Source organism: Exiguobacterium acetylicum (genome assembly GCF_022170825.1).
GTDB lineage: Bacteria > Bacillota > Bacilli > Exiguobacteriales > Exiguobacteriaceae > Exiguobacterium_A > Exiguobacterium_A acetylicum_B.
In genome coordinates this window covers 1,868,521-1,923,948 of sequence record NZ_CP081878.1, presented here as the reverse complement: position 1 = coordinate 1,923,948, position 55,428 = coordinate 1,868,521, and the positions used below count along the sequence as shown (strand labels likewise).

74 protein-coding genes and 1 pseudogene (2 of these 75 cut by a window edge) are annotated in these 55,428 nt (G+C 47.1%); 67 read left to right on the top strand and 8 right to left on the bottom strand.

Annotated elements, in window-relative coordinates; genetic code table 11:
• On the bottom strand, positions 1-366 hold the 5' end (the start) of the coding sequence (locus K6T22_RS10235) for a YitT family protein (RefSeq protein WP_238236943.1). The gene continues 522 nt to the left of window position 1, outside the view; the window shows 366 of its 888 coding nt (coding positions 1-366); its start codon is at positions 364-366; its stop codon lies off the left edge, out of view.
• Between the two features lie 170 nt (positions 367-536).
• Between K6T22_RS10235 and bshA the strand changes: the two genes are divergently transcribed.
• The 13 genes from bshA to nth all read left to right on the top strand — a co-directional run bounded on the left by bshA (position 537) and on the right by nth (position 13,486).
• The gene (gene bshA, locus K6T22_RS10230) at positions 537-1,679 is read left to right on the top strand and encodes an N-acetyl-alpha-D-glucosaminyl L-malate synthase BshA (protein ID WP_238236942.1); all 1,143 of its coding nucleotides are present in this window, start codon (positions 537-539) and stop codon (positions 1,677-1,679) included.
• Positions 1,666-2,799 carry a CCA tRNA nucleotidyltransferase gene (locus tag K6T22_RS10225; RefSeq protein WP_238236934.1) on the top strand — a complete coding sequence of 378 codons (1,134 nt, stop codon included), beginning with the start codon at positions 1,666-1,668 and terminating at the stop codon, positions 2,797-2,799. The genes bshA and K6T22_RS10225 overlap by 14 nt, the downstream gene beginning before the upstream one ends.
• Positions 2,769-3,740, top strand: a complete 972-nt coding sequence (locus tag K6T22_RS10220) for a biotin--[acetyl-CoA-carboxylase] ligase (RefSeq protein WP_238236932.1) — start codon at positions 2,769-2,771, stop codon at positions 3,738-3,740. Before K6T22_RS10225 ends, K6T22_RS10220 begins: the two co-directional genes overlap by 31 nt.
• A 247-nt stretch (positions 3,741-3,987) precedes the next feature.
• The gene (gene panB / locus K6T22_RS10215; RefSeq protein ID WP_238236927.1) at positions 3,988-4,827 is read left to right on the top strand and encodes a 3-methyl-2-oxobutanoate hydroxymethyltransferase; all 840 of its coding nucleotides are present in this window, start codon (positions 3,988-3,990) and stop codon (positions 4,825-4,827) included.
• Positions 4,824-5,654 (top strand): pantoate--beta-alanine ligase, encoded by an 831-nt coding sequence (gene panC / locus K6T22_RS10210; RefSeq protein ID WP_238236920.1) that lies wholly within the window; start codon positions 4,824-4,826, stop codon positions 5,652-5,654. Before panB ends, panC begins: the two co-directional genes overlap by 4 nt.
• Positions 5,655-5,656: 2 nt before the next feature.
• Complete coding sequence (gene panD, locus K6T22_RS10205; protein WP_053453717.1) at positions 5,657-6,040, top strand: aspartate 1-decarboxylase; 384 nt, start codon at positions 5,657-5,659, stop codon at positions 6,038-6,040.
• Positions 6,041-6,145: 105 nt separating this feature from the next.
• Positions 6,146-8,959 carry an ATP-dependent DNA helicase DinG gene (gene dinG, locus K6T22_RS10200; protein WP_238236918.1) on the top strand — a complete coding sequence of 938 codons (2,814 nt, stop codon included), beginning with the start codon at positions 6,146-6,148 and terminating at the stop codon, positions 8,957-8,959.
• A gap of 62 nt (positions 8,960-9,021) precedes the next feature.
• Complete coding sequence (locus tag K6T22_RS10195; RefSeq protein WP_012370646.1) at positions 9,022-9,192, top strand: YpmA family protein; 171 nt, start codon at positions 9,022-9,024, stop codon at positions 9,190-9,192.
• A complete protein-coding gene (locus K6T22_RS10190; RefSeq protein WP_238236917.1) occupies positions 9,189-9,656 on the top strand; it encodes a hypothetical protein in 468 nt (155 codons plus the stop codon). Before K6T22_RS10195 ends, K6T22_RS10190 begins: the two co-directional genes overlap by 4 nt.
• A gap of 14 nt (positions 9,657-9,670) precedes the next feature.
• Complete coding sequence (locus K6T22_RS10185; RefSeq protein ID WP_238236916.1) at positions 9,671-10,852, top strand: pyridoxal phosphate-dependent aminotransferase; 1,182 nt, start codon at positions 9,671-9,673, stop codon at positions 10,850-10,852.
• A 29-nt stretch (positions 10,853-10,881) separates the two neighbouring features.
• Positions 10,882-12,171, top strand: a complete 1,290-nt coding sequence (gene asnS, locus K6T22_RS10180) for an asparagine--tRNA ligase (RefSeq protein WP_238240098.1) — start codon at positions 10,882-10,884, stop codon at positions 12,169-12,171.
• 75 nt (positions 12,172-12,246) lie between these two features.
• Positions 12,247-12,825: a DnaD domain-containing protein gene (locus tag K6T22_RS10175; protein WP_053453713.1), complete on the top strand. Its 579-nt coding sequence runs from the start codon at positions 12,247-12,249 to the stop codon at positions 12,823-12,825.
• A 4-nt stretch (positions 12,826-12,829) separates the two neighbouring features.
• A complete protein-coding gene (gene nth / locus K6T22_RS10170; protein ID WP_238236914.1) occupies positions 12,830-13,486 on the top strand; it encodes an endonuclease III in 657 nt (218 codons plus the stop codon).
• Positions 13,487-13,531: 45 nt separating this feature from the next.
• Here nth and K6T22_RS10165 read toward each other — a convergent pair whose 3' ends face one another.
• Together K6T22_RS10165 and K6T22_RS10160 are read right to left on the bottom strand one after the other, a co-directional pair.
• Entirely contained in the window at positions 13,532-14,422 is an 891-nt protein-coding gene (locus K6T22_RS10165; RefSeq protein ID WP_238236910.1) for a DUF3800 domain-containing protein, read from the bottom strand.
• A 47-nt stretch (positions 14,423-14,469) separates the two neighbouring features.
• Positions 14,470-15,591 (bottom strand): tyrosine-type recombinase/integrase, encoded by a 1,122-nt coding sequence (locus K6T22_RS10160; RefSeq protein ID WP_238236908.1) that lies wholly within the window; start codon positions 15,589-15,591, stop codon positions 14,470-14,472.
• 243 nt (positions 15,592-15,834) lie between these two features.
• Between K6T22_RS10160 and K6T22_RS10155 the strand changes: the two genes are divergently transcribed.
• From K6T22_RS10155 to K6T22_RS10145, 3 genes are all read left to right on the top strand, one after another.
• A complete protein-coding gene (locus tag K6T22_RS10155) occupies positions 15,835-16,188 on the top strand; it encodes a helix-turn-helix domain-containing protein (protein ID WP_238236906.1) in 354 nt (117 codons plus the stop codon).
• Positions 16,189-16,199: 11 nt separating this feature from the next.
• Positions 16,200-16,721: an ImmA/IrrE family metallo-endopeptidase gene (locus K6T22_RS10150; RefSeq protein ID WP_238236905.1), complete on the top strand. Its 522-nt coding sequence runs from the start codon at positions 16,200-16,202 to the stop codon at positions 16,719-16,721.
• A gap of 181 nt (positions 16,722-16,902) precedes the next feature.
• Positions 16,903-17,061 carry a hypothetical protein gene (locus K6T22_RS10145; protein WP_238236904.1) on the top strand — a complete coding sequence of 53 codons (159 nt, stop codon included), beginning with the start codon at positions 16,903-16,905 and terminating at the stop codon, positions 17,059-17,061.
• 86 nt (positions 17,062-17,147) lie between these two features.
• Here the strand turns inward: K6T22_RS10145 and K6T22_RS10140 are convergent, their stop codons facing one another.
• From K6T22_RS10140 to K6T22_RS10130, 3 genes and pseudogenes are all read right to left on the bottom strand, one after another.
• Positions 17,148-18,044: a hypothetical protein gene (locus K6T22_RS10140; protein WP_238236901.1), complete on the bottom strand. Its 897-nt coding sequence runs from the start codon at positions 18,042-18,044 to the stop codon at positions 17,148-17,150.
• Between the two features lie 22 nt (positions 18,045-18,066).
• Positions 18,067-18,183 (bottom strand): annotated as a pseudogene (locus K6T22_RS10135) (excalibur calcium-binding domain-containing protein); the annotation flags it as partial.
• A 68-nt stretch (positions 18,184-18,251) separates the two neighbouring features.
• Complete coding sequence (locus tag K6T22_RS10130) at positions 18,252-19,184, bottom strand: hypothetical protein (RefSeq protein WP_238236900.1); 933 nt, start codon at positions 19,182-19,184, stop codon at positions 18,252-18,254.
• Between the two features lie 36 nt (positions 19,185-19,220).
• On the opposite strand from K6T22_RS10130, the gene K6T22_RS10125 reads away from it, so the two are divergent.
• Positions 19,221-19,418 carry a hypothetical protein gene (locus K6T22_RS10125; RefSeq protein WP_238236898.1) on the top strand — a complete coding sequence of 66 codons (198 nt, stop codon included), beginning with the start codon at positions 19,221-19,223 and terminating at the stop codon, positions 19,416-19,418.
• A gap of 57 nt (positions 19,419-19,475) precedes the next feature.
• On the opposite strand, the gene K6T22_RS10120 is transcribed toward K6T22_RS10125, so the two are convergent.
• A complete protein-coding gene (locus K6T22_RS10120) occupies positions 19,476-20,123 on the bottom strand; it encodes a hypothetical protein (protein ID WP_238236896.1) in 648 nt (215 codons plus the stop codon).
• A 332-nt stretch (positions 20,124-20,455) separates the two neighbouring features.
• Between K6T22_RS10120 and K6T22_RS10115 the strand changes: the two genes are divergently transcribed.
• Positions 20,456-20,626 carry a hypothetical protein gene (locus K6T22_RS10115; RefSeq protein ID WP_238236894.1) on the top strand — a complete coding sequence of 57 codons (171 nt, stop codon included), beginning with the start codon at positions 20,456-20,458 and terminating at the stop codon, positions 20,624-20,626.
• An 8-nt stretch (positions 20,627-20,634) separates the two neighbouring features.
• Here the strand turns inward: K6T22_RS10115 and K6T22_RS10110 are convergent, their stop codons facing one another.
• A complete protein-coding gene (locus K6T22_RS10110; protein ID WP_238236892.1) occupies positions 20,635-21,027 on the bottom strand; it encodes a helix-turn-helix domain-containing protein in 393 nt (130 codons plus the stop codon).
• Positions 21,028-21,168: 141 nt separating this feature from the next.
• Between K6T22_RS10110 and K6T22_RS10105 the strand changes: the two genes are divergently transcribed.
• The 49 genes from K6T22_RS10105 to K6T22_RS09865 all read left to right on the top strand — a co-directional run.
• Positions 21,169-21,402, top strand: a complete 234-nt coding sequence (locus K6T22_RS10105; protein ID WP_238236891.1) for a helix-turn-helix domain-containing protein — start codon at positions 21,169-21,171, stop codon at positions 21,400-21,402.
• Between the two features lie 69 nt (positions 21,403-21,471).
• On the top strand, positions 21,472-22,149 hold the full coding sequence (locus K6T22_RS10100; protein ID WP_238236890.1) for a BRO family protein: 678 nt from the start codon (positions 21,472-21,474) through the stop codon (positions 22,147-22,149).
• A gap of 20 nt (positions 22,150-22,169) precedes the next feature.
• A complete protein-coding gene (locus K6T22_RS10095; protein ID WP_238236889.1) occupies positions 22,170-22,448 on the top strand; it encodes a helix-turn-helix domain-containing protein in 279 nt (92 codons plus the stop codon).
• Position 22,449: 1 nt separating this feature from the next.
• The gene (locus K6T22_RS10090) at positions 22,450-22,746 is read left to right on the top strand and encodes a hypothetical protein (protein ID WP_238236888.1); all 297 of its coding nucleotides are present in this window, start codon (positions 22,450-22,452) and stop codon (positions 22,744-22,746) included.
• Between the two features lie 102 nt (positions 22,747-22,848).
• Positions 22,849-22,998: a hypothetical protein gene (locus tag K6T22_RS10085; protein WP_238236887.1), complete on the top strand. Its 150-nt coding sequence runs from the start codon at positions 22,849-22,851 to the stop codon at positions 22,996-22,998.
• Between the two features lie 55 nt (positions 22,999-23,053).
• Positions 23,054-23,374, top strand: a complete 321-nt coding sequence (locus K6T22_RS10080; protein WP_238236886.1) for a hypothetical protein — start codon at positions 23,054-23,056, stop codon at positions 23,372-23,374.
• Positions 23,375-23,399: 25 nt separating this feature from the next.
• A complete protein-coding gene (locus K6T22_RS17310) occupies positions 23,400-24,401 on the top strand; it encodes a DnaD domain protein (protein WP_283205679.1) in 1,002 nt (333 codons plus the stop codon).
• Positions 24,402-24,427: 26 nt separating this feature from the next.
• Positions 24,428-24,658 (top strand): hypothetical protein, encoded by a 231-nt coding sequence (locus K6T22_RS10070; RefSeq protein WP_238236885.1) that lies wholly within the window; start codon positions 24,428-24,430, stop codon positions 24,656-24,658.
• Positions 24,659-24,709: 51 nt separating this feature from the next.
• Positions 24,710-25,048: a hypothetical protein gene (locus K6T22_RS10065; protein WP_238236884.1), complete on the top strand. Its 339-nt coding sequence runs from the start codon at positions 24,710-24,712 to the stop codon at positions 25,046-25,048.
• A 38-nt stretch (positions 25,049-25,086) separates the two neighbouring features.
• Positions 25,087-25,539 (top strand): hypothetical protein, encoded by a 453-nt coding sequence (locus tag K6T22_RS10060; RefSeq protein ID WP_214855640.1) that lies wholly within the window; start codon positions 25,087-25,089, stop codon positions 25,537-25,539.
• 101 nt (positions 25,540-25,640) lie between these two features.
• The gene (locus K6T22_RS10055) at positions 25,641-26,204 is read left to right on the top strand and encodes a Holliday junction resolvase RecU (RefSeq protein WP_238236883.1); all 564 of its coding nucleotides are present in this window, start codon (positions 25,641-25,643) and stop codon (positions 26,202-26,204) included.
• A gap of 62 nt (positions 26,205-26,266) precedes the next feature.
• Positions 26,267-26,575 (top strand): hypothetical protein, encoded by a 309-nt coding sequence (locus tag K6T22_RS10050; protein WP_238236881.1) that lies wholly within the window; start codon positions 26,267-26,269, stop codon positions 26,573-26,575.
• Positions 26,572-26,808 (top strand): hypothetical protein, encoded by a 237-nt coding sequence (locus K6T22_RS10045; protein ID WP_238236880.1) that lies wholly within the window; start codon positions 26,572-26,574, stop codon positions 26,806-26,808. Before K6T22_RS10050 ends, K6T22_RS10045 begins: the two co-directional genes overlap by 4 nt.
• 46 nt (positions 26,809-26,854) lie before the next feature.
• Positions 26,855-27,166 carry a phage antirepressor KilAC domain-containing protein gene (locus K6T22_RS10040; RefSeq protein WP_238236878.1) on the top strand — a complete coding sequence of 104 codons (312 nt, stop codon included), beginning with the start codon at positions 26,855-26,857 and terminating at the stop codon, positions 27,164-27,166.
• Positions 27,167-27,181: 15 nt separating this feature from the next.
• The gene (locus tag K6T22_RS10035; protein ID WP_238236877.1) at positions 27,182-27,631 is read left to right on the top strand and encodes a replication terminator protein; all 450 of its coding nucleotides are present in this window, start codon (positions 27,182-27,184) and stop codon (positions 27,629-27,631) included.
• A 78-nt stretch (positions 27,632-27,709) separates the two neighbouring features.
• Positions 27,710-28,423 carry a hypothetical protein gene (locus tag K6T22_RS10030; protein WP_238236876.1) on the top strand — a complete coding sequence of 238 codons (714 nt, stop codon included), beginning with the start codon at positions 27,710-27,712 and terminating at the stop codon, positions 28,421-28,423.
• Between the two features lie 77 nt (positions 28,424-28,500).
• Positions 28,501-28,836: a hypothetical protein gene (locus K6T22_RS10025; RefSeq protein ID WP_238236867.1), complete on the top strand. Its 336-nt coding sequence runs from the start codon at positions 28,501-28,503 to the stop codon at positions 28,834-28,836.
• A complete protein-coding gene (locus K6T22_RS10020; protein WP_238236866.1) occupies positions 28,814-29,254 on the top strand; it encodes a helix-turn-helix domain-containing protein in 441 nt (146 codons plus the stop codon). Before K6T22_RS10025 ends, K6T22_RS10020 begins: the two co-directional genes overlap by 23 nt.
• Before the next feature lie 274 nt (positions 29,255-29,528).
• Positions 29,529-30,038, top strand: coding sequence for a Panacea domain-containing protein (locus K6T22_RS10015; protein WP_238236863.1), 510 nt, complete (start codon positions 29,529-29,531; stop codon positions 30,036-30,038).
• A complete protein-coding gene (locus tag K6T22_RS10010; protein WP_238236861.1) occupies positions 30,038-31,081 on the top strand; it encodes a hypothetical protein in 1,044 nt (347 codons plus the stop codon). Before K6T22_RS10015 ends, K6T22_RS10010 begins: the two co-directional genes overlap by 1 nt.
• A 488-nt stretch (positions 31,082-31,569) precedes the next feature.
• Positions 31,570-32,007, top strand: coding sequence for a hypothetical protein (locus K6T22_RS10005; RefSeq protein ID WP_238236859.1), 438 nt, complete (start codon positions 31,570-31,572; stop codon positions 32,005-32,007).
• Between the two features lie 611 nt (positions 32,008-32,618).
• Complete coding sequence (locus tag K6T22_RS10000; RefSeq protein ID WP_238236850.1) at positions 32,619-32,912, top strand: hypothetical protein; 294 nt, start codon at positions 32,619-32,621, stop codon at positions 32,910-32,912.
• Positions 32,913-33,312: 400 nt separating this feature from the next.
• Positions 33,313-33,909, top strand: coding sequence for a hypothetical protein (locus K6T22_RS09995; protein ID WP_238236848.1), 597 nt, complete (start codon positions 33,313-33,315; stop codon positions 33,907-33,909).
• Positions 33,887-35,677: a phage terminase large subunit family protein gene (locus K6T22_RS09990; protein WP_238236847.1), complete on the top strand. Its 1,791-nt coding sequence runs from the start codon at positions 33,887-33,889 to the stop codon at positions 35,675-35,677. The genes K6T22_RS09995 and K6T22_RS09990 overlap by 23 nt, the downstream gene beginning before the upstream one ends.
• Positions 35,678-35,690: 13 nt before the next feature.
• Entirely contained in the window at positions 35,691-35,906 is a 216-nt protein-coding gene (locus K6T22_RS09985) for a DUF6148 family protein (RefSeq protein WP_238236844.1), read from the top strand.
• Positions 35,907-35,922: 16 nt separating this feature from the next.
• Positions 35,923-37,500, top strand: coding sequence for a phage portal protein (locus tag K6T22_RS09980; protein WP_238236843.1), 1,578 nt, complete (start codon positions 35,923-35,925; stop codon positions 37,498-37,500).
• A complete protein-coding gene (locus tag K6T22_RS09975) occupies positions 37,490-38,560 on the top strand; it encodes a head maturation protease, ClpP-related (RefSeq protein ID WP_238236841.1) in 1,071 nt (356 codons plus the stop codon). The genes K6T22_RS09980 and K6T22_RS09975 overlap by 11 nt, the downstream gene beginning before the upstream one ends.
• Complete coding sequence (locus K6T22_RS09970; protein ID WP_238236839.1) at positions 38,557-38,931, top strand: head decoration protein; 375 nt, start codon at positions 38,557-38,559, stop codon at positions 38,929-38,931. Before K6T22_RS09975 ends, K6T22_RS09970 begins: the two co-directional genes overlap by 4 nt.
• 15 nt (positions 38,932-38,946) lie before the next feature.
• Positions 38,947-39,981 carry a major capsid protein gene (locus K6T22_RS09965; RefSeq protein ID WP_214855691.1) on the top strand — a complete coding sequence of 345 codons (1,035 nt, stop codon included), beginning with the start codon at positions 38,947-38,949 and terminating at the stop codon, positions 39,979-39,981.
• Positions 39,982-39,983: 2 nt separating this feature from the next.
• Entirely contained in the window at positions 39,984-40,358 is a 375-nt protein-coding gene (locus tag K6T22_RS09960) for a hypothetical protein (RefSeq protein ID WP_238236838.1), read from the top strand.
• Positions 40,359-40,367: 9 nt separating this feature from the next.
• Positions 40,368-40,688 (top strand): hypothetical protein, encoded by a 321-nt coding sequence (locus K6T22_RS09955; protein WP_238236837.1) that lies wholly within the window; start codon positions 40,368-40,370, stop codon positions 40,686-40,688.
• Positions 40,685-41,251, top strand: coding sequence for a phage tail protein (locus tag K6T22_RS09950; RefSeq protein WP_214855700.1), 567 nt, complete (start codon positions 40,685-40,687; stop codon positions 41,249-41,251). The genes K6T22_RS09955 and K6T22_RS09950 overlap by 4 nt, the downstream gene beginning before the upstream one ends.
• Complete coding sequence (locus K6T22_RS09945; RefSeq protein ID WP_238236836.1) at positions 41,248-41,730, top strand: hypothetical protein; 483 nt, start codon at positions 41,248-41,250, stop codon at positions 41,728-41,730. Before K6T22_RS09950 ends, K6T22_RS09945 begins: the two co-directional genes overlap by 4 nt.
• Complete coding sequence (locus tag K6T22_RS09940; protein ID WP_238236830.1) at positions 41,727-42,041, top strand: hypothetical protein; 315 nt, start codon at positions 41,727-41,729, stop codon at positions 42,039-42,041. Before K6T22_RS09945 ends, K6T22_RS09940 begins: the two co-directional genes overlap by 4 nt.
• A complete protein-coding gene (locus K6T22_RS09935; RefSeq protein ID WP_238236828.1) occupies positions 42,041-43,492 on the top strand; it encodes a phage tail sheath family protein in 1,452 nt (483 codons plus the stop codon). Before K6T22_RS09940 ends, K6T22_RS09935 begins: the two co-directional genes overlap by 1 nt.
• Positions 43,492-44,010, top strand: coding sequence for a phage major tail tube protein (locus K6T22_RS09930; RefSeq protein ID WP_238236826.1), 519 nt, complete (start codon positions 43,492-43,494; stop codon positions 44,008-44,010). Before K6T22_RS09935 ends, K6T22_RS09930 begins: the two co-directional genes overlap by 1 nt.
• 31 nt (positions 44,011-44,041) lie before the next feature.
• A complete protein-coding gene (locus tag K6T22_RS09925) occupies positions 44,042-44,386 on the top strand; it encodes a phage tail assembly protein (protein ID WP_238236824.1) in 345 nt (114 codons plus the stop codon).
• A gap of 171 nt (positions 44,387-44,557) precedes the next feature.
• Entirely contained in the window at positions 44,558-48,469 is a 3,912-nt protein-coding gene (locus tag K6T22_RS09920; protein WP_238236818.1) for a transglycosylase SLT domain-containing protein, read from the top strand.
• Between the two features lie 12 nt (positions 48,470-48,481).
• Positions 48,482-48,739, top strand: a complete 258-nt coding sequence (locus tag K6T22_RS09915; RefSeq protein WP_238236815.1) for a tail protein X — start codon at positions 48,482-48,484, stop codon at positions 48,737-48,739.
• The gene (locus K6T22_RS09910) at positions 48,736-49,758 is read left to right on the top strand and encodes a phage late control D family protein (RefSeq protein WP_238236813.1); all 1,023 of its coding nucleotides are present in this window, start codon (positions 48,736-48,738) and stop codon (positions 49,756-49,758) included. The genes K6T22_RS09915 and K6T22_RS09910 overlap by 4 nt, the downstream gene beginning before the upstream one ends.
• The gene (locus K6T22_RS09905) at positions 49,758-50,162 is read left to right on the top strand and encodes a phage baseplate assembly protein V (protein ID WP_238236811.1); all 405 of its coding nucleotides are present in this window, start codon (positions 49,758-49,760) and stop codon (positions 50,160-50,162) included. The genes K6T22_RS09910 and K6T22_RS09905 overlap by 1 nt, the downstream gene beginning before the upstream one ends.
• A 19-nt stretch (positions 50,163-50,181) precedes the next feature.
• Positions 50,182-50,844: a phage tail protein gene (locus K6T22_RS09900; RefSeq protein WP_238236810.1), complete on the top strand. Its 663-nt coding sequence runs from the start codon at positions 50,182-50,184 to the stop codon at positions 50,842-50,844.
• A 17-nt stretch (positions 50,845-50,861) separates the two neighbouring features.
• Positions 50,862-51,185, top strand: coding sequence for a GPW/gp25 family protein (locus tag K6T22_RS09895; protein WP_238236809.1), 324 nt, complete (start codon positions 50,862-50,864; stop codon positions 51,183-51,185).
• Positions 51,169-52,281 (top strand): baseplate assembly protein, encoded by a 1,113-nt coding sequence (locus K6T22_RS09890; protein ID WP_238236805.1) that lies wholly within the window; start codon positions 51,169-51,171, stop codon positions 52,279-52,281. Before K6T22_RS09895 ends, K6T22_RS09890 begins: the two co-directional genes overlap by 17 nt.
• Complete coding sequence (locus K6T22_RS09885; RefSeq protein ID WP_238236803.1) at positions 52,274-53,257, top strand: phage tail protein I; 984 nt, start codon at positions 52,274-52,276, stop codon at positions 53,255-53,257. The genes K6T22_RS09890 and K6T22_RS09885 overlap by 8 nt, the downstream gene beginning before the upstream one ends.
• Complete coding sequence (locus K6T22_RS09880) at positions 53,254-53,556, top strand: hemolysin (RefSeq protein ID WP_238236802.1); 303 nt, start codon at positions 53,254-53,256, stop codon at positions 53,554-53,556. The genes K6T22_RS09885 and K6T22_RS09880 overlap by 4 nt, the downstream gene beginning before the upstream one ends.
• Before the next feature lie 3 nt (positions 53,557-53,559).
• A complete protein-coding gene (locus K6T22_RS09875) occupies positions 53,560-54,060 on the top strand; it encodes a type 1 periplasmic-binding domain-containing protein (protein ID WP_238236800.1) in 501 nt (166 codons plus the stop codon).
• Positions 54,061-54,079: 19 nt separating this feature from the next.
• Entirely contained in the window at positions 54,080-54,466 is a 387-nt protein-coding gene (locus K6T22_RS09870) for an AAA family ATPase (RefSeq protein ID WP_238236798.1), read from the top strand.
• Positions 54,466-55,428, top strand: the 5' portion of a protein-coding gene (locus tag K6T22_RS09865; RefSeq protein WP_238236797.1) for a formylglycine-generating enzyme family protein. It continues 93 nt past the right edge of the window; the window shows 963 of its 1,056 coding nt (coding positions 1-963); it begins with the start codon at positions 54,466-54,468; its stop codon lies off the right edge, out of view. The genes K6T22_RS09870 and K6T22_RS09865 overlap by 1 nt, the downstream gene beginning before the upstream one ends.

Genomic DNA, 55,428 nt, shown 5'->3' with positions numbered 1-55,428 from the left:
GAAAACACCAGCAAATAAAGCAGCGAGGACCATGTCGTCGCGAAGGTCGATGACGAGCGGTGAGTACTTCGCGATCAAGCCATACCAAAAGGAAAAGCTGAATGTTCCAACTAACGTATAGACGAAGGTCGTCCGACCCAGAATTTTATAACTAACGAAAAAGAGTGGAACGTTTAATACTAAGTTCGTAATTGACGGAGATAACCCAAACAATCCTTTTAAGATTAAGGTGATCCCTGTAAAACCGCCTTCAGCTAATTCATTTTGCACGTTAAAATGATAAATTCCAAAAGCAAAGATAAATGATCCGACTAAAATCCAGAGGATGTTCTGGATCCGAATCGGAAACTGGAATGGAGGTGCCATTTCCGTATGCTCCTTTCAAATCAAGACTCTTTCTCTAGGGTAACGGCACGGTCGGAAAAAGACTAGCTTTTCCTCGGAAAATCAGTCGAAAAGTGATCAGTATGGTCATTCCGATCGATATTGCTTAGAATAGAGACGAATAGAAGTCATATAGAGAGTGTGGTCTTATCATGAAAAAAGCAATTGGAATTCTTTGTTATCCTTCCGTCGGCGGGAGTGGGGTCGTCGCAACAGAGCTCGGTATGAAACTGGCGGATCGTGGACATGACGTTCACTTCATCACGTCGAGCATGCCGTTTCGACTGACGGAATATCGTCCAAACATCACGGTACACTTGGTGGAAGTCAACCAGTATTCCGTTTTTAAATATCCACCTTATGACATTACACTGGCGTCAAAAGTCGCAGAAATCATTGATTTATTCGATCTCGATGTCATCCATGCCCATTACGCCGTTCCGCACGCGGTCTGTGCTGATCTCGGTCGGAACATGGCGAAGAAAAAAGGCGTCGCCGTCGTGACGACGTTACACGGAACGGATATTACGGTCATTGGACAAGATTTAGAAATGCAACCAGCAATCCGGTACGGCATCGAACGATCGGATGCGGTCACGGCCGTCTCAGAGAGTCTAGCGCTTGAGACGAATGCAACACTTAATGCCCACTACGACATCGATGTCATTGCGAATTCGATTGATGAAAGTGTCTATTATCCGATGCGTGACGAACGTTTGAAGCGCCATTACGGCATCGAACCGGATGAAGTCGTCGTCATTCATATCTCGAACTTCCGACCGGTCAAACGGATTGATGATACGCTCGCTTCGTTTGCAATCGCAGCGAAGGACCGAAAAATGCGTCTGTTGCTCGTCGGGGATGGTCCAGAGATGGGACAAACGAGACGGCGGGCGAAGGAACTCGGTATTTATGACAAGGTAATTTTTGCTGGTAAACAGGAACATGTCGCGCAGTTGCTTGCGATTAGTGATATTCATGTCTTGTTGTCAGAAAAAGAGGCGTTCGGACTCGTCGTTCTTGAAGCGATGGCGATTGGTGTCCCGAGTGTCGTCTCGACAGCAGGTGGATTACCCGAAGTCATACAGGATGGCGTAACAGGATATATCGTTCCAACTTACGACGTCAAAGTGGCTGCAGCACGAATTGGTGAACTCGCAGATGATCCGCTGTTACGCGAACGGATGAGAGAAGAGGGCATTCGCGATACGCGTCGTCGTTTTGATTCGAATGAGATCGTCCGTCGTTATGAACAAGTCTATGAACGGGTGTGTGCACGTCATGAACTTGCTTGAAGGCGCACATCACATCATTGAAACGATTGAACAAGCGGGTGGTGAAGCCTATATCGTGGGCGGTGCCGTCCGCGACATGTTACTCGACCGGACACCAGGAGATTACGATTTAGCGAGCTCGATGTTACCAGAACAGATCATCGAGTTGTTTCCTGTCGTCATTCCGACAGGACTCGAGCATGGTACGGTGACAGTCGTTTTAGAACACGTGCCATATGAAATCACGACGTTCCGCTCCGAAGCGACATATAGCGATCGCCGGCGTCCAGATGCGGTGACGCTTGGCGTCAGTTTGGAAGAAGATTTGACACGACGTGACTTCACGATCAATGCGATGGCGCTCAGACCTACGGGGCGCGTCGATTTATTTGGCGGAGAACATGATATCAAAGAGCGGATCATCCGGACGGTCGGTGCGCCGAAGGAACGCTTTGATGAGGATGCACTTCGCATGATGCGGGCTTTCCGGTTCATGAGTCAACTCGAGTTCGACCTTGATCCAGCGACTGAACAAGCGATTACGGAACTCGCCCCGCATCTAGCTGCTGTTGCGATTGAGCGGATTGCGATCGAGTTTGAAAAGCTGTTACTCGGACCAGGAAAGCAGCAGGCACTTCGTGTCATGTTACGCACTCGTATTGAACAGTATTTACCTGGGATGGACGCGGAGATTATAGAAGCTCTAGCTAAGCAATCACTACAAGGTGTCTCAAAGGACGCCGTCTGGACACTCGCACTCGATGCCGGTCTAACGCGTGATCAATTGACGCGTTGGAAACGGTCGAAACAACAAGTGCAGCTCGCTGCGCGCCTCGCACCACTGCTACATCGTCCTTTAACGGATTGGGATCGTTATCAGTTAGCGGATGAGGAACTGGACATTCTGCGCCAAATGACAGGAATCGATTATCCGGATCGATCGGACTTACCGATTCGAGGAAGAAAAGAGCTTGCTGTAGACGGAAAAGATATGATTCGTTTTGGTCTTCGAAAACAACAGATCAAAGAAGCGCTGTTGCATTTAGAGTACGGTGTTGTCGTACATGCCTTCCAAAATGATCAAGCCACATTGATGGAGGAGGTAAAACGTTGGCACATACAGTCCGAGAACAAATCCTGATGGCGCTGCGCAAGCGGACATGGTATTCAGGACAGGAATTGGCAGAGACTTTAAATATTTCACGTACCGCTATTTGGAAACATATGCAAACATTGAAGGACGAAGGATATCACATCATCTCCAATAAAAAACAAGGCTATCAATTAGTCGATGAAGGTGATTTATTGACATCCATTGCAATTGAACAATGGTTAACGACATCACGTCTTGGTCGACGAATCCTTCATTTTGACGAACTCGATACAACGCAGCGGATTGCACACGAACAAGCACAGCAGCAAGCACCTGAAGGAACACTCGTCGTCTGCGATCATCAGACGAATGGGCGGGGACAATTGGGACGAACCTGGCATGAAGCGAAAAACGAGGGCATCGCGATGAGTCTGCTCGTCCGTCCGGATGTACCGATGCATCAAGCGGGACAATTAACGCTTGTAGCCGGAATTGCACTGGCAAAAACATTACGTTCGCTTGATACACCAGTCACTATTAAATGGCCGAACGACATCCTGATTAACGGTCGAAAGGTCGCCGGCATCTTGACTGAGATGCAGACCGAGGCAGATCGAATTAGTTCTGTCATCATCGGTATCGGCATCAATGTGCACCATCAACAGTTCTCTGAAGGAATCGAGAATCGGGCGACTTCGCTCGTAAAAGAGACGGGTCAGTCGTTTCGTCGAGCGGAAATTGTCGGTCGATTCCTGAATCAGTTCGAACTGCTTTATGCACAATGGCTCGAACTAGGATTTGGTTCGTTTGTTGCCGACTGGGAAGACCTTGCTGATCGATTGCACGAAACCGTGACATTACGGACCCGCCAAACAACTGCTTCCGGAACACTGCTCGGAATCGACGAGACCGGAACGATTCGAATCAAAACCGATGCGGGCGAGACTCGTTTTCACTCAGCAGAGCTCGTTTACTGGGAAAAAGAGTGAGTTCTCGAATCAGACGGTTTGCAGGGAGCTTTTACTGTCATGTATAATAAAGCCACGGATGGTATCCGCTTGTCGGAATCATACCGTATTGACAGGTGCCAGTTTTAGCTGTTTCAACTGCCTTGATCTTAACGGACAGGGACAGAAGGACGATATGCAATTATTCCGCCTTCTTTCCGCATGCATTTATTTTGGAAAGAAAGGCGTTTTCCTTTTGTCCTCCCTACACATGTAAGGAGAGAACACGATGCACACAATGGGTCCACTATTAAAAAAACAACAAGCTGGGGAAAAGCTCGTCATGTTGACGGCGTACGACTATCCTTCAGCAAAATTATCGGAAGCAGCAGGTGTTGATATGCTGCTCGTCGGGGACTCCCTCGGGAACGTCATCCTCGGCTATGATTCAACGATTGCCGTCACCGTCGACGATATGGTTCATCATGCGCGCGCGGTACGCCGTGGAGCACCACAAACGTTCATGATCGTTGATATGCCGTTCGCCAGTTATCACGGTTCATTTGATCGAACACTTGAAGCCGCAGCTCGTATCTTCCAAGAATCGCAGGCAGATGCCTTGAAACTCGAAGGAGCAGGAGAGATCTTAAAAACGATTCGTCGTTTGACGGATGCTGGAATGCCTTGTGTCGCGCATCTTGGATTAACACCTCAATCCGTTGGGGTTCTTGAAGGATTCAAAGTCCAAGGGAAATCATTAGAAGCAGCCGAACAACTGATTGCAGATAGTTTGGAAGCAGAGCGTGCCGGTGCGAAGATGCTCGTTCTCGAGTGTGTGCCACACCCGCTCGCGAAACGGATTCAAGAACTCGTTGCGATTCCTGTCATCGGGATTGGTGCAGGAGCCGATGTTGCCGGTCAAGTCCTTGTCTATCATGACATCTTAACGTATGGGGTTGGTCGTTTACCGAAGTTCGTCAAAGCGTACACGGACTGGAATGCTTCAGGGACAGAAGCAATTGCTGCTTACGTACAAGACGTAAAAGCAGGAACGTTCCCGGAACTTGCCCATTCATTCCAAATGGATGAAGAGCTGATTGGCGCACTTTACGGAGGAACCAAGGAATGAAGATCATTCAAGATGTAAAAGCGTTACGGGACGTCTTATCTGGACATGATTCTGTCGGTTTCGTACCGACGATGGGATTTTTGCATGAAGGACATGCCTCATTGCTCAAGCAAGCACGCCAAGAGAATGATGTCGTCGTCTTAAGTATTTTCGTCAATCCGACGCAATTCGGACCGAATGAAGATTTGGATCGTTATCCACGAGACGCAGAACGAGACCAGAAAATTGCGGAAGCAGAAGGGGTCGATTATCTGTTTTATCCGACGAATGAGACGATGTATCCGCTCGATATGGCCCGTGTCACAGTCCGGTCAGGAGAGGATGTTTTATGCGGCGCGTCACGACCAGGGCATTTTGACGGTGTGTTGACGGTCGTCAGTAAACTATTAAACGTCGTTCGCCCAACTCGTGCGTATTTCGGGTTAAAAGATGCCCAGCAACTCGCGTTGATTGAAGCGTATGTCGCTGACTATTTCGTTCCGGTTGAGATCGTTCGTTGCCCAATCATTCGCGAAGAGGATGGACTAGCGAAATCGTCACGTAATGTCTATCTCTCGGATACGGAACGCACGCAAGCCCCAGGTATCCAGCAGGCACTGCAGCAAGCGAAACAAGCGCTTGACCAAGGGGAAACCATCGAAACAGTTCTCGGGCAGACGCGCGATGCGCTACAATTTGATGGTACGACGATTGATTACGTCGAAGCCGTCGACTATCCATCACTACGACCCGTCACTGAACAAACAACGACGATTCTCTTAGCTGTCGCCGTGCAGTTTGCATCGGCACGGTTGATCGATAACTTACTATATACGAGAGGAGCATGACGATGTTACGCACATTCATGCACGCTAAATTACACAAGGCTCGGGTAACTGAGGCGAACTTACACTACGTTGGCTCGATTACGATTGATGAGGATTTACTCGACGCTGTCGGAATTTTGGAAAATGAAAAAGTACAAGTAACGAATAATCAAAATGGAGCGCGGATCGAAACGTATGCCATCAAAGGTGCCCGTGGATCAGGTGTCATCTGTTTGAACGGTGCAGCAGCTCGTCATTTCCAAGTCGGGGATGAAGTCATCATCATGGCGTATGCACAACTGTCAACGGAAGAAATCGCGACGCACGTACCAAAAGTGGCTGTTCTAAACGAACAAAATGACATCACACAAATGTTGTCTCAAGAAATCGCCCACACGATCTTATGAAATTTTAGAGACCCGATCATGTCAGCGGGTCTCTTTTTTTGTTAAGATGAAGAATGAGATGCCATCCGATCATGGAGAGGATGGATTAAAGGTGGAGGATCAGTGTTGAAGAAAAAGTACGTCGTAGTCGACCTGGAAACGACAGGTCATTCCATAAAGGCTGGCGATGAGATGATTGAGATCGGGATGGCGGTCATTGAAGATGGACAATTGACAGAACAATTGTCAGCCTTCGTTCGTCCGACACAACCGATTCCTCCGTTCATTTCCCAGTTAACGGGTATTACAGATGATGATGTCAAAGATGCCGAGACATTCGATGTCATCGCACCACGCGTCTTATCATTACTTGATGGTGGTGTCTTCGTTGCCCATAATGTGCAGTTCGATTTGAATTTCTTAAACGATGCGTTAGAAGAGGAAGGATACTTACCGTATTCGGGACCTGTCATTGACACAGTCGAGCTTGCACGAATCTTACTTCCTACAGCGGAAAGTCATGCCTTGTCGCATCTGTCAGAGTTTTTAAGTCTTGCTCATCAAGAAGCGCACCGAGCAGGAAGTGATGCTTCAGCGACGGCTGAATTGTTACTTGAACTACTCAAACGACTACATACGTTGCCGCTTGAGACGTTGAAGCACTTAAGACGTTTATCACCACGTCTGTTCAGCGCCATCGAAGAGGAAATCGACGATGCGATTCGCTCGGTTGGTATCGAAGAGGATGTACGATTCGATCGCTTCCGAAAAATTGCCTTAAAAAAGCGCCAGACGATCGAACGCCTGACACATCCGCCCGTTCTTGAACCGTTCGGACCATTCGTTGACGAATTAAATGCTGTCACGTTTCCTCGTCTGTTCGAAGGATATGAAGAGCGTCGTGGGCAACTCGAGATGATGCGACATGTTTATCAGTCGCTTGATCAAGAAGCACCGTTACTCGTCGAAGCAGGAACGGGGACCGGCAAATCACTTGGCTATTTAGTGCCAGCAGCGCATTACGCGCTCGAACACGAAGTACCGATCGTTGTCAGTACGCATACGATTCAATTACAAGAACAACTCTTTGCGCGCGATTTACCGTTGTTGCGTCAATTGTTCGATGCGCCGGTCCAGATTGCGCTGCTTAAAGGACGGAGTAACTATATCGATTTACGGAAGTTCGAGTTTTTCTTAAATGATCAAGAAGATGCCTACAACTTTACGCTCGCTAAAGCGATTCTACTCGTCTGGTTGACGGAGACGGAAACAGGGGATTTAGAAGAAGTCAGCTTACCGGGTGGTGCGGCACAAGGAAATATCGGTATCAAACAGTTGATTCAGTCGGATAGTCAGTCACAGCTTGGACGGTTTGATCCATGGTACAGCCGGGACTTCTTCCAACATGCGATTCGACAGGCAAAAGATGCGACGATCATCGTCACGAACCATGCTTTGTTGTTTAGTGACTTGCAATTCGAGGCAGGGGTCTTACCAAAAGGGAGTCCGTTGATCCTCGACGAGGCGCACCAAATCGAAGAAGTCGCGAGTCATCATTTTGGTCTCGTCTTTGATGGACACACGTTTGATCGTCTATTCCGACAGCTCGGTTACTCGTCAGATAAAAAACTGTTACACCGCTTGCTTGATCTGTCGGAGGAATGGGATATTTCCGAGATGGTCGAAGCGCATAGTGAGACGGTGGATGAGGCATTGACGACGCTGCTCGAAGAAGCAGACGGATTGCTAATGATCATTCAAGCATATGGACTTGAACTGGCTTCCCGCAAAGCACGACGGGAAGGGATTGTCAGCATTCGTTTTAAGCGACTCGATCGCTCAATGCGTGCCGTTCAAGAGAGTGCCAAACGTGTTGAATTGGTCTTGCGGCGTTTACGTCAGGCTATCCGTGCGATTCACAAACTGTTCCATGAACATCGGGAACAGATGAGCTATCGCGAACGGTCGCTCGTTGCCGATTTGAAAGCCATTACGTCACAAATCGAAGAAGCGGAACTCGCTATCTTCGAGACGATGCTTGCCCCACACGACGAAACGGTATCTTGGATCGAGACGTCTGTTAAGAACCGGAAACTGACACGGGTGTATACACAACCAATCGATATTTCAGAGCGACTGCGACGCGATGTCTTTTCGAAACGAACATGTATCCTGACGTCTGCGACGTTGACCGTCTCGAACAAGTTTCAATTCATTGAGAATCGATTAGGTCTCGACGCTTTTGATACACGACGTTTCGTCGTCCCGTCACCGTTTGGGTATGCGGATAATGTACGATTAATGATTCCAACGGACCTCCCGCTACTGCAAGATGTTCCGTTGCCGGAATTCGCGGAGACGATTGCGGAAGCAATTTTACAAATCGCTGAGGTGACGGAAGGGCGAATGCTCGTCTTATTTACGTCAAACGATTTATTAAGACTGACGCACGAGGCAACGAAACCGTTGCTTCCGGATCGATTTACACTGTTATCGCAAGGGGTCACGCAAGGCTCGCGGCAACGACTGATGAAGCAATTCAAGCAACTCGATGCATGTATCTTATTCGGAACAGCGAGCTTTTGGGAAGGTGTCGATATTCCTGGAGATGACCTCAGTTGTCTCGTTATCGTTCGGTTACCGTTCGCGCCACCGGATCAACCAATCGTTCAGGCACGGTCAGAACGAATTGAGAAACTCGGGAAATCATCGTTCTTCGAATACAGTCTACCGCAAGCGATCATTCGCTTTAAGCAAGGCTTTGGTCGCCTGATCCGGACGACAAACGATCGTGGTGTCGTTTTCGTACTCGATCGCCGGATTGAGACGACACGCTATGGAAAACGGTTCGTCACGAGTCTGCCGAAAGTGCCCGTTTTATCAAAACCGCTCGACGAACTAACAGCAGAACTCGAATTGTTCTTGAATGATGGCGATTAAGTCTATTCAGATAAACCCTATCGCATTATAATAGATAAAGAAAAATGAGGGAGGACATACAGATGGATTCAAAAATTGAAACACTTGCGACCGTCAAAGTGAACCGCCATGACGATACGTATAAAATCGTCGACTTGTTGAATCGGACACTGAAAACGGAAGATTTAATGTTCGGTCTTGCTCTCGATGAAAAAGACAAAGAGCAGATGGTCTTCACCATCTACCGCACATGAAGTGGAAAGTCACGCTTGGTCTGCTGAGTGCACTCATCCTCTTGGCTGTTCTGGGAACAGCCGTTTATCAGGTGACGATCGCTGAGGCAAAAGACCGGGAACAAAGCGTCGCCGAGCAGGCAGAGACGCGTCTGAAAAAAGAACTCAAACCGACGGACGTCCGGTTCGAGTCTGTCTTTAACGGGAAACGCCAATATGTCGTATTTACGATGAAGCAGAACGGACAGGCGGTACGGGCGTTCGTTCCGAAAAAAGGAACGATTGAGACACGACCGGTCGCAGATGGGATTGCCATCAAAACGGTCATCGCGGATCATCCGGAACTAGGAGACATCGTGTCTGCTAAATATGGTTTTGAAGACCGCGCTGTCATCGAGGTCGTTTCAAAAACGACGACAGGTTATGATTATTCGTATTACACGTATCAAGAAGGTTCTTTCATCAAACGATTACGAATCAAGTAAAGGGAGTGGGCGACATGTTATCGAAACGCGTACGACAATTGACACCATCTACGACGCTAGCCATCACAGCGAAAGCCAAGGCACTACGTGAAGAAGGTCAAGACATCATCGGTTTAGGTGCGGGAGAGCCCGACTTCAATACACCGGAATTCATCATCCAAGCAGCATTTGAGGCAGCAGAAGCAGGCGATACGAAGTATACGCCGTCTGGCGGAACGGTTGCCTTGAAAGATGCCATCATCGAAAAGACGCGCCGTGACTTATGGATGCCATACGATCGCTCAGAAGTCATGGTGGCTTCAGGAGCAAAACACGCTCTTTCGACGTTGTTCCAAGCGATTCTTGATCCAGGCGATGAAGTCATCGTCCCAGCACCATACTGGGTCAGTTATCCGGAACAAATCAAACTCAGTGACGGCGTTCCTGTCATTCTCGAGACAGATGAATCGTCTCGTTTCAAAGTGACACGGGAATTGCTCGAGCAACACATCACACCAAAAACGAAAGCACTCGTCCTGAATTCGCCATCGAACCCGACGGGAATGGTCTATTCAAAAGAAGAGCTTGAGATGGTAGCGGATGTTGCGATCAAGCATGACTTACTCGTCATTAGTGATGAGATTTATGAGAAGTTGCTCTATAACGGTGTGACGCATATCTCAATCGCTTCTTTACCAGAAATGCGCGAACGGACGGTCATCATCAATGGTGTCTCAAAATCACATGCGATGACAGGTTGGCGTATCGGATATGCAATTGGACCGAAAGAAATCATCTCCGCGATGACGAACTTAGCGAGTCACTCGACGTCGAATCCGACATCGATTGCGCAAGCCGCGTCGGTTGCTGCGTATGCAGAGGGTGATGCACCGGTCGAAGCGATGCGTGTCATCTTCGAGGAACGACTTGAAAAAATTTATGCACGACTCATCGAAATCAAAGGATTGACGTGTCTGAAGCCAGAAGGAGCATTCTACTTGTTCCCACATGCAAAGCAAGCTGCCGAGATGTGTGGATTCGATAATGTCGATGACTGGTGTACAGCTGTATTATCTGAAGCGAAAGTCGCCTTGATTCCAGGTTCAGGATTCGGAGCACCGGACTATGTCCGTCTATCTTACGCGACAGATCCGGCACGTGTCTTAGAGGCACTCGACCGGATTGAAGGATTCATCACGGCACATACAGCCGTTTAATAGAGAGAGGATGTTGACTGTTGAAAGCAATGATTCGGGATGTAAGCAAACATGTAGGAGAAGAAGTGACGATTGGGTGTTGGTTAGCGAACAAACGCTCAAGCGGTAAAATTGCTTTTCTCCAACTACGGGATGGCTCTGGTTTCATGCAAGGGGTCGTCGTCAAAGAAACGGTCGGCGAAGACTTATTCAAACAAGCGAAAGGCTTAACGCAAGAATCATCACTTTGGGTGACAGGTGTCATCAAATCAGATGGTGGTCGGACAGCAATCGGTCATGAAATGGAAATTTCAAAGATTGAACTTATCCATGAAGCAGTTGATTATCCGATTACACCAAAAGCACACGGTACAGACTTCTTGATGGATAACCGCCACCTCTGGTTGCGTTCGAAACGTCAGCACGCTGTCATGGTCGTCCGAAATGAATTGATTCGGGCGACGTACGAATTCTTCAACCAAGAAGGATTCATCAAAGTTGACCCACCAATCTTAACTGGTAGTGCACCAGAAGGAACGACAGAATTGTTCCACACGAAATATTTCGATGAAGATGCCTACCTGTCACAATCAGGTCAGCTCTACATGGAAGCGGCAGCAATGGCACTTGGGAAAGTCTTCTCGTTCGGACCGACGTTCCGTGCTGAAAAATCAAAGACACGCCGTCACTTGATCGAATTCTGGATGATGGAGCCTGAGATGGCGTTCCACGACCATGAGATGAACCTCGAGGTTCAGGAAAACTACGTCTCGCATCTCGTTCAATCGGCATTAAAAAACTGTCGTGCTGAACTCGAGTTGCTTGGTCGTGACTTGACGGTCCTTGAAAACATCAACGCACCGTTCCCGCGCGTCAAGTACACGGAAGCGATCGATATGCTCAAAAAGCAAGGATTCGACGATATCGAATTCGGAGACGATTTCGGAGCACCACACGAGACTGCAATCGCGAACAGCTTTGCACGTCCTGTCTTCATCACGCACTGGCCAAAAGCAATTAAACCGTTCTACATGAAAGAAGATCCGGAAAACCCTGATTTCGTTCTATGTGATGATTTGATTGCCCCTGAAGGCTACGGGGAAATCGTCGGAGGATCGCAACGTGAAGAAGATCATGAGAAACTCCTCGCTGAGATGAAGAAACATGGTCTTGATGAAACGGGTGCTTATAAGTGGTATCTCGAAACACGCCAATACGGTTCTGTTCCACACAGTGGCTTCGGTCTTGGTTTAGAGCGGACAGTCGCTTGGATTACAGGTGTCGAGCACGTTCGGGAAACGATTCCGTTCCCACGTTTGCTGAACCGCCTCTATCCTTAAGCCGTAAGGAAAAACATCGACCCATCGTCTCGACGGGTCGATTTCTTGTTTAGACTAGAGAATCGAGGAAATACAATGAATCATAATTTAGTGCAATTATTCGAGGAAGGAACGGTCGTCTTACCGAAGCGATTGTTCACGGAGGCAAAACGGTTAGGTATTAGTTTTGTCGAATTCACGTTAATTGGTCAACTTTTCGCTTGTCGGGCAGAAGGGATGGAAATGCCCTCTCCGGAAGAGTTAAGTAATCGTCTCGGATTATCTGAGACAGAAACCATTGAGACGACACTCGGCCTGTTACAAAAAGGGCTGCTTGCGATGGAGAACGTCAGTGGATCAGAACGCTATTCGCTCGTACCGCTTTATGAAAAGTTAATGGCACCGCCAGAACAGGAAGCCCCGAACTTTGATACGATCAATCCGTCTGTCTTCCAACAATTCGAGCGAGAACTCGGAATGATGTCACCGTTCCAAATGGAGCAGATCATCCAGTGGTTGACGATCGAGAATATTTCGGAAGAGCTCGTGCTTGCTGCACTTCGAGAAGCGGTCTATCATAACGTTCGCAAGATGACTTATATCAATCAAATTTTACGGACATGGGAACGCGAAGGCATCAAGACACTTGAGGATCTTGCCGGGCGAGGAGGCTGAGTAGATGTTACGAAAGGCTGAAATCGATCGGATTGAAGCGACGTTAGAAGAGATGTTTCCAGATGCATTTTGTGAGTTGATTCACCGCAATCCGTTTGAACTCGTCGTCGCCGTTGCACTGAGTGCACAAGCGACCGACGTACTTGTCAATCAGGTGACGCCTGGATTATTTGCAGCTTATCCGGATCCACCTTCGCTTGCTGCGGCACCGGTCGAGGAGATCGAAGATAAAATTAAACGTCTTGGTTTGTACCGGAATAAAGCGAAAAACATCAAGGCACTTGCGGCACAATTACTCGAACGACACGATGGTGAAGTTCCGACAGAGCGAGCGGGGCTAGAGGCATTGCCTGGTGTTGGACGTAAGACGGCGAACGTCGTTTTGTCTGTCGCTTTTGATGTCCCGGCATTTGCTGTCGACACGCATGTTGAACGTGTTTCAAAACGCCTCGGGATCTGTCGCTGGAAAGATAACGTCACACAGGTCGAAGCGACCTTGATGCGTCGTTTCAAGCGGGAGCGTTGGTCGAAACTGCATCATCAGTTCATCTTTTTTGGACGGTATCACTGTAAGGCACAACGTCCGAACTGTGAAGCATGCCCGTTACTCGACATGTGTCGAGAAGGAAAAAAACGAACAAAAGGACTAGCCACACCATAAAAAAAAACAGTGGATCCGAGACCGGATTCACTGTTTTTTTGCATATCATCCATTCCAAGGTGTATCAGACCACTCACGACGCTTTTTCGTGATCGGTACCTTCTTGAAACCCCAGTTTCGGAAATCTTGGTCTGGGCTATCGCGGCGAATATAAATTTTATCTTTGATGGCCTTAAAAATCCGGTTTTCGTCCCCATAATGGACAAACCGTGGTTTTACCTCGATGACACCTCGACGAACGCGGGATAAAGGTAAGCAGACCAAATCGGCAATCTCAAGACCGGATTGGTAGAGGTCGCTGTCTTTTTCAGCAAAGATGAAGCCCTTGATTTTTTGACGACTTTTTTCGACGTCGAGATGGACCGTTCCAGAATTGAAGATGTCGAAGAACGCCTTTTGAATCAGCAAGTTTTGATAATCATCACGACTCTCAAGGACGACTCGGGCACTCGTTGCTTCTGTCTCATCGAGGAACGAATAAAATGATTTCATCAAATGAGCGAAAGCGACGACATACGGATCCTTTGGAGTCGAGAAAAAGTCTTGTAGCTTCTGTTTATCGACTTCGACGCTGACGATCGTACAATCGATATCAACTAAAAATTCCGGCAAGGCAATCCAAAAGTGACGCAACATATCAATCGTGATGCCGTCTTCCTTACCGTAAGGATGCTCCGCTTTTAAGATTTCTTTGAGATGAAGCGGAATATGTGGATCTTCAAAGACCTTTGCCTTGAAATCCATCAAGCGTTTGCGAAGCGGACTTGGTTCACCTGTCTCATCCGAATCAATGGCATATTTATATTCCATCAAGACGCCCGTTAAGTTGAATTGTGTATTCCCCTTGGGCGTCCCAGTTTCGTCGACGAACATGACATATTTTTTAGGAACAGTGTTGTTAACCTTCGGAAACCCTTTTGTATCAACGTATTTCACGTTTTTTGTTTCTCTCTTATTCAATCAAATCTCCTCCGATTGCACAATTATTGCACACTTTTTTTGAAAACGAGCATTTCGGCAGCCTCATGATGCAACTTTACACTGACATGGCTGTATAAATCCATCGTTATCGTATAACTCGCATGACCGAGTCTTTCTTGCACAACTTTCGGATGCACACCCTGCTCGAGCAGTAGGGTGGCATGGGTGTGACGCAGATCGTGGATCCGGATCCGTGGAACACCGGCGAGCTCCGTCAACCAGTTGAAGGAACGATGCACGATGGTCGCGCTGAACGGTCTTCCGAGCGTATTCAGGCAGACATAGTCTTCATCATTCCGATAACCTTTGCTTAATTGATGCGATGCTTGGACTCGTTTCATGCTCTTCAGATAATCGACTGCAGCATCGCTGAGTACGATGAGACGAGAGAGACCGTTTTTAGGCGCTTTCTCGTTTTGGTGAGCTGAGCGGTTATGATCGGAGACGGAACGCTTCACGAGTACCTTACGTTCCTCAAAATCGATATCCGACCATCGCAAGGTGATAGCTTCACCAATCCGCATCCCAGTATGCAGAATCAAGATGATCGGAAGGGCGCGGAGTTCTTTTTCGTGTGTCTCGATAAAGAGCTCGCATTCCTCCTGGCTCCATACCTGATGATTCTTGACAGCGCGACGACGGTCTTGTGCAAGTCCGGCACTTGGATCTTCCTTCAGGTACTCCATCTCGACGGCATACCGGAAGAAGGCGCGGACTTGTTGTAGCATCGTATTATAACTGTTTGCGTTCCAGTCCCGCAACTCCGCATATTTCATCATTACGTCCGCCAGATGGTGTGTCCGGACATTTTCGAGCAGCATCTTACCGAGTTCCTTCTCGAGCAGTCCGGAAATCTTACGACGGTTGTAGAGTGTTGCTTTTGCAAGTTGAGGAGCACGACGTTCGTAATAGACCGCAATCAGATCTGCTACCTTCATTTTCGTTTTTCGTCGTTTGATGGATCCATCCTCGCGTTCCTTGAGTAGGTTGGCCATCCAATACTCTAGTTCTCGCTTCGTATCCGCGCGTTTAAATCGCTGGATTCGCTTTCCTCGCTCATCAAAGCCGAGGCTGACCCTCGTTTCCCATTTACCTGTAGTGGGGTTCTTTTTTATATTCGTCATATAGCTTCCCCTTCCTGCACGACAAATACTGTTCTCATTCTTCATCTTATCAAAATTATCCATATAGTTCGTAAGAATTTCATTTATCAGTAATCGTTTAGTGTGATAAGACGAAAAAAAGATTAAATACCGAAAAAAATTATACAAAACAGTTGAATTGTTTTCGTTTATTGTGTAATATAAGGATTGTAATAACACCGAGGGGATCGGATGAAGAGGTTGAATTGAGAGGGAGGGGTAACATTGATAACTCCGTTTGGTAAATTCTGCAGAAAAATTAGAATTGACCACAATGAAATTTTAAAAGACATGTCTACAAAATTGGGAGTTACGCTTTCTTATCTATCTGCAGTAGAAAATGGAAAACGTGCAATTCCAGAAGACTGGGTCGGTAGAATAACCGAATTGTATAACCTTAATGAGGATGAAAGATTTTTACTTCAGGAAAGTGTTTATGAAACAGAGGGGCTAATAAAGTTCAAAACCGAAGAAATTGGCGAGAATAATCAACAAGTTTTAATGGCGTTGGCCAGAAAACAAAGTGACATTAGTCCAAATGAATTAAAGGAGATTTTAAATATATTCGATAGAAAGTAAGGTGATGCCTAGTGAGTCAGCCGCATTTTGTAGCAAGCCCCATGTCAAGAAAACAAATCAGAGCGTTTGCGTTGTTCATTCGAAATCTTTTCAACGTTCCGGATGATGAAAACATAGACATATTTCGACTGATCGAGTACGGTCTACCTGAAATATTCAAAGATTTTTCATTAAGAATAATTCCTAAGGATAAAATGTATGAATACGCATTTTTTCTTCCAGAAAAAAATGAGCTATGGATTCGAGAAGATGTTTATGAGGCTGCACTAAATGGAAATCCAAGACACAGATTTACGCTGGCTCACGAAATAGGGCATGTATTTTTACATCAAAATATCAAGCGCTTGGCTAGAGGAGAGTTCGCCGTGTCCATTCCTGCATACAAAGATCCTGAATGGCAGGCGAACGAATTCGCTGGTGAACTACTAGCTCCCGCGCACTTGATTGGGACGCTTTCGCAAAATGAAATCATGCTTAGATTCAATTTATCAAGTGAAGCAGCGAAGCATCGATACAATAATTCAAAGAAATGAGGAGAAGATGAATGGAAACGAAAAAAAGCCCTTGTAGAGGGCCGACGAAGAAGTGATACATCATTTTGTTTGCTGCATCATTATCTTGTACATACTTTGCCGAGTCGTGTACAAATTTATGATAACAAAATATTCGGCCCTTCTACAAGTACTAACTTGTTGAAGAAGGGAAATGATATAAATGGCTAAATTGTATTACAGTGAAAAACACGGATGTTACGGGGTGTTCCGTCCTTGGCGGATTAACCCAAAAACTCAGCAAAAAATGTGGGCGAAGACCTACGGATATAAAGCATGGTTCATCCCAGTGGATGAACTTGAAAACGAAACGGAAGATTGATCAACAGCTTGATGGATGAGGGTGCAGCCCCTTTTCGATCAAGCTTTTTTTGTACAAAAAAGCACCCTGGATGGGTGCTTTGGTATTTAAAAATGGCTTAAAGCTAGATCATGAATAACACTTATCAAATAATTACAGTCAGCTTGTATCATTTGACCTCTACTAGAATGTGAAGCTAAATTTCTTATATCGTAAGCTACACAAATACGTTGATGTTCTTTGCGGTTAATCAATGCATTTTGCTTCAACGTATTTGCTAATACTTTTATGACTGTAGAATCACTATCTTTAAGTTTTACATTGTTATTCTTAAGAATCTTAATACATAAAGTTTCTAGGGACACTCCTAATGTGGCAGTACTTGCTAAGTACAATGAATTATCATACGCGGCAATGGCTTCATTGAGTTGATATTCAAAATCTTCGTCAGCTACTTTTTCAATTACTTCACCTAAATCTAGTAATGAATAAGAATATTTTGCTGCATTTTTTGCATAATAACTTGCCTGATGATTAACATGTTGATGGAAAGCTTGAAGTTCTGATCTGATTAACAAATCTATGTCAGATTCTATTCTTGGAATTAAGTACTCCTCATTGTCCACGTAAAAAGGCAAGAGGGGGATGTTGTATAAAATATCTTCCTCACTGATGCCAAACTGTTGAGTGATAGCCGAAGTAACAAATTGAGAACCATATTTAAAGTTATAGTGAGTATCGATAAGATTTTGTGGATAAACTAATTCTTCTATAGAATTTCCCTCGTTAGGTAAATATATAAAAAATAAATCTCTAGAAAGACTAGGGAAATATTCGATTGTATTCACAACTACTCCTTTAATATTTGAGGAGTCACGCATACGAAAAGGTGTTGGATCTACAGAATATACCGATACATAATTACTACTTAAAAGTTCATCGTATGTTTTTGTTACTGCATCATATACTCGTGTCTTAATATGATCAATAGAATAGTCACTCATAAAAAAACCTCCAATGAATTAATCAATTCTGCTCACACGCAAAATTATCTTTATCTCGATCCATCTTATCTTGGTAAGCAGGGTGGTCACTCGGAACCCCATCTGGGTATACAGTTCTAAGATTCGTACAGTTCGCAAAATCTGTTTCAACAGCTTCGGCAGCGGCTTCTTCTTCCTCTTGAGCGATGCGTTCTTGCTCGGCTTTCTTTATTTCAAAGTTCTAAAGATGACAATTGGTTTAAAGATTTGATCGCCGTTAGTAGTTTTAGTGACAAATGGAAGGAAAGTTTGATCAAGGAATTGTGAAAGCCCGGTTAGTATTGATTTGGGATCATCTAATGCATCTTCTTTAATTAGAATTTTATTACTCGATGTTTTAATTCCGAGTACACTAAATTTCGGCTTCATACCAAAGTCATTTATAATTGATTTCATAGTGTAGCGCATCCATTGTTCTTCAAGATTTCCTTGTTTGTTATTCCTTCTAATTGCATATGGAGTAGGGAATGTTGAATTCATGATTTTAAGTACAGCTCTAGCTTGGGGTGCGAATTGTTTAATTATATCAGCTGATTCATCATCCAATCCTGATAGTAAATCCGTAGCCATTAATTCTGAATAGGCTTCTAACTTTTCAGTTAATGTATCTGAGTAGTCCAATAGTTCCCATTCAACGTCAGATGCTAAAAAATAATCGCTTTTGTTACCACCATTATCAATTTGCTGTCTAATAGACTCAATGAATAGATTGATCGCATAGTCATGCATTGCTACTTGAATAGCATGTCCAGTATAAATATTTGAGTTGTCTCCTCTTTCAAGTCCTTCAATTGTGACTGTGACATCGCCGTTGCTCTTTTCATCACCACCTACACCTAATTTTGAACCGAGGGCTCCTAATTCTAATGTAGGGTTACTTTTTTTAAAGGCATTTCCTTTTGCATTGACTAACGAACTACTTCTATCCTCGTACTTGCTTTTTGTGTTAGAATTTGTTTGAAAAGAAGAAAGGTGAAGTCCCTGACCGCTTTGTGCTAAAAAGGAATTGATAAAATCCATGTCTGCGTAAAGATAATGTTGCATTGATAGATGCTGATCTTGACGATTTTTGGATTGAAGTTGTTTGTCCGATTTTGACATGATTTCCTCCAATTTATTTCGAAAAGGGTGAAATAAATGAAATTGTTGAAACGTTACAAAAAGGAAAAGAAAGCTTTTGAACAACATAGTAAAAAAGTTGATAAAGCTTATGATGATTTTCAATCAGCAGCTCAAGACCGATTTAATCAGCGAGCGAATGAAAAATCAGATGACCTTCCGAATAACGTTTCTCAAAGTCCTTGGTTCGATGCTCTTCGTAACGGTAAATTTTAAATAAACTTTGTAAGACGTTGCTGACAGCAACGTCTTTTTGTTTCTGGAAGTTAAATTTTATTTTGTAGGAATCTCAACTGTATAGCGTTCTGCTAGAGAGGTGAAGTTAGCATCGCTTGGACCTTCAGCAATAAATTTAACATTAGTAATTTTTTTCGGATCAGATTCTGCTAGAAAAATAATGTTCCCAGACTTCTTTACCTTACCAATAAATTCTCCGCCGATATCATCAGATAAAACAATCGCTGCGTCAATTTGTTCAGCAGTGTTTGTTGTGAGTTTTGCTTGATTCGGATAGAAATTTACAGAATCACCGCTTGTGTTCTCAACATCAGCTTCTAGAACGATTAAAGTGACTTCATCTTTATCCTCGAACATCTTTTTGTAACCTTCATTAATTTTTAGGCGAGAAGTCTGGACCTTATTGATTTTGAAATTAATTGGTCCAAGTTTGGTGCTGATACCCAGCTTCTTGTTCGTGAATTGAACAGTCTTTTCGCCGATTTCACTTTTTTCGACTTTATTCGCTTCCTTCGTCTCGGCAGGATCCGTTTTTTTGTCCTCCGACTTTACTGAACTTGTGTCAGTTTTTTCATCTGCTTTGACAGTCGTTTTATCTTCTTTTGTTGTGACAGAAGATTCTTCTCCACATCCAGAAAGCAATAATGCTGCAGTGATAGATGTTCCAATTACTAAGTGTTTCATAATAGTTCCTCCCTTTCTAGTCATCCGTATAATATTACCAATGTTTGGATGTTTAAGAAGGTATATTTTTAACAAAAAGACAATTATATAAAATTATCGTATGACACAATTCGACAGAAAGATTCTGTTGAAACAGAAAAACGTTCGACAAATATCTGTACCAGTAATGATTTATAGTTTTGAAAAACAGATTTATAATGCTGATTGAAATGTCATAAATTGTCGAATTATTACGATTGTAAAGAACAGGATGATACTTGAAAATAAGATTTGCATAAGGCATACTAATTATATTAATAAGAACACAGGTTCGTAACGGGAGGGCGCTACGTTTGATTGAGCGACAAATGAAAGAGATGACGTTAGTAATGCATGGTATCCGAACAGAGGTTACTGCATTTTGGAATGAAGAACAAAACAAGTACCTAGTTTTCCCGAATAAAGACATCGAAGAAATAATTAAATTTAAAAAATATGCAAAAAATCCCCAACGGTCAAGATGACGTTGGGGTTATTTTTCTTCAATTTTTGCTAATTTGTATTGCTCATCCATATATTTAATAATATTTTCTAGGCGTTCTTGGGGAAGTTCTTTTAATTTGTCCTCACTGAAAAATGTACCGATAAATTCATATTTTTTTAATGCGTCTCTTAAATATTCATCATGCGTCGATTGAGGATCTTCGACAAGACCAAGCAAATAGTCAGTAGACACGTTGAAGAGTTCAGCCATCATAATTATCATTTCTGGGTCTGGTTGCTTTTTCCCGTTCTCAATTCTAGACATTGTACTTGTGTTCGTTTTTAAATGCCGAGCCATCTCGTCTTGTTGCATCCCGCGCTTTATTCTACATTCTCTAAGTCGCTCACTCCGGAATCGCCTTTCCATCATCATCAACTCCATATCATCCCCACCTTAAAGTTTATACTTTTTCTAAAACAGAAAAAATAAAATTTCTAAAAAAGCAATAATAGTTCTTTACAATTGCTGAATTAGCAATTATTATTAGGTTGTAGACATGCTAAAACAGAAAGGAGATAGACGATGATGACGATTTCAGAGCAACCGAGAATTGATCCTTCCTTATTGAAGAAAGCAAGGGAAGATAAAAAAATGATGCTAAGAGAAGTTTCAGAAAAGCTTGGATTTAAAAGCGAATCCATGTTGTCGAAGCGGGAAAATGGCATTTACAAATTCTCTATCGAAGAGTTGTTCTTCTTAGCAAAATTGTATGATCAGCCAATAGAAAATTTTTTTATTGATAACTTGCTAAAATAGCAATTAAGGGTTGTGTATTATAAATACCCGATTTCTAAAACTGAAAATCACAACAGGGGGTTATCGTCGATGAAACAACTTACAAAAGTATTTGAAGGCAAGGAAATTAGATTGATTGAGGAAAATGGAGCGCCACTTTTCGTAGCGACTGATGTGGCGATGATTCTTGGTTATCAAAAACCAAACAACGCAATTAATCGTCATTGCAAGGGTGTTGCCCTAAAACGGGGTATCACCGACTCGCTTAATCGAATTCAAGAGGTACGTGTCATTCGAGAATCAGATGTGTATCGCTTGGTCATCAACTCTAAGTTACCTGCAGCGCAAGACTTTGAAAACTGGATCATGGAAGACGTTCTTCCTTCCATCCGAAGCACTGGATCATACGAGATGCCAAAAGGTATCCCATTCGCTGAATTGTTTGCCTCGACGGCGCAGATGCTTTTGAAGCAACAAGAGACAGAGGTCGCGATTACGACACTCAACGATAAGATTGATCAACGCATGACGCTGGACTACGGTCAACAACTTGCGATCGAGAGTGCGAAGAAATCACGTGCGGAAGCCCTGTGGGATGAAATCTCGCAAACGAACTCAGAACTCTACCCGTCGAAGGCGAAGGTGTACGGTCGCTTCGGAAGTGACATCAAGCGTGCATTCGCTGTCGCGTCTTACCGGGATATCAAACAGAGCCAGTTCGAAGAAGCACTTGCCTATGTCAAATCATGGCGACCATCGCTTGTCTGAATTATGGAGGAGGGAACGACATGCTCTTCAATGAGATCGAGTTTAAACGCATGATCGCTGAAGGTGTCGCTGAATCTTTGGCGGCAATCATCAAGCAACGTGAATATTTAACAGTTCCGGAAGTATGCAGTGAACTTCGCTGTAGCCGAAGCACGATTGATAAGCAAATCCGTGAGAACGGTTTACCGATCACTCGTGTTGATGGAAAGATCATCATCCGCCGAGAGCATTTATACGAGTGGCTAGATAAGCGGGTCGAATGCAATGACTGGAATAGAACAATCGAAAGGGTGAACTGACTTGTCACTTTATAAAAATCTTGATGTGTTAGCGAACACGCTAGTGGAACGATTCCACGAAAACCCAACGCTTCAACCATTGATCAACGTCGAGGACGCTGTATCGAGCATCGTGGCTTATGTAACCCGTGAGATGGTCGGAGAAGCCGAACCGGACGCGATGATCTACTTTGACCGGATGGTCGAAGAAAATCCTGTCTTCATCATCGACGCCGTCAATAAAAAACACGTGCTCCATATCATGCCGGGTACGCACCAGATGCACGCATTGCGAATGGATCTGTTTCTCCTGAAATGAATGCTTATCTGATTTACGGTGTGGCATGGTTTGCCTGCACCATCGCATTCGGTGGTTGGTGGTGGGACGAACGGAAGAGTAGACGGGAAAGGAGGTGAGGAAATGTCACCGGAACTGACGTACATGCTTTCAGTCGCTTGGGTGATCGGCGTCGTGTTCTTGACCCCGATGATGTGGTACGAGCATAAAGCAGAACGTGCTGACGACAAACGGCAGGAAATGAAAAAATGCCATCACTCGAAAGAGCGATGACACACTTAGACCTAGGAATTTAAGTGTATCACGCCTTCGACGAAGGAGGAAGACCATGCGCACGAAAGAACGATTGATCAAATTGAAACAACTGCTGTCTCTCCGGAAGGAAAACGAACCGGTGCAGGCAGTGCAGCAAGAACTGAACATCATCGATAACACGTCGACTGTGATCCAGAAACGTCTCGATGACCTGGAATATGTCCTCGGGGAATACTCGCCCTATCAGGCGATGCTGGACGTCATCAGGCACGACCTTAGACGAATCGAACAGTCATCGACGCACATCAAGATCATACATCAGATTCCGAAGACGGACCGACTGGATCCACCACTCGTCCGTCGCGTGGAACACATCATCGTACCGAACAACTGATTTTTGAAAGACTGGGGTGAGTTACATGTCCATCATGCGAATACAGAAAAAAGATAACTATGTCGTCATCGACAAGACGCTCTTGAACAACAGAGAGCTCAGTTGGAAAGCGAAAGGGCTGCATAGTTACCTGATGTCCTTACCAGATGACTGGAGAGTCCAAGAAACGGATCTCGTCAAACGTTCCAAAGATGGCAAGGAAAGTACACGATCGGCAATCAAGGAATTGACTGAGGCAGGGTACATCAAACGAGTTGCGGTGCGAGAAAAGGGCAAGTTCAAGTCTTGGGAATTCGTCGTCTACGAGGTTCCGACGTTCGACGATGAACCAGCAGAACAATCTGAAGAGATTGACTCTCCCGAAGGAGAAGAATCGAATCGGGTGGATCCACCTGAACAGCAGCAACCTGATGCACCAGAATCGGAAAACCCGAAAGTGGTTCCACCAGAATCGGGAAAACCAGAACTGGAAAAACCAGAAGTGGGAAAACCAGATCTGGATAACCCGCCACTACTAAGTAATAAAGGTACTAAAGAACCAAAAGAACTAAAAAAAGAAGTAGTAGTAGACGCGGGCGCGAAGCAGGACGCAACGACGGAACTGATTGAGTTCTACAAGCAAAACATCGAACCCCTTGCTCCACCGTTCACGATTGAAAAGATCCTCGATGACATCGAAAGCTACGGCGTCGAGTTGGTTCGGTTCGCCATCGAGACAGCGACACTGTCGAACGTCCGAAAGTATTCTTACATCGCCGGCATCCTCACGACTTGGGAGCAAGCAGGGATCAAGACGGTCGAACAGGCACGTCATCAGGCGAACGAGTTCAGGGAACGACAAAGGACTCGGGGCAACAAACGACAAGGTGGCTCATCTGGCATGAAAGCACCATCATGGCTCGAAGGCGAGAAGAAAAAACAGCAAGAGCATGAAGCGAAGCAAAAAGCAGAAGCCGCAGCCACGGTACCCGACGAAGAAGAACTCAACGCCATCTTGCAAGACTTGAAGGGAATGGAGCAGCGATGAAGACTCACAAACCGGAGGGAACGCACATGGACATCTTCGACGCGATGAAAGGCATCACGATCGGTGTCTTGAAATGGGCACAACTCGAACTGCCGGACGGTACGATCCGGATGGAACTCGATGCAGAAGGCACATTGACGAAACGTGTCCGTCATCACGGGGATGATCGATTCTACAAGGCAGCATTCCAAGGACTCTCTCAATCGGAGTACGAGGCGAACTGGACGGTCGAACCGCAATCCAGTAGCAAAAAATGATGGACTCTTGAAAAGATGGCAACGAAGTCAAACGAACTGGGGAGGCACGACATGAATAGCACGGGACAGACGAAACTGTCGAACGCATCACCTTCGCACAGTAAGACCTACGTGTTCAAGCGGCGAGAACAGGAGCAAGAAACGCTCGTCCTAATATCGAATCAGATTCGCCGCTTCACGACACGAGCCGGACAGATCGTCCGAATCGAGGAAGATGTGAAACCGATCAGCGCGGCATATTCGATCCTGTCCAATCTTTCGGGATGGACCTACGACGGTATGTTGCTCGAGACACACGACGTCATCCTACAACTCCGGGCGGAGGGTTTGCTTCGAGACTCGGCGCATGCATCACTTCGGTCACACATGAAAGTCGGTGACGGCCGTTAACTACACCACTGCTGGGCATCAGCAAGAAGGAGCGCAGAATGGAACCACTAGTCACGCATAAACTCACCAAAGTGCAACGGGCTGCGGCTGAAACGAAGTTGAGACACTACTTCTCGCTCCCGGCACGCATCTCATCCTTGCAACTGCAGTCGGAAACATCGATCACGGCAGGCTATCAGGCGAGTGAAGTCCAACGCAATAGCCGCCCGACCTCAAACGTCGAGAAGGCGGTCATGGTCCTCGATCAAATCCGATTGGCGGAAGCCGAGTATCGGCTGCTCGTCGGAATCCGGACGGAACTCGAGGAAATCGCACCGGAACTGATCGACATCTGGGACTTACGGTACCGACCACGTCTCCGGCATACGGACCTCGTCGTCATGTCGAGTCTCTGCTACGGCAACCGGAACGCCTACTACAAGGCGAAGGACAAACTACTCGGCATCATCGCGGATCGGTTCAACCTCTGGAACGACGCACATGATCATTGACGTCGAAACTTATCTCTGGCGTAAGGTCGTCCTCGGTGAATCCAAGGAACGCGCTCAAGAACTAGCTGATCTGTCATATCTCTATCCGCAGGAAGGAATGCATGCATCTGACACACGTGAATTACAAGAACCGCGGCAAACGCTTCGAGACGATGCTCGACAACACGATCCGGACGTATGCCTTACAAAAACGAGCGCACTTCCGCAAGACGTTCCCAGAAGTGAAACTCCTACTCGGTCCTAAGGGGCAGGTACGGAAATACTGGTTCGAGCGATCAGGTGGACTCGATTACATCGGACTGTACGCCAACCGCTTCATCAGCTTCGATGCCAAGTCGACGCAAAGCAAGACCTCATTCCCACTCGCGAACGTCGAGGTACATCAATTCGACGAACTGCGACGGGTGCAAGACTACGGAGGCATCAGCTTCTTGTTGATCCATTTCGAAACACTCAACGAGACATATTACCTGTTTGCCAACGACGCCTTGGACTGGGCGAATCAGACCGAACGGAAGTCGATTCCCTACGAGTGGTTCAAAAATCACACGTCACGTGTCCTACAAGGTCGTCACGTCCTTTTAGACTACTTAGCCATCATCGACCTACGCAACGAGCAGGAACAGGCGTTCGATGCGCAAGAATCGACAGGCAAAGTCAAGTGAGCACGGGTCAGTCAGCAGAACGACGAAAACGAACAAATTCATCATGAAACGGGGAAACACACATGATCACAGCAGAGAAGATGCTTCGACGGGGGCGGCTATACGTCGAAGACACGTATTTAGAACTCGGGGTAAGCGGTACGGTCGGACAACGCATGATCCTCGTCGAGGCGATGGCGTTACTCGATCGGGCACTGGAAACGAAACGGACAGAGAGCGAGTATTTGCAGCAGTTCGAATCCGCGATTGAACGTCTCGAACAACTCCTGAATGACATGCATGGCATCCGGTTCAACAAGGATCGCACGTTCACGTTGCAGCTGGTCACTACCTTACGTCAGATTTCAAGCGGTGAAGAGGTGAGTGCATGAAACAGGGACGATACAAGGCGTGGACGGTCGTCGAGCTGGTCGCACTCTCGCATCTCATCAAATCGGGGAAGGCAGCAGGCGGTGCGTTGTTCGACCATGCGGCGCGATACGATCGCTCCCACGCCAGCGTCCGCTCCATGAGCCACAAGTTGCACAAGACCGGCACGTGGCAGCACTGGATCAAGGTCAACACGCAACCGAGTCCACCTATGACGCTGAACACGCCAACCTAATATTTCGACTACCGTACTTTTAATCCCAAAAGGAAGGGTACCACTCATGAAGATGCCAAAGGACCTACAACTCGAACACATCATGTCGAGCGGAAAGACGATGACGACGACAGCCGTCGCCCGGGAATACGGGATGACCGCTCGAAAGCTGAACCAGCTACTCGAGACAGCCGGCATCCAGCGCAAGGTCGATCGGAACTGGGAACTTTGTACCGCGCATCAACAACGCGGACTCGTCACGATCAATGAGTTTCCCTTCATGCATTCGAACGGTCAACTGGATGCGACCGTCACGATGAAATGGACTCAGATCGGACGACTCCTGATCCATGACATCATCCACAACCAATTAAACTAATCGGAGGTAATCATCATGTCACAACCTAAAATCAACCTGAATGAGTTCGCGAACGGCGCACTCGCTGAACGTGTCAACATCGCCATGAACGAGGTCTACGCGAACATTGCGGACCAGAACACGGATCCAACGAAGAAACGCAAGGTCGTCATCACGATGGTCTTATCGGCAGATGAAGAACGCGACCTCGCGATGGTCGACATCGAAGTCAAGACGGCGTTGACACCAGCACGATCGGTCGGCTCGAAAATCATCATCGATACGAATGCTGCAGGTCAGGTCGTTGGCCAAGAACTCAAGTCGGGTTCACCTGGACAGATGATGATCTCGCCAGACGGTGAAATCGTCAACGATATCGGAACACCGATCGATATGGTCGAACAAGCGCATGATTTACCGGATGCCGAGCTGGTTCATGACGGGAACGTCATCGACTTCCGCGCACCATCATCCGCACAGCAGTAATGCCTGCACTCACGATTCGAACGACGGATTCACCCGACGCATCAACCAACCAAATCCAACACAAAGGGAGATACAAACATGTCATTACTCAAAGACGCTTTCAACTGGATCAAGGATCACGGTCAATTCCAAACTACACTGGTACACGGTCGCACGGTTTCCGACCGTGACCTCCACGCCATCACTGCACCGACAGCAAGCGCGTTGAAAGTTCATACACTGACGGCACTCGTTGAATACATTAAAAGTGAGTTCGACACGAGCGAAGGTCTACTGATCCACATCAAGGATCCAGAGACGGTCACGGTCATGAACAAGCTCAACGATGATATGAACCGCAGCCACTTCATTCAAGCCCACGCTTACGTCCCATCATTCCGATACGATTCGTACTATGACACGGAAGATTTCAACATCAAACTACAATCGATCTTCGTTCCGAACCGCGATCAGGAAATCATCCTGAAAATCGTCGGCACGATGAAAGAAGATAATGTCCGGACAATCGGAGATGACGGTATCTCGCAAGCGGTCACGGTGAAAACAGGTGTCGCAACTGTCGGGGATGCCAAGGTCATCAACCCTGTCACGCTCGCTCCATACCGGACATTCATCGAAGTCGCGCAACCAGAGAGTAAATTCGTTCTCCGGATGCAGTCCGGACCGAGAGTCGCCTTGTTCGAAGCAGACGGTGGCGCCTGGAAAAATGAAGCCATCAAGAACATCGAACGGTACCTCGCAGAAGAATTAAGTGACGTACTCGATGCGGAGAAAGTCACAATCATCGCCTAAATCATCTACCAACCGAACATGCCAGGCGAACGTCCTGGCTGTTCTTCATTACAACGTTCAGAAAGTGGGATTGAATCATGTTATCGCAATGGCTACTCATCATCACACTCGTCTTCCTATTCGGCTTACTTCTGATCGGCTTGATCAAAGGACTGATCGAAGAGAAGAAGCAACGGAAAGCGAAGAAGGACGCAGCAAACGACCGCGTGTTCGGAGAGACGTTCACACGACTCCGCGAAGAGACGGAAGCGAAGCGGACGGAAATCAAGCAGACGTTCCGGGCACAACCACCGATTACGACACGCACGACATCCACGAGAGAAACACTCTACTGCCCTCCGATACACACGGAGGATTACACCACTAACCATTCACAGGGGGATTCAAGCGATGGGTCATACTCAGCTGATTGATCACATTTCGCACAATACAGCGATTCAACGGTTAGACAAGCGACCAGAACCAGCAATGCCAGAAGGAACGAAGCGCTACTTCCATCATCCGTTCGGCATGGCGTATCGGATCAACAATGAATGGGTACCGTGTCCGGGATATGGAGGGGATACGGTCATCCCGCAGCCACCAGAAGATCGCGAACGAATGCCTGCAACAGAGTGGCGTCCGAAGAAACCAGAGACCGTTCCAATCATCGCGCACAAAGTACCTAGACCTTCTCGAGAAGAACTGGAACGCTTCGTCGTGAAACATGGCATGTCGTTAGCAGAGATCGGTCGTCGGAAACACTGCAGCGCGACAACGGTCCATAACTGGTTCAAACAATACAAGCTTGAGACACCTGCGGAACGGCGGAAGTATTTAAAGGAGAATTAATAACTTTCTAGAAGATAGTATATAGAATAATTTATTGACGTTTTTTAAAGGGAAAGTAATTGTTTTCAATCATGAATACAATTACTTTCCTTTTAGTTTTAGACCGATTTACAAGGGAATTAATAAAGTAACCACTTAAAATATATGATTGAAATAGTTTCGAAATATTAATGTAAGGTTTTACTAGATTGCATTCCGTTTGTTAAACAAAAAGTATATTATTAACTACGAGGGATATTTCGAGATTAGAGGGAAGTAAGAGGGGGTAACATGCATGAATTCAATTGATGTTGCTAATTACATTGTCACAAAACAAATCGAAAACGGGAATTTAACGAATACGATTTCACTGCAAAAAATCATATACTTGGTAAATGCTAAGTTTATGCAGGAAAAAGATGAATCGGTTCCTTTATTCGATGATCAACTTCAGAAGTGGAAATATGGTCCGGTATCACCTGAGGTATACCATGAGTACAAGCTGTTCGGAGCGATGGATATTTCAATGTTACCAACATCTCAATTTTTCTATTGGGAAAAAGAAGATTTTGTTAGAGAATTAACTGAGAATAAAGGTATATCTAGTGAGTTATTGGACGAATGGATTGATGAATTTACTGATGCAGAAAGATTTGATTTAGTTGATCTTACTCATGAACACAATTGTTGGAAGGTTGACTCAGATAAAATAAAAAATGGTGAACAAAATATTCCTTATGACTATAATGAAATTTTTCAAGAAATGAAAAGTAATCCTGACTTGTTTTTCAAAGGTACAAACTAATGGCCCACTATATTGATGAACTACTAGGATTTATTGAAAAAGCTGCTCAAGCAGTTGATGGAGTTGATAGAGATGCAGAATCAGAAAATATCATCCATCAACTATTAGAAGCTCCTATTGATTTAAGTAAGCCTATGTTGGCTATTGCTACTACTAATTTTATATCTACAAAAGATCCATCATTCGAAGCGGATATTTCCGCAATATTAAAAGCTTGCAAGGATGACTTAATTGCTAGAGATAATATTGAGCTAGATGATATAACAATTAAAAAAATACAAAATGCATTGCTAATTTTAGAGGAAATTAGAATGCATTTTGATTTGGTTTCAATCCAAAGAATAATGATGAATGGCATTTCAAACCAGGTTATGGAAGGTGTGAAACCCATTGTAAGACATAGTAAGGATTTGATGAGAGTATTTGAACAAAAATCCGATGAGCTAATTGAAAAACAAAGATTACTTGATGAAAGTCAGACAAAGTTACAAGAAAAACAAGATGCTATTGAAAAAAAACAAAAAGATAATCAAAGAGATTTTGTCGCTGTTTTAGGTATGTTTACAACTATAATCTTTGCTGCATTTGGAGGTTTGCAGTTGTTAGCAGAAGTTTTTAAGGGACTTAACAAAACCCCGTTAGATGTAGCTTTAATTCATGGTTCGTTTGTGTTCATATCGTTAATATTAATCCTTTCTCTACTTTTCAGTGGTTTATCGAGAATGTCAAATCTCCCAATAAGAAGCTGTTCCTGTAGCGAGAATGATAAAAATTGTACTTGTTCATTTGCCGCCAAACATCCAACTGTCTTTTTTAGTATTTTATTAGTTGTTACGGTAACTTCATTTGCGGTTATTGATAAGTATTTTGAATTTAGAAATCTTCTTGCAAATGGAGTAACTGATGATGGCGTGAACTGGGGTAATTTTTCCATAATGATTCAAATATCTATGCTTTGTTTAATACCTTCAGCAATTTTAATAATTGTAAACTTTATACATAAATTTATGATTATTGGATACAATAAATTTACTAATAAATGATTTTTATTTTTTCTGATACTCTTTTGATACAATATTGATACAAAAAACGCTAAATAAGTGATGTTCTTTCCATGTAGACGAAGCGGGTGCGACGACGGTTGCATTGTTCTACAGGACATAAGCATTACTCATAATGCAGGCGCCTTGTAACGAACAGGGCGTTTTTTTGTATGCAGAAGTATCCGGGTGAGTTGAAGACCTCCTCGATTATTATAATGACAGTTCCTTGCGGTCCCCAAGATGCCTGCAGCTGTCGTTCTTATCCGGGTATTTGTACATAAAGAGGAGCGAGACATATGAAACACAAGCAATTCAAAGTCTGCTGGGAGGTAGACAAGAATTGAAAAACAAACAAATGATAGTCTTTAAGAGAATCTCGAAATGATTGTATATTGTTTTTAAGATAACATGTTATTAGGGAAAATAAGGGTGTGGTGATACAATATTTAGGACGGTCTAGCCGATCTTGAAAAATGGAGTTGATTTAAATGGATAAGGAATGGAGAAAAACAGTAGCTCAAAATATCGAGATGAATATATTTTTGAAATCTACTACGTCATTTGATAGCTTAAGCAAGTATGTACGAGAAGAGCTTGAAGAATTACGAGAGGATTTACAGGACCTCTCAAATGATTCGGGTACGCTCATATTGCGGGAAATCAATAATGAGACCGTGGAATATTTACTTCCATTAGTGAACGGTCAAGAAAAAGGATTCCAAGTTCATTTTAATGAGGGGGGCGGAATCATTGCATTTAGAAGCGTTGATAGTTCCCGTGGAACTAGAGTAATACCTATTGCGTCAATTGAGCCAACATACAGTGGAGCTAGGTTCTACGAGCTCGACAATCAAGGTGAGGTAGTCGATGAAGAAACGATTCTTCCGGATAGTATTGACCGTGCAATACGTTTTACTTTGTTTTAATAAAGAGCACCCTGCAGGGTGCTCTTTTTATTTTCCTAAACAATAAACGATTCCTATTATAAAAACGTCTGAATACCAACCGAAGCAAGATGTACTGTCGCACGAACTAAGTTTTTCATCGCTCTTTATGTATGAAGTTTTTAAAAAGGCTGAGAACAAAAGGTATATCAAAGGCGGAAGTAATAAAGCAACTCCTAGTGGAAGGACTACTCTATATCAAACTTATACACGTGACGTCACAATTGGGCATAGAGGAAAGGCTTATTTAGAAAAGCATTCGTGAATACATACTTTAATTTGTTGATACACTTTTAATACTCTTTTGATACAGTGTTGATACGATTCCTTGACGGATTGGTGCTATGCTAAGTACGTGGAATGAAGCGGGCGTGACTGAGGTTGCGTTGTTCTACGATAGAGCTACTACCATAAATGATTGAACGAAACGCCCTGAAACGGACAGGGCGTTTTTTGGTACCCGTAATTATCCTGGCGAGAAGAGGTCCCTGTCTCATCCGTGTAGCATACCTGTAGTCTTACCCCAGTCCCACTCGTTTGCTACATGCTCGCTCGGATAGTTATGTGTACCAACCCAACAGGAGGTGAGCGATATGCAGGAACAAAGAGATATCAATAATGTATTCAAACGTTTCGCCGAAGCATTCAAGGAAGCGTGGGGACGTATCAAGCGAGTGCTTCACTGGATCTTAGAAGGGTTACGCAAGCGAGCGCAAGTGATGAAGACATCATCCATGCGACGCACCGTCGATGCGAAGTGGGAGCAGACATGGAAGAAGTCACGCATGATGCATCCACATGCGACGCTCATCGCGATGAAGAAGAGAGATCGAGCACATCAAGACCGACGCATGATGAAGCGAGCACGTTCGACGCTCAAGTCGTGACCGGTTAGTCCCTTGCTAATGGCGCATGATGGATTAAACACATTCAATCAGGTCTGGCGGCCGAACCATCATACACGGATCAGTATCATGCGCCTCTAGCAGGGGACTCTCCCTGCATCATGCATTCCAACCTCTGGGAAGACGCCTTAGGGCGTCTTTTTGTATGTTGCAAAGCGATCGTGACGGACGTGGACCGCTTTCATGATTGCTTTGGAGCATATAGACAGAAAGAAACGTCACGTTTAGCCAGTAAGGGGGTGCTTTGGGTCCTCCGACGGTATAAAAAGGCTTACGGGTGCATACGAGCCCGAAAACGCGCTAGTTTCATTCTGAAAAAGGTCGTTTCGCTTTCGCATTTGAAATCTTGGGAAATAATTTATAGAGAGTGGGTGAACCGTTGGTGCGTAAGGAATCAGACAATCAGGCGTCTGTCGTCACGACAGCGCAAATAAGCGAAATTCTCGACGTATCGACGCGTCGAATTCAGCAATTAGCGAAAGAGGGTGTCCTCGTTCGCGTTTCGCATGGCAATTTTGACTTGAAAGCTTCCATCAAATCGTACATTGATTTTCGTGTTTCAAGGGAACAGGAAGACGGTGAACTCGATAAAACGACTGAAGAAGCGTTGTGGACACGAGCGAGACGACAGAAAACGGAGCTTGAATTACAGATCATGCGCGGTGATTTGCACCGTTCGGAGGATGTAAAACGGGTCATGAACGACATGATCGGAGCATTTCGGGCAAGAATCTTGTCGATTCCGTCTAAATTCGCACCGCAATTGGTCGGAAAGACGGAAATTCCGCCAATCAAAGCGATTTTGAAGAATGCAGCATTCGAAGCACTCGAGGAACTGACGGAATATGATCCGGTGGCATTTTACGATATGAGTAAGGATAAATTGCTCCTCGATGATGACGAGGAGACCGAATCGAAGATAGAAGACATTGAATCGGATGGAGAGTCGGTGCCTCGTGGCCGCCAAACGAAGAAGTAAGAATACGGAAGCGTTGTTTCGTGACATCATACGTGGCACGCTACCGCCTCCACCGGACCTTACCGTTTCTGAATGGGCGGACGCCTATCGCAAGCTGTCATCGGAATCCTCGGCAGAACCCGGACAATGGCGGACGGATCGGGCACCGTATCAACGTGCCATCATGGATGCCGTCAATGATCCGGAACTTGAGAAGATCGTCATCATGTCGAGTGCGCAGGTCGGAAAAACAGAATTGATCCTGAATACACTCGGCTACCATATCGACTTCGATCCGGCACCGATCATGATCATGCAGCCGACGGTCGCACTCGCACAAAGTTTCTCGAAAGAACGACTGGCGCCGATGATTCGGGATACGCCAGCCATCAAAAATAAAGTCTCGGACGCAAAGAGTCGTGACAGTGGAAACACCACGTTGCAGAAATCGTTTCCGGGTGGCTACGTCGCGATGGTCGGAGCCAATGCACCAAGTGGACTGGCGTCTCGTCCGATTCGAATCCTATTAGCCGATGAGATTGACCGGTTCCCTGTCTCAGCAGGGACAGAAGGTGACCCGTTATCGCTAGCAGAGAAACGGACGAACAACTTCTACAACCGGAAAAAGATTTTCGTATCGACGCCGACTAACAAAGGGAGTTCACGAATCGAGGTCGAGTACGAACTGAGTACGAAAGAACGATGGAATCTAGCGTGTCCATCTTGCGGAGAGTTCCAACCGTTGAAATGGGCACAGATCATCTTCGATTCACATTCGGCTGCGTGCGAACATTGCGGAGCGGTCCACAATGAATATGAATGGAAATCGCAACCCGGTAAATGGGTGCAAGAGAACCCCGGCGCACGTAGCCGGGGTTTTCATTTGAACGAGCTCGTTTCCCCGTGGAAGAAATGGCAAGAAATCATCGCTGAATTCCTTGAAGCGAAGAAAAAAGGACAGGAAGCGATGAAAGTATGGGTCAACACCTCACTCGGTGAGACATGGGAAGAAGAGGGCGAAGAAGTGGACGCGGATGGACTGGATGGACGACGTGAACGATACGTTGCGGAAGTACCGGAGGGCGTCAGCATCTTGACGGCAGCCGTCGATACGCAGGATGACCGGTTCGAGATCGAAGTCGTCGGTTGGGGACGTGGCAAAGAATCATGGGGCATCGAGTACCAAGTCATATATGGTGACTTGAACCAGCCGCAGATTTGGAACGATCTCGACGAATACCTCTCACGAACGTGGTCGAAGCAAGACGGACGTCGATTCGGGATTAGCTGTACCTGCATGGACTCCGGTGGTCACTTCACGCAAGAGGTCTATCGCTTCACGAAAGCTCGTGAAACCCGTCGGATCTATGCCATCAAAGGAAAATCAGCGAAGCCGGGGGATTACACACCACTCGTCGCAGGTTATTCCCGGACGAAGGTGGCGAAAGCCCTACTCGTCAGTCTTGGTGTTGATGACGGCAAGGCGCGGATCATGTCCAATCTACAACTCGAAGAAGCAGGACCGAACTATTGTCACTTCCCAGAAGGACGTGGATATGGAACGGAATACTTCAAAGGACTCACGGCAGAACGCCTCGAGACGCGGTACGAAAAAGGGATTCCATACAAGGTATGGCGTAAGGTCAGAAACCGAAACGAACCACTCGACGTTCGTGTCTACAATATTGCGGCATTAGAGATCCTGAACCCGAACTTGGAGAAAGAATATGCCGTCGGGACGGTCAAACGGAAGAAAAAACGACGGAAGTCGACGAGAGGAGTGACGTGATGTGGAGGAATTGATGCCATTAGAACGAGCCCGGTTACATCTGGACGCGTGGTATAAAGCAGAATTAGCGGTCTCAACCGGACAGAGCTACACGATTGGATCTCGTTCGTTGACACGGGCGAACCTGAAAGAAATCCGAGGGCAAATCGCGTATTGGGAAAAGCGTGTCGGCTCGATGCAAGGCGTCAGACGACGACGTGCGAAGCGGATTATCCCACGTGACTTATGAAAGGAGGGAATGTTAGGTGAACCTAATTGACAATGTGATCAGTTATTTCAATCCACGCGCTGGACTGGAACGAACGTTGGCACGAAAGAAGCAAGTCATCCTGAACGAGGGATATGGGAATCACGGTGCTAGCGGGAAGAAGAACAGCATGATTGGCTGGTTGACGAATAGCGGATCGGCACTCGAAGACATTGAACGTAACATTCCCACCTTACGGGAACGGTCACGCGATTTATACATGGGAGCGCCGTTAGCAACAGGTGCGCTGAAGACGTTACGGACGAACGTCATCGGATCTGGACTGAAGTTGAATGCACAGATTGATTCCGATTTGCTCGGGATGACGCGAGAACAAGCGGATCAATGGGAAACGAAGGTCGAACGCGAGTTTTCGCTTTGGGCAGACTCGATCCACTGTGATTCACAACGCATGAGTAACTTTTATCAACTGCAGCAACTCGCCTTTCTCTCTTGGATGATGAGTGGCGATACGTTCTGCTTGCTGCCCTTGATTCCACGAAAGAACATGCCGTATGACTTGCGCATCCAGTTGATTGAAGCGGACCGGGTCAGTGATCCGAATCAGTTCATCTCCATGTTCGACACGAAAGTCGTCAATGGGGTTGAAATCAATCTGACAGGTGAAGTCGTTGCCTATCACATCGCGGATCGACATCCGAATTCGATTGCAGGTGACATCAACAAGTGGACACGCATCGAGAAGTTCGGCAAGAAGACCGGACGTGCGAATGTCTTGCACCTGATTGAGCTGGAACGACCGGAACAACGACGCGGCGTACCTGTCTTAGCACCTGTCATCGAGACGATGAAGCAACTCGCACGGTACAGTGATGCTGAATTGATGGCTGCCGTTATTAACGCCTTCTACTCTGTTTTCATCACGACGGATGGAGATAGTGACACCGATGATTTCGGAAGCATTGCACCTGAAGATGAGCTTGCTGGAGGCGAAGATACACAAATCGAACTCGGGACCGGTACGGTGAACTTTCTAGCAGAAGGCGAAAAGGTACAAGAAGCAAGTCCGGGACGACCGAATGCTAACTTTGACGGGTTTGTTACGGCGATGTGCCGGCAAATCGGGGCTGCACTCGAAATCCCGTATGAAGTCCTGATGAAGAACTTTACGTCGTCCTATTCAGCCTCTCGTGGCGCATTGCTTGAAGCGTGGAAGATGTTTAAGATGCGCCGGCAATGGATGGCAGATTCCTTCTGTCAGCCGATCTACGAAGAGTTCTTAGCTGAAGCGGTCGCTAAAGGGCGCATAGAGGCTCCCGGCTTCTTCACGGATCCACTGATTCGTAAAGCCTATGCCCAAGCGGAATGGAATGGTCCTTCACAGGGACAACTCGATCCGTTGAAAGAAGTAAACGCAGCTGAGAAGCGCGTCAACAACGGTTTCACGACACGGACACAAGAAACGGTCGCATTAGGTGGTGGCGATTGGTTCCGGAATCATGAACTGCGGGTCGCAGAAGAACGCTTACGCCGCGAAGGTAATCTGGTGACGGACGCCAGTGGGCAACTGGTAGTGACAGAGGACGAGAAGGGAGGTGAAGAAGATGAAAATTAATATCAAAGGACCAATCATTCCGACGTCGAGTCAATGGATTTACGACTACTTCGAGATGGAAGCGACGAGCCCGAAACGGGTAGCCGATTTGATTGAGCAAGCGAAGGGTGAACCCCTCGATATCGAAATCAATAGTGGTGGCGGTTCTGTCTTTGATGCATCAGAAATCTACCATGCTCTTAAAAGTTATGCAGGAGACGTCACGGTCACGATTGTTGGTCTAGCAGCTAGTGCGGCATCTGTCATTGCGATGGCCGGTAAGGTCGTTCGAATCACTCCGACGGCGCAGATGATGATTCACAACGCCTCGACGATTCAAATGGGCGACCATCGTGACATGCAGCACACGGCAGAATTCCTGAAGAATACGAACAAGACGATTGCGGCAGCATACCGACTGAAGTCAGGAAAGACGGACGAGGAACTACTAGCATTGATGGACGAAGAGACATGGTTCACGGCAGAACAGGCGTTGAAGAACGGTCTCGTTGATGAAGTGTTGTTCGATAGTCCGATTCAAGCCGTCGCTTCGACGGACTCGATCACACTGCCACAAGCATTCATCGACAAAATCCGGAATGATACCCGGTTCCGACCGGATGCACAGACTAGTAAACCAGTAGCATCGACGACACCGTCGAATCAGAAGGAGGGCAATTCAAACATGGAATTAGAAGAGTTGAAAAATGAACACCCAGCACTATATGAACAAGTCATCGCACTTGGACGAGCAGAAGGTGTCACAGCAGAAGGCAAACGTATCGAAGCCATCGATAGTTTGAAGAAACCACAGGACATCTCAGCGGAAGCCTTCAACGAAATCATTCATGACGCGAAGTTCGTATCGAATGCGACAGCAGGCGACACAGCAATGAAGATTTTGAACAGTGCGTCACTCAATGCGCAACAATCGAAAGACCATTTCTTGGAGAACGTGAAGGCGGATGCATCAGACATGGACAAAGTACCAGGTGGCGATGCATCGAACCAACACGCATCGAGAGAAGACGAGCAGGTTAATGATCTCGTCGCAGCATTCGGAGGAGGGAAACGAGCATGAAACAATTAATCGAAACGGTCGATCAATCGAACTCGGATGAGTTGATCTATGACACGACACATCCGTTAGCAACCAAGGGTGTCGAACTCAAGTTGAATCAAGGTGTTTTGTTGCGTGGGACAGTACTCGGTATTGTCACGGCGACAGGGAAAGCAGTACCAGTCGATAAAGACGCGGTGGACGGATCGAACAAAGCGGATTGCGTCCTTGCGAATGATGTCGACACGAACACGACAGGAACGCTCGTCGAAGTCGCCTATTCATCGGGAAGCTTCAACCGCAAAGCGCTATTCGTTGGTGCAGATGACGTTGTCGAAGACCATGAACTACGTTTACGAGAAGTCGGAATTTATCTCAAAGATAAACTTTAATTAGGAGGAACCAACATGCCGTTGTACAAAACGCTCACGTTGCTAAAAGCAGCAGAACAAATGCCACCCGTGCGTTCATTCTTGAAAGACACGTTCTTTCCAGGTGTCGAGACATTCGTCACGGAAGAAGTATTGCTCGATGTTAAAAAAGGATCACAGAAGATGGCACCTTTCGTCGCACCACGCGTCGGGGGAGTCACAATCGAACGCGAAGGATTCCGGACGGATAAATACAAAGCACCACGAATCGCACCACAACGTCCCGTCACGATTGATGATATCTCGTCTCGCGGTTACGGGGAGAACGTCATCAGCACGAAGACACCTGCTCAACGTCAGTCTGAGATTGTCGCGAAGGACATGCAAGAATTCGATGAGATGATCAGCCGCCGGGAAGAGTGGATGGCTGCACAAATTCTCTTCTACGGGAAAGCCATCCTCAAAGGATATACGGACTCAGATGACAAACGCTTCGTCGAACAGATGCTCGACTACTCGTTCACGAACAAGGAAGAGCTCGTCGGTGCGGAACAATGGGGAGCGGGTGGTGACATCTACGCCCAAATCGAAGAATGGCGCCTCGATCTCATCCAGAAGACGGGTGTCGCTCCGACAGTGATGGTCCTCGGACGTACGGCGATGCAAAAGCTTCGCAACGATGAGAACATGCGTAAGCTCCTTGACATCCGAAACATGAACTTCGGGGAACTGAAACCAAGTGTGCAAGCGGACGGTACGACGTTCATCGGTCGTCTCGCTGAGTTTGGTCTCGACCTGTACACGTACGATGCGTGGTACAAAGATGAACTCGGCGTCATGAAGCCGTTCGTCCCACAAGACCACGTCCTACTTGGAACACCGAACCTCGGTACGTTCGTCTACGGAGCGGTCACGCAACTCGAAGACAAGACGTTCAAGACATACGAAGGATCACGCGTCCCGAAAATGTGGGCAGATGAAAACGCGGAAGCGGTCATGATGCGCTTGTCGAGTCGCCCGATTCCGAAGCCTAACGACATCGATGCTTGGTTCTCAGCGAAGGTGGTGTAAGCATGACGAAACTCAAATTCACGACAGGAGTTCGCTTCCAAGGGAAACGATATCCAGTCAACGCGGTCGTCGATGGTTTCTCGAAAGAGGAGACGGAAGTGCTCGTCTCAGGTGGACTTGCGTTCGTTGTCGGTCTACCGAACGAATCCGAAGCGAACGACGGTGCAAGTGATTCGGGCAAAGCGTCTGCCTCTCCGGTGGACGAAGAAGCACTTGCGAAAGAACTCGACGCGAACTGGACGCTCAAGGAATTGAAGACTGATGCAGTCCTTCATGAGGTCGACTTAGAAAAAGTGACATCGAAAGAGGCAGCCATCAAGAAAATCATTGAAGAAGGAAAAGCAGACGCGTTCCTTGCAATGCTTGAAGACGAGTAAGGTCGCGTCATGAGTATGTTCAAGGAACAAATCACAGTGGACTTGTTCGGTACCTTCTTCAACGCGGAGGAATTCGCAGACGAAGTGATCATCGGTGTCGATACCCTCCCGGTCGTGTTTGATGAATATGCGTTAGAAAAATACAACTTCAAAGCAGATGGTGAGGGGCTTACACGTGGTGAGCTCCTTTTCTATGCGCCGAGCGTCTTGTTCACGAAACGTCCGTTCCGAGGACAGCGGTTGCTCATCAAGAATGTTAGTTATTCCATCATGGAATTGAGAGAGTCCGCTGGTGTATACACGATTGTGCTCGAAGGGATGATGTCATGAGACCGACCATCAATGTTAACGAGTCCGTTACGGATGAAGTGAAACGGCGACTGGGCGCGTTCGAGAAGAAAGCCCCGCAAGTCGTCGCTTCCGCTTTGAACCGTGCCATGACGAATGTTGCGACGAACATCAGCAAGGAAACGCGGAAGAGCTATCACATCAAGGCAACGGACATCAAAAAGACGATTTCGAAAACACGTGCTACACGTGCCAACATCGATGCCATCGTCGTCAGTCGCGGCAATCTGATTCCGCTCGACCGGTTCAAGGTATCCCCGAGAAAAGTGTCACCGAACCGAAAAACACCAATCAAGGCAGCCGTCAAGAAGACGGGTGCCAAGAAACTGAAAGGCGCTTTCGTCGCTGATGTCCATGGCATCAAGGTCTTCAAGCGGCAAACGGACCGTCGGTTACCGATTGATCGATTGTTCGGTCCGTCGGTGCCGCAGATGCTCGACAACGACGTCAACCGAAGACAAATCAATATTGAAGGACGCAACACCTTCTATCGTCGGTTGGATCACGAAATCGACCGCATCTTGAGCAGGGGGTTACAAGAATGATTCCGATTGGATTACAGACGACGCTAGAAGACCGATTACGGATGTTGTTCGCGAATAAGCAGTTTCCGACACCGAGCGGCGAGACGGCACCCGTCACCATTCACAAGCAACGCTTGCCAGAGAAGACGAGTGAGGAAGATTCGCCGTTCCCATTCATCATCGTCAAGATGATCGAGGGAAGTGGGCAGACGGAACAGATTCAACCGATGTCGAAAATCGGTCTGATCGTCGGAACGTTCGATGCGTTCGAGGTATCAGGCATCTCGAGCAACAACGGGTACATCGATCTCGTTCAGATCATGAACGACATTGAAGAGGATTTGATCAAACGTCCCATCATCGATGGCAAGTATGAACTGGAATTACCTCTGAAATGGCGGATCAATGAAGAAGACACCGACCCGTATTTCATCGGCGTCCTTGAATTAGACTTTGCAACACCAAATCACACGAGAACGGATGTGGAATCTCTCTTATGAGTACACGAAAAGACAAACAAGTCGATGTCGAGCAAGTCGACGTCGCACCAGTGGATGTACCGGAAGTGCGACAACAAGTGGTCACGTCGATCTATGTCGGTCCCAGTTTGAAGAACCTTCAAAAATACGCCGTCTTCCAAAACGGATTACCACCTTACGTCGAGGAACACATCTCAAAATGTCCAGCGATCCGCGGAATGTTGATTCCAGTCGACCAACTGGCGGCATCCGAGCAATCAGCGAAAGAATTAGGTTCTAAAGAAGCCGTCCTATCGCAAGCCATTTTAGAATACGCAGGGAGTGAACAATAATGCCTTACGAACACGGAATTAACCTACTGGAAAACCCGACGTCCGTTACGCCACCGATCACAGCGGATTCAAGTATCCAAGTCGTCATCGGTACGGCACCGGTCCACTTGACAGCGGATCCGACGGCAGCCGTCAACAAACCTATCCTAGCGTATACGCGGAGTGCCGCAGTCGATATGCTCGGCTACAGCGATAACTTCAGCGCGTTTACATTATGTGAAGCCATCTATGCGTCGTTCCAAGTCGCGTCCGTCGCACCTGTCGTCTTCATTAACGTCTTGGACCCAGCAGTCCATAAAGTCAATGTCCCGTCGCATCCGCTGACGCTCGTCGCGGGGAAAGGTGTCGTCAATGTCGATGGCGTCCTATTGAGTTCGGTCGTCGTCAAACAGAACACGACGACGCTGGTCAAGAACGTTGACTACATCATTGCCTTCAATCAAGACGGTAAACCAGTATTGACGCTCCTTAGTACGGTTGTCCCAGTGAATGCCGCCTTGACGCTTACCTTCGACAAATTAGATCCGTCACTTGTCACGAAAACGGACATTATCGGCGGATATGACGCCATCACGAAAAAATATAAGGGTGCTGAATTGATTCGCTCGGTCTATCCGATGTTCAATGTGTTGCCTGGATTGATCCTTGCACCGGGTTGGAGTCACATCCCGGAGGTCGGCATCATCCTCGATGCGAAAGCGAAAAGCATCAACGGTACGTTCAAGGCGATGGCGGTCAGTGACTTGAACAGCGATACCGTCAAGTCGTACGAAGACGTATCGGCATGGAAAGAGACGAACGGCTATACGAGTGAATACACGATTGCTTGTTGGCCAATGGTCAAGATCGGTGACCGGAAACTCCATTTCTCGAGTGTTTACGCAGCGACGATTGCATCGGTCGATGCGCGGAACGATTCCGTCCCATTCGAATCACCATCGAACGAACGATTCCCAATCACGGCAGCAGTCCGGAAAGATGGCGTCGAAGTCTACCTCGATCAGTTGGAAGCGAACCATCTCAACGGAAGTGGGATTGTCACAGCGTTGAACTGGAATGGCTGGAAGACATGGGGGAACAACACCGCGGCATATCCGAACACGACCGACCCAAAAGACCGTTTCATCACGATCCGTCGCATGTTCAACTGGTGGGGCAACACGTTCATCTTGACGTACTTCCAGAAAGTCGATGATCCGACGAACTTCCGTCTTATCGAATCGATCGTCGACAGCGAGAACCTCCGAGCGAACGGCTATGTCGCACGTGGTCAAATCGCGGGTGCGGTCATGGAGTTCCGTGAAGAACTCAACCCGGTCACGAATATCCTGAACGGCAAGATCGTCTTCATCCAACGTTTCGCAGCATACTCACCAGCGGAACAAATCACGAACATCCTAGAGTTCGATCCGACGATCTTGACTAACGCATTATTTGGAGGAGGGCAATAATGAGTAATCCAATCCCTGAAAAAATTGTCAACTATAACGTCTATGACGATACGAACAAACTGGTCGCCGTCACAGGCGAAGTGACGTTACCAAACCTTGAACCGCTCACGGAGACTGTTTCCGGAGCGGGTATTCTCGGGGAGTACGACAGTGTCTCCATCGGACATTTCGGTCCGATGTCCATCGAACTGCAGTTCCGCGCATTGCTTGATAAATCATTCGACTTGCAACGCAACAAGAACCGCTCGATTGTCCTGCGAGCAGCGCAACAAAGTTATGACCTTGCATCAGGTGTCGTATCCTTCCGCGGTCTAAAAATCACACTGAAAGGTCAACCGAAGGGACTGAATCCAGGGAAGATCGGCGTCAACGTCCAGACGGAAACGACGAGCGTTCTTGAAGTCATCTACATGAAAGTCGAACTAGACGGTAAAGTCTTACTCGAGCTCGACAAAATCAACTTCATCTACAAGCTCAATGGGGAAGACCAACTCGGCGGCATGAAGAAACTGATCTAAAAACTAACCAAACAGAGGAGAATGATTTGCGATGAAAGATACTACTACGTTAGAAACACCAGTCGATGCAACACAGGAGCCAATCGAAAAGAAGGAAGGCGTCATCGTCTTCAAAAAACCGTACAACTTCGAAGGAAAGACGTATGCATCCATCGATTTGTCTGGCATCGAAGACCTGACAGGAGAGGATCTACTAGAAGCGGATCGTGTGTACTCTGCTGGGGGCAACATGTCACCAATCCCAGAACTCTCGATGGGATATGCCTTCGCCATTGCGGCGAACGTATTGAAACAACCAACACAGTTTTTCGACAAGCTCCCAGCAAAAGAAGCGATCATCGTCAAGAATACGGTGATCACTTTTTTGAACGCCTAGGCATCATTGAAACACAGAACTATCGACACTACATCAAGGTGACTGGACGGATCGTACGTAAAGTATGCATCCGTCTTTCGTCTGCCTCGCATACGAGTGTCGATTATTTTTTGAAGTTGCGCTTGTACGAGTTGAGTGACTTTGTGACAGACATGAAAGAGGTGAGCAAGGATGGCTAGTCCACGGGTATATGAGATTGCGTTCCATTTAGCGGGTCAGGTCAATTCCTCGATGCGTGCCGCTTTCAGTTCTGCGCAGAGACAGATTTCGAAGCTGGAAGAAAAGACGGAAGATGCGCGTGACAAGATGGCGAAGATGTCTGTGACGACATTAAAAGCAGTCAGTGCCGTTTCTGCGATCACGAACGCGCTTGGTGGCGTCACCGCTATGACAGCGCCCGTCGTCGCAGGTGTCGGTGCGGTCGGTGCATCCTTTGCGTCAGCGGGAGCTGGAGCAGCGGCATATGGTGTCGTCGCGGCGGCTGCACTACGAAAGGTGTTTGACGCAGCGGACGAAGTGAAGAAAGCAGAAGACAAGATCGCGGATGCCGATACAGCTGAAGAGCGAAAGAAAGCCCAGCAAGAACTAGCGGCCGTCTATGCGGACATGAGTAAGGCGCAACAAGGTGCGCTGAAGAACCTGCAGAACTTCAAGAAGTACTGGAAGGGATTCGTCACCAGTTTCGAAGAGCCAATCTTTAAAGGATTCGCCACGTCACTCTCGATTGCCAAGCAAGGACTCGAGTTGATGAAGCCGACGATTCACAACGTCAGCGGTGCGGTGAATGGATTGCTGAAAGATATGCAGAACGATCTCGGTTCGAAGGATATGAAAAGCATCTTCAATTGGATTTCAGATAGTGCAGCGGGTTCGCTCGTAGCGCTGATGAAGACGATCGGTCATACGACAAAAGGCTTGTTCAGCCTCTTGCAGGCGTTCACACCGATCACAGCATCCGTCGAAAGTGGGATGGTCGGAGCGGCACGTGGCTTTTCGCAATGGGCAGCCAGTCTCTCGAAATCAGAAGGTTTCAAGACGTTCATCGAATACGCGAAACAGAATACACCGACTTTCCTGAGTCTACTCGGGAATCTAGGCGGTATTTTAGGTGGTGTGATCAAACAGGTCGCGCCATTAGGTCCAGCGGTCTTGACCGGACTCGACGCGCTCACCGGATTGATCAGTAAAGCTTTGAACGCAGGGATTGCCATCAAGAGCTTTGCACAAATCATCCAAGAGATGGTCACTGGTTCGACTGGACAGTTCGATTCCTTGCGGTCTCGCGTGTCAAGTGTCCTCCAAAATATCGCTCCGACCTTCCGCGCACTTGGTGCCCAGGCGTTGAGCGCGTTTCGAAGTATTGCGTCGGTTGCGACGCAAGCCTTTATGACGCTGTATACATTTTGGCAGAATAACGGTCCGATGATCGTCTCGGCTGTTTCGAATGTGTTTAAAACAGTTGGTGCAGTCATTGGCGGAATCATTGGCGTCGTGCGTACGATTTTAACGGTTCTGAAGCCGATTTTTGTACAAATCGGGACGTTCATTATGGGAATTGCTCGGCAAATTATCTCATTCTGGGCGACGGACGGTGCGCAAATTGTTCAAGCGGTCCAAAATGTGTTTTCCGGAATTTCAAAAATCATTCAATTTTTGGCACCGGTAATTGTCCCGATTCTGATGTCGATCTGGAAAAACGTCCAAGGCGTCATCCAGGGCGCGATAAATATGATCATGGGAATTGTACGGATTTTTGCTGGGTTGTTTACGGGTGATTTTTCGAAAATGTGGCAAGGCGTCAAGCAACTCTTCTTCGGAGCGATTCAGTTCGTCTGGAACTACGTCAATTTGATGTTTCTCGGACGAATCATTGGTGGAGTCAAGGCGATGGGTCTCGGAATGGTCACAAGCGTCAAGGCATTGTGGGTTTCGATTAAATCGTGGTTCACCCGAGGAATTGATGACGCTTATCTACTGGTCAGTGGATGGGGTTCAAAAATCGGACAAGCCTTGGTTCGTTTGAAGACGGGTGCTGTCTCGCAGATTTCCGGCATGTGGTCTGGAATAAAGTCCTTCTTTTCCGCTGGTGCGACTGGAGCGTATAACTTCGTGCTGGGAATGTTCGTCAAGACGATCATACGGTTCCAGAATGCGCGATCGAGTATCGTTGGCATCGTCCTTCAACTCTGGAATTCAGTGAAATCTTTCTTCTTGTCCGGAGCAAGTGCGGCTTATGGTTATGCAATGAGTCTTGTGACGAGAGCGTTACAAATTTTCCGTAGTTTGAAATCGAATGCAGTTAATATAATCATGCAGCTATGGAGTTCTGTGAAGTCTTATTTCTTATCAGGAGCGAATGCAGCCTACGGATATGCTTCCGGTCTTGTCTCGAAAGCACTTAGAATCTTCGGGAATCTGAAATCAAACGCGACAACGATCATCTCAAATTTATGGTCCGCTATTAAATCGGCATTTTCATCAGGTGTGACGAGTGCTCAAAATTTCGTGACCAATATGGGTTCGCGAATTGCAAGTGGATTCCGCAGTGCAAAAGAATCGGCGGTTTCGATTGCCAGATCGATGTGGAATGGTGTCAAAAAGATTTTCGATGACATCGTTTCCGGGGCACGTGCTTTACCTGGGAAAATGGGTGAAGGAATCCGAAACATGGCAAGCAAAGCGCAATCTGGGATTACATCGCTTGGCAACAAATTGCTAAAAGGAATCGGAAAAGTGGTCAATGGCGTCATCAAAGGTCTGAACTGGGCACTCGGAAAAGTGGGTGTCGATATCACGCTCGAACAGTGGCCCGTTCCGCAATACGCTAGAGGAACGAAAGGACACCCAGGTGGTCCAGCAATCCTCGGCGATGGACGTGGAACAAACGCAGGTCCCGAATTGTATCGCACACCAAGTGGCTTTGTCGGGATGAGTCCAGCACGCGACACGTTGATGAACCTTCCGAAAGGTACGCAAGTCATCAATGCCCGTGATACACGGATGCTGATGGAGCGGTACAACATACCTGCCTACAAAAACGGTACGGTGACGGATGCGTTGAAAACAGCAGGCAGTTACGTCAAGGATAAGGCGACAACAGCGAAAGATTACGCGATGGACAAGGCTGGAAAAGCGAAGGACATTGCGTTTGATGTCTACGATTACGTTTCGAATCCATCTAAACTGCTATCGAAAGCATTAGAAGTGTTCGGTGTCGGTGTACCAACCTTACCGAAAAATTTAAGTGCTATCGCAAGTGGCGCGTTCTCGATGATCAAAAAACATGCAACGAAGTACCTTAAAGGAAAACTACCGGACATGTCTGCATCGAGTCTCGGTGCAGCCTTCAACGGGCAAGGTGCCGAAATGGCGAGAAAAGCCATCTCACAAGCGTTGATGATGACGAGTAAACCGCTTAGCTTGCTTGGTCCGATGATGACGATCGCGCAAAAGGAATCTGGATTCAATCCGAACGCGATCAATGATTGGGACATCAACGCCCAGCGTGGTGATCCGTCCGTCGGACTCTTCCAGATCATCAACTCGACGTTCCAGCGCTGGAAGTACCCGGGTCACAATAACCGGAGAAACCCGCTCGATTCCGCTCTTGCCGCAATCCGCTACATGGATGGTCGGTATGGTGGAATCATGAATCATCCGGGTATTCGGAGCATGATGCGTGGTGGTGCTTACTTACCGTATAAAAACGGTGGCATCATCAATCGCCCACACATGGGGCTCGTCGGTGAAGCTGGTCCGGAAGCCATCATCCCGCTGTCACCAAGTAAGCGAGGACGAGCGGCACACCTGCTGTCGACGATCGGTTCACGACTCGGCATGAAAAAGGAACAAGGCATCAACCCGTTGCGGAGCTTGTTCACGTCAGATGCTTCACCAGTCTCGAATGGTTCGATGAGTACCTCCGCTCAGTTCGTCTACTCGCCTGTCTATCACATCAAAGGCAATGTCGATGAAGAGATGCTCAGACGGATCGATGAAGAAAAAGAAGCAGATTTAGAAGCGAAGTTCATGCGCTGGTTACGCCAACATGAATCAGATCGGAACCGGACACGGTTTGCATAAGGAGGTGCAGGGATGAAAACCTATGTCACGTTGTCGGGCGATACGTTTGATCGGATCGCCCTACGCGAACTTGGAAGTGAATATTTGTTCCCGGAGATTGTAGCGAGTAATCCGCGGCATCGTCTGACCCTCATCTTTTCAGCGGGTGTGTCGTTGCAAATCCCGGAACCACCACAAGAAATGATCTACACAGATGAACCCGAATGGCTCGAAGGCGATGGGGATGCCGAAATGACGGAACCATCACTCGGGGCAGGTGCATACGGATGAGCAGCGTCGGGAGAAGAATTCGACCAGATGTCATCTATGACAATGTCAACGTCACGACTGAGATTGAAGACTTCATCGAGTCGTTGTCTTTCAGAGACAACTTATCGGGTGAATCGGATAGTCTCAGCTTGACGCTCAGTGATCGGGAAGGACGCTGGAACAATCAATGGCGTCCGAAAAAAGGTTCGGTCTTGAAGGCGTCCTTGCTCGTTTCGACGGGATGGGACGACTCGAAAGCGAAATCCCGCTTCCTGGGCATCTTTGAAATTGACGAACTCGGTATCAGTGGACCACCGATGACGTCGAACGTCCGCGGCTTGTCAGTTCCTGAAAGTTCTTCTTTGCGGAAATCTGGTAAGTCACGCGCGTGGGAGAAAAGTAGTCTGAAAGCGATAGCGGGAGCCATCGCGAAAGCGAATGGAATGTCTCTCTACTTTTCAGCAGACGAGAACCCGTCGTACGACCGGATTGACCAGGAAGGACAGACGGATCTGGCGTTTCTGATGAAGTTATGCGGAGATGCTGGTCTGTCCCTGAAGGTAGCGAACAAGAAGATCATCATCTTGGATGAGGAACGTTTGGAAAAAGGAACGAGTGTCATGATCATCTCGCGTAAGGATAAAGCAATGAAGTCATATAGTGGTAAAGACGCTTTGACGACGATGTACCGCTCGTGTTCCGTCAAATATACCGACCCCAAAAAGAAGAAGACCTATCGCTATGTTTTCACGCCATCGAAGGCACCCGCGACGTCTCGCGTCCTTTACATCAATGAAGAGGTCAAATCATCAGCGGCAGCGGCGACGCTTGCTCGTAAAAAGCTACGTGAAGCGAATAAGGATGCGATCACCTTTTCTGTCGTATTGGCAGGGTTCTTGAACGTCTTCGCAGGTCAAGTCGTTACGTTGAAAGATTTCGGGTCATTCAATGGCAAGTATCTCGTCACGTCGATGTCCGCAAGCGTAGGCAAGGGAACTGATACCTCACTCGAATTACGCAAATGCTTGGAGGGATATTAATGCGGTTGCTGGATCATGGATATGTTACGGCCATCTATCCGGATCGTGCGACGGTCCGCGTCCGGTTCGAAGACAAAGGGTCAGATGACGTCGTGTCGCGTGAACTCTCGATGCTCGTCCGTGGTGCGCAAAAGGATAAAGACATCTGGTATCCGGACATCGATGAACTCGTTTTGTGTTGCTTTTTAGAAGGGACATCCAAGCGAGGGTACGTGTTAGGGAGTGCCTATAACGAGGTAGATCTACCACCGACGAAGGTCAAGACGAAACGACATCTGCAGTTCAAGGATGGTGCGTTCGTCGAATACGACGAGAAAACCAAAAAGATGACGGTCAACCTACATCCGGATGGCGAATTGATTGTCAATGGCACGATCAAGGCGAATGCCTTCGTCACGAAATGAGTAAGAAGGGGGAATCCGGATGCGGATTGGAAGTTTTGCTGGTGTCGTGTTCGAGGTCTCTTCGAAGAAAGCGTTGACCTTCGACGACTTCTCGCGGTCCAGTAGTGCCCGTTGGGCGGTACATGACATCAATCTTCAGAAGCCACTCCCCGAATTCGTGGGAGCTGGTCAAGAAAGTGTCAGCTTTAAGGTGCTGCTCAAAGGATCGCATGGTGTCAATCCGGAATCGACGATGAAGAAGCTGCGCGCTTTTCGAGATGCAGGCAAGTACTCCTCGTTGATCATCGGAAGCAAACCGGTCACGAGTGGATACTTCTACTTGGAAGATATTCAAGAGACACACCGGAACATCGACAACAGAGGCGTATCGCATACGATCGAAGCGACATTGACCCTGAAGGAATATCCGAAGAATAAGCCAGTCCGGAACAAACCGAAGAAGAAACCGCCTGCGAAAAAACCGACGAAGAAATCAACGACCGGTACCGCTACGGTGAAAGTCGGGATGTTGAACTGTCGGGTCAGTCCGAACTTGAATGCCCGGATTGTCCGCGTCTTGCGGAAGGGCTATTCGTTCAAGGTGTACAAGATCGTATCAGGTAGCGGCATCAAATGGTATTATCTCGGGAACGGTCAGTACGTCTCAGCTGTTTCGACGTATACCAACTTTAAAAAATCGTGATTCGAAGGAGGGAAGGCATGGACACCTACAGCGTATCGTCATCCGTCGATGGTGCGATTGATTATGGCGCGACGGGCACGTTCGCTACGTTGCAAAGTATCGCGTTCCTCTTATCTACGCTGGTCGATTCTTGTCCTATGCACCGCGAATTCGGATTGGATCCACCAATCGATGATCCGACGTCGTATGCGAGGGCATCTCTATCAGCGCAAATCATCGAGAAAATCGAACGGTCGATTCCAGAGGTCGATGTAGTAGATGTCTTGATTGAAGACAAACCATTAGAAGGCAAGCTATCCGCAACGGTGAAGGTGGTGATTACAAATGACAGCGAGGTTTAACCTGCCAGAAATTGAGTACATCTCGAGTGACGTCGAAGAATTAGAGAACTTAGGTGTCTCGACGTTCGAAGGACTGATCGGAACGACGTTGAATGAAGCCGATCCGCGCCGGAAGTTATTGCAATCGGTCGCACTTGTCGCCTCGATGCTTGCGAATAACATCGATTTCACCGGTAAACAGACCCGCCTGACCTATGCACAAGATGATTACCTTGATCACATCGGTTCGGAACGTGAGGTACCGCGACTGGAAGCGCAAGCGGCAGAAGCTACTTTCCGGTTCGAGGTGACGAATACGGTACCATTCACGATTTTTCAAGGATTTTTGATCGGGGCAGGAGACGTACAGTTCGAGATTAAGACCGATACGCTCGTTCCGGCGAATATCGGACAAATCGATATTGTCGGTCGTTGTGTCGAGAGTGGTTTATTAGGTAACGGTTACCTACCAGGTCAAATCAATCAATTGATTGAACCGGTACCGCACGTCGCAGCTGTCTCTAACGTGACGGAGAGCTTCGGTGGGACAGACCGAGAAGAGGACGACCCGTATGCAGAACGGATTTGGTTATCACCAGAAGGGTTCTCGACGGCAGGTCCTGAACTAGCGTATATCTATCATGCCAAATCCGCGCATCAAGGCATCATCGATGTCGCAACGGTCACCCCATCACAAGGACGTGTCGTTTTGTATGTCTTGATGGAACAAGGTGCACTCCCGTCAACGGAAGTCCTACAAAAGGTCAGTGAGACATGCAACGACAAATCGATTCGTCCGCTAACGGACTACGTGACGGTCGCCGCTGCCGTTCGGGTTCCCTATGACTTGTCGGTATCTTATTACCTGCCAGAAAGCGCACGTTCCTTGCAATCGTATTATCAACAACAGGTGACGGACGCAATCCATGAATACCATCTCTGGCAGCGTTCGAAGATGGGACGGGGCGTAGATCCCGGTGAACTGTATGCACGCATCCAACAGGCAGGCGCGAAACGCGTCATCGTCGAGCCGAACCAGTTCATCGCCTTAGCGAAACATCAGGTCGCGTTCGAACGGACGATCAACGTCACGTTTGGAGGGTTCGTCAGTGATTGATCTCAATAATTTTTCACTCAATGACATCCTGCCAGCATCGATTAAGAATAACGAAGAAAACCATGCGCTTGCCGAAGCCATCACATTGATGTTGCAGCAGGTATTTGATGAGACATCGATACTGGATCCACGGATGCCGCTTGCTGAACGCTTACTGGATATCGTCGCTAAAGAAAATCACGTCGATTATTACGACGAGACTCTATCGCCGGATCAAAAACGACAACTGATCCGGAACTCATGGCGAATCCACCGCCGGAAGGGAACAGTCGCCGCCATCGAAGAAGTAGTATCGATTCTCTTGGATCGTGCCCAAATCGTCGAGTGGTTTGATTATGACGGAGAACCCTACTTCTTCAAGATCGAGATTGATGGGCCGCTACGGAGCGAGAAAGACTTGCCTGTCGTTTTCCGTGCAGTCAACGCCAACAAACGGTTTAGTTCTCGTCTCGAAGCCATCTGGTTCAAGCGTGGTGAAGGGATTTATTACCGCGTCATCTATAAAAACGGTAAGATTCATATCCATCCGGTCATCGCTGTCCGCTGCGGGATTCGAATGCCCGGACGCTCAACGCTCGTCCTCTCACGAGCAGTCAGCTCGTACAAAAACGGAACGGGTGCGATTCGGATCAGCGGCAGTATCTTCTCCGGAGAAAAAGAAAATCACGTAAACGTCGGTCGAAAAAACGACACGACGCTTTTTGTCGTGGAAGAACGGAGTCTTGGAACCGCATCGGTGCCGCAAGTGGCAAATGAATTGCTGAACGGATTTACGGGAACGGCGACCCAAGAAGAGGTGGGGTGGCAATCCGCACAACAAGCCGGAACGGCGAGTCCACCGAAGACATCCTACCAGTCGAGTAACGACGGCGTGCTGGAAGACGCCTTGAACCGGACGCAAAGTACGTATAAAGGTGGATTGTCCACGTTGTCGTTCTCAGGCGTCACGTATACAACGAAAGGAGAAAACGGATGAGTATTCTTCAACCGATTGCAGTCAACGATCTCGCTAAGACGATTGATACGAATTGCGTGTCAGCAGACTTCACGATTGGCGCGACGACCTATCCGGCAAAAGTTCGAAGATCAATTGTTTCCGGTGATACCGTGATCAAGCATGTCTACTTGACGACGCGATCACCAATTGGACTGGTGTCGCGCGTTCGATTATTTAACGAAGCTGGGCAAGTATATGCTCAAATCAACCCGAACGTGCAACACGAAGCCCTCAAAGGAAGATTGTTCGAGTTTAAATTCAAATTGGAGGTGACGTAAAACATGTCACAATTACATCGCAGTCGTTTTTATGAACCAACCGAATGGGAAGACCGGGTCCTAGACGATCAGAACGGATCTGTCCTCGTACAAGGGACGCCGATTGACGAAGAAAACATGAACAACTTAGAAGCGGGCGTCTTGATTGGTCATTATGATATCGGTCTGCTCGCCATGATTGCAACTCAAATCGCTACGTCGAACGAATTCGAATTACAGAAGTTGAAGAAGCAGAAGTTCTTGCAAGGAAAAGCGACAATCACGAATACAACGGTAGACAATGGCTATTACCGTTCAGCTGATCCGGTCGTCATGGTCGCCTTGACCGGGTTCCCACAAGCCAATGCACCGGACTATGAAGTCATCGTGACACCGAACGATCCAGCAGATGCTGGGACGTTGAGCGTTATCGAGAAAACGCAGAACGGGTTCAAGGTCATGTCGACTAGCACGTCTAAATCGATTTCGTTTACCTGGACCTTGCTCAACCCACAAATTTCATGAGTGATTGGAGGAACAAATAATGATTATTCAAAAAGTGGCAGCCGGTGAAACGGTTGCCTTTTCGCTCCGGAACGGCGTCTTACGTTTTGAGGATCAAGTAGAAATTGATTTGGCATCACGTCAAGGGGATATCGATCGTACGATTGATGTCTGTCTCGATAACAGCCTAGAGACGATGCGCGAAGGACTAGGCGCTTGGTATGTCGCGACAATCATCGTACCAGCGCGTCAACAGGAATACATCGAAACGGACGAGGGGGGCGAAGTAGTCGACCTACCACTCGACATGCAAAAGGTCATCCTGAACTTATGGCCACTCCCGCAAGTGTATCTCGAGCGAAAGCGTGCGGAACAAGAATCGGAGCAAGAAACATCACAAAATGAAGTCGTGGAGGTCGTAGAATAATGCCATTCGTACTCTCAGTAAAAGACACGTATCGTCAAGCAGTAGAAGCCGCGTCCGGCGGTCGAAATACCGTCATATATGACGACAAAGGCAATCCATCCATCATGGTGTTCGTACCACGTTTCAATTTAGCGGACGTCATCGACGGCGCACCAGCATCCCCACACCCGGCGTTCATCGTCAATGGTGTCGTCAAGGACGGGATTTGGATTTCTAAGTATCAGAACATCATTCATGATGGACGAGCGTACAGTCTCCCTGGCATGAACCCAGCCACTAATCTAAACATCGATGCAGCTTCAGCAGCTTGCAAAGCAAAAGGAACAGGCTGGCACTTGATGACAAATGCCGAATGGGCGGCCATCGCACTATGGTGTAAGAAAAATGGATTTTTGCCACGAGGAAACAATGCTTTTGGTAAAGATCATGCATCAACTCATGAATCTGGTCGACTCGTGAATCCGAGCACACCGGATAAGGTGTTAACCGGATCTGGTCCTGTAGCGTGGTCTCATGATGGTACAACATCTGGAATTTACGATTTAAACGGAAATGTAAGTGAATTTGTTGATGGTCTTCGACTCGTAAACGGAAAAATTTGGACGCACAAAGACAATGATTTTGGAACGGATCCGAATAGCTTAGCAACATGGGTTGATACTGGCGTATTTATTGACAGTACATTACCCGGAAGTGCGGATACAACTGCTACAAGAGCGCCTGGATCTATTCAATTTGCAGCAGATCGAACAAATTCAATGTCGACACTTGGTGATTTAGATAATGTCTACGTCTATAACTTCCAGACGTTTGAATTAATGCCATCAAAAAGTGGTTACACTGTTCCGGAATTATTAAAATACTTGGCAGTCGCTCCGACTGCAGGATCTCATGGTTTAGATACCTTAGAAGTTCGTAACTATGGGACAAGAATCGCATTTCGTGGTGGTGACTGGTCTAGT

Coding starts and splice junctions, on each gene's coding strand:
- K6T22_RS09930 (WP_238236826.1), top strand. CDS start 43,492: ATGAGTAATCCAATCCCTGAAAAAATTGTCAACTATAACGTCTATGAC.
- K6T22_RS09925 (WP_238236824.1), top strand. CDS start 44,042: ATGAAAGATACTACTACGTTAGAAACACCAGTCGATGCAACACAGGAG.
- asnS (WP_238240098.1), top strand. CDS start 10,882: ATGATTCGGGATGTAAGCAAACATGTAGGAGAAGAAGTGACGATTGGG.
- K6T22_RS09950 (WP_214855700.1), top strand. CDS start 40,685: ATGAGACCGACCATCAATGTTAACGAGTCCGTTACGGATGAAGTGAAA.
- K6T22_RS10195 (WP_012370646.1), top strand. CDS start 9,022: ATGGATTCAAAAATTGAAACACTTGCGACCGTCAAAGTGAACCGCCAT.
- K6T22_RS10095 (WP_238236889.1), top strand. CDS start 22,170: ATGCTCTTCAATGAGATCGAGTTTAAACGCATGATCGCTGAAGGTGTC.
- K6T22_RS10000 (WP_238236850.1), top strand. CDS start 32,619: ATGCAGGAACAAAGAGATATCAATAATGTATTCAAACGTTTCGCCGAA.
- K6T22_RS10015 (WP_238236863.1), top strand. CDS start 29,529: ATGAATTCAATTGATGTTGCTAATTACATTGTCACAAAACAAATCGAA.
- K6T22_RS10045 (WP_238236880.1), top strand. CDS start 26,572: ATGAAACAGGGACGATACAAGGCGTGGACGGTCGTCGAGCTGGTCGCA.
- panC (WP_238236920.1), top strand. CDS start 4,824: ATGAAGATCATTCAAGATGTAAAAGCGTTACGGGACGTCTTATCTGGA.
- K6T22_RS09945 (WP_238236836.1), top strand. CDS start 41,248: ATGATTCCGATTGGATTACAGACGACGCTAGAAGACCGATTACGGATG.
- K6T22_RS09880 (WP_238236802.1), top strand. CDS start 53,254: ATGAGTATTCTTCAACCGATTGCAGTCAACGATCTCGCTAAGACGATT.
- panB (WP_238236927.1), top strand. CDS start 3,988: ATGCACACAATGGGTCCACTATTAAAAAAACAACAAGCTGGGGAAAAG.
- K6T22_RS10100 (WP_238236890.1), top strand. CDS start 21,472: ATGAAACAACTTACAAAAGTATTTGAAGGCAAGGAAATTAGATTGATT.
- bshA (WP_238236942.1), top strand. CDS start 537: ATGAAAAAAGCAATTGGAATTCTTTGTTATCCTTCCGTCGGCGGGAGT.
- K6T22_RS10055 (WP_238236883.1), top strand. CDS start 25,641: ATGCATCTGACACACGTGAATTACAAGAACCGCGGCAAACGCTTCGAG.
- nth (WP_238236914.1), top strand. CDS start 12,830: ATGTTACGAAAGGCTGAAATCGATCGGATTGAAGCGACGTTAGAAGAG.
- K6T22_RS09965 (WP_214855691.1), top strand. CDS start 38,947: ATGCCGTTGTACAAAACGCTCACGTTGCTAAAAGCAGCAGAACAAATG.
- K6T22_RS09915 (WP_238236815.1), top strand. CDS start 48,482: ATGAAAACCTATGTCACGTTGTCGGGCGATACGTTTGATCGGATCGCC.
- K6T22_RS10010 (WP_238236861.1), top strand. CDS start 30,038: ATGGCCCACTATATTGATGAACTACTAGGATTTATTGAAAAAGCTGCT.
- K6T22_RS10085 (WP_238236887.1), top strand. CDS start 22,849: ATGTCACCGGAACTGACGTACATGCTTTCAGTCGCTTGGGTGATCGGC.
- K6T22_RS10070 (WP_238236885.1), top strand. CDS start 24,428: ATGGACATCTTCGACGCGATGAAAGGCATCACGATCGGTGTCTTGAAA.
- K6T22_RS10225 (WP_238236934.1), top strand. CDS start 1,666: ATGAACTTGCTTGAAGGCGCACATCACATCATTGAAACGATTGAACAA.
- K6T22_RS09985 (WP_238236844.1), top strand. CDS start 35,691: ATGCCATTAGAACGAGCCCGGTTACATCTGGACGCGTGGTATAAAGCA.
- K6T22_RS09895 (WP_238236809.1), top strand. CDS start 50,862: ATGGACACCTACAGCGTATCGTCATCCGTCGATGGTGCGATTGATTAT.
- K6T22_RS10030 (WP_238236876.1), top strand. CDS start 27,710: ATGTCATTACTCAAAGACGCTTTCAACTGGATCAAGGATCACGGTCAA.
- K6T22_RS10175 (WP_053453713.1), top strand. CDS start 12,247: ATGAATCATAATTTAGTGCAATTATTCGAGGAAGGAACGGTCGTCTTA.
- K6T22_RS10005 (WP_238236859.1), top strand. CDS start 31,570: ATGGATAAGGAATGGAGAAAAACAGTAGCTCAAAATATCGAGATGAAT.
- K6T22_RS10125 (WP_238236898.1), top strand. CDS start 19,221: ATGAAATTGTTGAAACGTTACAAAAAGGAAAAGAAAGCTTTTGAACAA.
- panD (WP_053453717.1), top strand. CDS start 5,657: ATGTTACGCACATTCATGCACGCTAAATTACACAAGGCTCGGGTAACT.
- K6T22_RS17310 (WP_283205679.1), top strand. CDS start 23,400: ATGTCCATCATGCGAATACAGAAAAAAGATAACTATGTCGTCATCGAC.
- K6T22_RS09890 (WP_238236805.1), top strand. CDS start 51,169: ATGACAGCGAGGTTTAACCTGCCAGAAATTGAGTACATCTCGAGTGAC.
- K6T22_RS10190 (WP_238236917.1), top strand. CDS start 9,189: ATGAAGTGGAAAGTCACGCTTGGTCTGCTGAGTGCACTCATCCTCTTG.
- K6T22_RS09970 (WP_238236839.1), top strand. CDS start 38,557: ATGAAACAATTAATCGAAACGGTCGATCAATCGAACTCGGATGAGTTG.
- K6T22_RS10080 (WP_238236886.1), top strand. CDS start 23,054: ATGCGCACGAAAGAACGATTGATCAAATTGAAACAACTGCTGTCTCTC.
- K6T22_RS10035 (WP_238236877.1), top strand. CDS start 27,182: ATGTCACAACCTAAAATCAACCTGAATGAGTTCGCGAACGGCGCACTC.
- K6T22_RS10020 (WP_238236866.1), top strand. CDS start 28,814: ATGGGTCATACTCAGCTGATTGATCACATTTCGCACAATACAGCGATT.
- K6T22_RS09955 (WP_238236837.1), top strand. CDS start 40,368: ATGAGTATGTTCAAGGAACAAATCACAGTGGACTTGTTCGGTACCTTC.
- K6T22_RS09940 (WP_238236830.1), top strand. CDS start 41,727: ATGAGTACACGAAAAGACAAACAAGTCGATGTCGAGCAAGTCGACGTC.
- K6T22_RS09935 (WP_238236828.1), top strand. CDS start 42,041: ATGCCTTACGAACACGGAATTAACCTACTGGAAAACCCGACGTCCGTT.
- K6T22_RS09870 (WP_238236798.1), top strand. CDS start 54,080: ATGATTATTCAAAAAGTGGCAGCCGGTGAAACGGTTGCCTTTTCGCTC.
- K6T22_RS10120 (WP_238236896.1), bottom strand. CDS start 20,123: ATGAAACACTTAGTAATTGGAACATCTATCACTGCAGCATTATTGCTT.
- K6T22_RS10060 (WP_214855640.1), top strand. CDS start 25,087: ATGGAACCACTAGTCACGCATAAACTCACCAAAGTGCAACGGGCTGCG.
- K6T22_RS09910 (WP_238236813.1), top strand. CDS start 48,736: ATGAGCAGCGTCGGGAGAAGAATTCGACCAGATGTCATCTATGACAAT.
- K6T22_RS09975 (WP_238236841.1), top strand. CDS start 37,490: ATGAAAATTAATATCAAAGGACCAATCATTCCGACGTCGAGTCAATGG.
- K6T22_RS10145 (WP_238236904.1), top strand. CDS start 16,903: ATGGCTAAATTGTATTACAGTGAAAAACACGGATGTTACGGGGTGTTC.
- K6T22_RS09920 (WP_238236818.1), top strand. CDS start 44,558: ATGGCTAGTCCACGGGTATATGAGATTGCGTTCCATTTAGCGGGTCAG.
- K6T22_RS10065 (WP_238236884.1), top strand. CDS start 24,710: ATGAATAGCACGGGACAGACGAAACTGTCGAACGCATCACCTTCGCAC.
- K6T22_RS10140 (WP_238236901.1), bottom strand. CDS start 18,044: ATGAGTGACTATTCTATTGATCATATTAAGACACGAGTATATGATGCA.
- K6T22_RS10130 (WP_238236900.1), bottom strand. CDS start 19,184: ATGTCAAAATCGGACAAACAACTTCAATCCAAAAATCGTCAAGATCAG.
- K6T22_RS09960 (WP_238236838.1), top strand. CDS start 39,984: ATGACGAAACTCAAATTCACGACAGGAGTTCGCTTCCAAGGGAAACGA.
- K6T22_RS10185 (WP_238236916.1), top strand. CDS start 9,671: ATGTTATCGAAACGCGTACGACAATTGACACCATCTACGACGCTAGCC.
- K6T22_RS10110 (WP_238236892.1), bottom strand. CDS start 21,027: ATGGAGTTGATGATGATGGAAAGGCGATTCCGGAGTGAGCGACTTAGA.
- K6T22_RS09900 (WP_238236810.1), top strand. CDS start 50,182: ATGCGGATTGGAAGTTTTGCTGGTGTCGTGTTCGAGGTCTCTTCGAAG.
- K6T22_RS09875 (WP_238236800.1), top strand. CDS start 53,560: ATGTCACAATTACATCGCAGTCGTTTTTATGAACCAACCGAATGGGAA.
- K6T22_RS09905 (WP_238236811.1), top strand. CDS start 49,758: ATGCGGTTGCTGGATCATGGATATGTTACGGCCATCTATCCGGATCGT.
- K6T22_RS10025 (WP_238236867.1), top strand. CDS start 28,501: ATGTTATCGCAATGGCTACTCATCATCACACTCGTCTTCCTATTCGGC.
- K6T22_RS10050 (WP_238236881.1), top strand. CDS start 26,267: ATGATCACAGCAGAGAAGATGCTTCGACGGGGGCGGCTATACGTCGAA.
- K6T22_RS10160 (WP_238236908.1), bottom strand. CDS start 15,591: ATGACGAATATAAAAAAGAACCCCACTACAGGTAAATGGGAAACGAGG.
- K6T22_RS10105 (WP_238236891.1), top strand. CDS start 21,169: ATGATGACGATTTCAGAGCAACCGAGAATTGATCCTTCCTTATTGAAG.
- K6T22_RS10040 (WP_238236878.1), top strand. CDS start 26,855: ATGAAGATGCCAAAGGACCTACAACTCGAACACATCATGTCGAGCGGA.